Below are 54,552 nucleotides of genomic sequence, written 5' to 3' on the forward strand. Positions count from 1 at the left end.
CCGGAAGCTAAGACTCTCAGCGCCGATGGTACTGCAGGGGAGACCCTGTGGGAGAGTAGGACACCGCCGGACACCATTCACGATGGCCACCCAGACCCTGGGTGGCCATCGCTGTTTAACCGCTCGTCGCGATCTTATGGGTGAGTTCGGCGGTCGGAGCGACGTCGGATACCTCATCGTCTCGCTCCTGATTAAGGAGAAATGGTGAAGCAAGACCACACCGAGCAGGACGGCACTGCCCGCGAGCGCGTCGAGATGGTCACCGCCGACCTTGGAGCGAGACTCGATGAGATCGAGGACAGTCCGCTGCACGAGAGGGCGGCTGCGTACTCCCAGGTCCAGGAGGAGCTTCGGCTTCTGCTGGAGAACGCGGATCGCCCCCGATGACGGACAGTTCACGACTCGACTCCGCTCTCGCAGATAGGGGAATCGCACGCTCGCGGACCCATGCCGCTCGGATGATCGCCGACGGGGTCGTCACGGTCGACGGGATTCCGGCGCTCAAGGCCTCACTCCGTGTAAATGCCGATCAGGAGGTGGCGGTCGCCGACCTCGACCACTACGTCAGTCGTGCTGCGCACAAGCTTCTCTCGGCGCTGGACTCCTTCGCGGTCCAGGTGGAGGGCGTGAACGCGCTCGACGTGGGCGCGTCAACCGGTGGCTTTTCGCAGGTCCTTCTCGAGCGGGGGGCGGTCTCGGTCATCGCGCTCGATGTCGGGCATGCGCAGCTGGCACCGCGCATCCGCTCCGACGAGAGAGTGCGCGTGGTGGAGGGATTTAACGCCCGCGACATGACTCCGGCACGCCTCGCCGAGGCCTCCGGTACTGAGGTCGTGCCTAACTTGGTCGTCTCGGACGTATCGTTCATCTCCCTGACACTGGTACTGCCTCCCGTGGCAGCATCCGTTTCTGGGTCGGCCGACTTCGTGCTGCTGGTCAAGCCGCAGTTCGAGGTGGGGCGAACCGGCATCCGTGAGGGAATCGTGCGCGATCCGGCCCTGCGGCGCGAAGCGCTCTCGGACGTTCTTTGGTCGGCCTGGGATCTCGGTCTCGGTGTCGTCGGTCTCATCGAGTCGCCTTTTCCCGGGACCGCGGGGAATCACGAGTATCTGGTGCACCTCCACCGCGACCGCGGAACGAATCCGACAGAATGGAGGGACGCGGTCACCGCGCTCACCACCGGATGACGCGATCGTGTCCGCCGCCGTCACTCGATCCGAAGGACACCTCCTCGATGCAGTCCCCTCCTGACGAGCGCAACATCCTCGTCGTCGCCCACACCGGACGAACGGACTCCCTCGATGCGGCGATCCTCGTTGTCGAACGCCTACGCGACTCCGGTGCGCGGCCTGTTCTCTGCGCGGAGGACAAGGGCGACATGGTTGCCGCGGCGCCCGATCTGGCCGACGTGGACGTACTCGGCGTCGATGTCCCCCTGGAGTCCATCGAGCTGGTCTTCGTGCTGGGCGGTGACGGCACGATTCTCCGAGCCGCGGAGATCGTTCGCTCCGGGACCGCGCCGCTGCTTGGCGTCAACCTCGGCCACGTCGGGTTCCTCGCCGAGAGCGAGCGCGACGACCTCGACGATGCCGTCGCGCGAGCGCTCAGCGGCGACTACCGCGTCGAGGAGCGAATGACGTTGCAGGTGCGCGTCAAGATCGACGACGTGGTCGTCTATGAGACCTGGGCTCTGAACGAGGCGACGGTCGAGAAGGGTAGCCGCGAGCGGATGCTCGAGGTGATGGTCGGCGTTGACGGGCGTCCGTTGTCGAGCTTCGGCTGTGACGGGATCGTGGTATCGACTCCGACCGGGTCGACCGCATACGCGTTCTCGGGCGGCGGTCCTGTGGTCTGGCCGACCCTGGAAGCGATGCTGCTGGTGCCGCTGAGCGCGCATGCTCTCTTTGCACGACCTCTGGTGGTGGGCCCCGATTCGAGCCTCGCGGTTGAGGTGAAAGAGCGGACAGATGGCGTGGGCGTGCTCTGGGCCGATGGGCGGCGCACGTACGAGCTGCCAACGGGTGCACGTGTCGTCTACCGCCGCTCTCCGGTGCCCGTGCGCTTCGCGCGCCTCCACAACGCCTCCTTCACCGATCGCCTCGTGCACAAGTTCGGTCTCCCCATCCGTGGATGGCGGGGGTCGGCGGAGACGGAGTAAGGCCCATGCTCGAAGAGCTGCAGATCCGCGACCTTGGGGTGATCGCTGAGGCGACGCTTCCGCTCGGACCGGGCTTCACGGCGGTCACCGGGGAGACTGGTGCCGGCAAGACCATGGTCGTCACCGCACTCAGTCTCGTGCTGGGCGCGCGATCGGATGCGTCCGCGGTGCGGTCGGGTGCACGGCAGGCGTGGGTGTCGGGTCGCTGGTTGGTTCCCGAGGCAGGCCCCGTCGCCGACCGCGTGCACGATGCGGGGGGCGACCTGGACGGGCCGGAGTTGTTACTGGCGAGGTCGGTCTCGGCGGAGGGGCGCGGGCGCGCGGTCGTCGGGGGCCGCAGCGCTCCAGTGAGTGTCCTCAGCGAACTCGCCGACCAGCTGGTCGTCGTGCATGGGCAATCGGATCAGATTCGCCTCCGCTCGGCCGCCGCACAGCGCGAGGCGCTGGACCGTTTCGGCGGACCGGGCCTCGCCACGGCGCTTCGCGAGTACACGAGTGCGTTTGAGCGCTGGCGCGCCAACCGCGACGAACTCGACCGTCTCAGCGACGCGCGCGAGGCTCGCGTTCGCGAGGCGGAGCGGCTCCGTGCCGCCCTCGCCGAGATCGAGGTGATCGGTCCGCAGCGGGGCGAGGACGTCGAACTCGCCGCTCAGTCGGCCCGCCTCGGCAGCATCGAACAGCTTCGGCTGGCAGCGGGTGAGGCGCGGGAGGCCGTGTCCTCGGAAGAGCTGGACGGGCGCGACGCACTCGGGCTCGTCGAGACAGCGCGGCGCGTGCTAGAGCGGGCCGCCGAGCACGACGCAGCTTTGCAGCCGACGGTGCAGGTCCTCGGTGAGGCCTCCGTGCTGCTCGTCGAAGCGGCGGGCTCTCTCTCCTCCTACCTGGCCGAGCTTGACCTGGACGGCGCGCACGACCTCGAACTGATCGAGAACCGACGCGCCGAGCTGTCGATGCTCGCCCGGACCTATGGGCCGACGCTGGACGATGTTCTCGACCTGGTCGACTCCTCGGGACTGCGCCTGCTCGAGCTCGATGGCGACGACGAGCGGATCGCGGCTCTCGCGGCCGAGACTGCCGCCGACGCCGATCTCGTCGATCGGCTCGCGACTCGGCTGACGGAGCTACGCACTGCGGCGGCGGCGGAGCTGGGGGAGAGCGTGAGCAATGAGCTGGCCGCGCTCGCGATGGCCGATGCGCGCCTGCACGTGCAGGTGACAGCGACGGGCGACCCGTCACTCCACGGTCGCGACGTGGTCGAAATGTTGCTGCAGCCGCACTCCGGGGCAGTACCGCGACCACTCGCTCGCGGCGCCTCCGGCGGCGAACTCTCGCGGGTCATGCTGGCGATCGAGGTCGTGGTCGCCGCCAACGACCCCGTGCCCACCTTTGTGTTCGACGAGGTGGATGCCGGAGTAGGCGGCGCCGCGGCGATGGAGATCGGCCGACGCCTCGCGCGCCTCGCCGAGACCTCACAGGTCATCGTGGTCACGCATTTGGCGCAGGTCGCAGCCTTCGCGACCAATCACCTTCGTGTCGAGAAGGGATCGGACGGTGCGGTGACGTCGAGCGCTGTGACGCAGCTCGACGCCGAGGAGCGCGTCTCGGAGATGGCGCGGCTGCTTTCTGGCCTCACCGACTCGGCGAACGCCCTCGCGCACGCGCGGGAGTTACTGGAGATGAGCCGGCGCGGCTGAGGCCGGCCCTGATCCGGGCGGAGGACGTCGGCCGCTCCGAATGTGCTGTTAGGGTGGAAGCCCGTGGTGGACTTTACGAATACGGGCCTTTCCCCTTCTTCTCCCGCGGATTCCGTGAGATTCTCCGACTCGTCGACGCGGGTCACGTCGTCGGCTGGGCAGGACATTCCTGTGAAGATCACGAAGCACATTTTCGTCACGGGTGGAGTCGTCTCCTCGCTCGGCAAGGGCCTGACGGCCGCCAGCCTGGGCAACCTCTTGACGGCGCGCGGACTCCGCGTGGTCATGCAAAAGCTCGACCCGTACCTCAACGTGGACCCGGGCACGATGAACCCCTTCCAGCACGGCGAGGTCTTTGTGACCGACGACGGTGCCGAGACGGACCTCGACATCGGGCACTACGAGCGTTTTCTCGACATCAACCTCGACCAGGCGGCGAACGTCACGACCGGGCAGATCTACTCGCGGGTGATCGCCCGAGAGCGCGCAGGGGAGTACCTCGGCGACACCGTGCAGGTCATCCCGCACATCACCGATGAGATCAAGCGGCGAATGCGGCTGCAGGCCGAGGACGACCCGCAGCCGGACGTGATCATCACCGAGATCGGCGGCACGGTCGGCGATATCGAGAGCCAGCCGTTCATCGAGTCGGCGCGTCAGGTCCGCCACGAGCTGGGCCGCGCGAACGTCTTCTTCGTGCACGTCTCGCTTGTGCCATTCATGGGCGCGTCCGGCGAGCAGAAGACGAAGCCGACCCAGCACTCCGTCGCCGCCCTGCGTTCGATCGGGATTCAGCCGGACGCTCTCGTCCTCCGCAGCGACCGGCCCGTGTCGGAGTCGAACAAGCGCAAGATCGCGCTCATGTGCGATGTGGATGAGCGGGCCGTCGTGAACGCCATGGACGTCGCGTCGATCTACGAGATCCCGCAGATGCTCAACGAGCAGGGCCTCGACTCCTACATCATCGATCAGCTCCATCTGCCCGCCGGTGAGGTCGTTTGGGATGGTTGGGCGCGCCTGCTCGAGGCTGTGCACGAGCCCAAGCACGAGGTCACCATCGGGCTGGTCGGCAAGTACATCGACCTGCCGGACGCCTATCTGTCGGTGACCGAAGCGCTGCGGGCCGGCGGCTTCGCACAGCAGACGAAGGTCGTCATCCGCTGGATCGCCTCTGACGGACTCGAGGACCCGGAGGCCGCGGCGAGGGCACTCTCGGAGCTCGACGGGATCTGTGTTCCCGGTGGCTTCGGCATCCGCGGCATCGAGGGCAAGCTCGGCGCGTTGCGCTTCGCCCGCGAGAACGGGATCCCAACGCTCGGTCTGTGCCTGGGGCTGCAGTGCATGGTGATCGAATACGCGCGCACCAAGGCTGGGCTCGGAGGCGCCTCCTCGACGGAGTTCGACCCGGACACCGACTTCCCCGTGATCGCGACGATGGCCGAGCAGGTCGAGATCCTCGCCTCCGGTGACATGGGCGGCACCATGCGGCTCGGGCTCTACACGGCGACGCTCGCCGAGGGCTCGATTGTGGCCGAGGTCTACGGAGCGCCCGAGGCGGCCGAGCGCCACCGTCACCGCTACGAGGTCAACAACGCGTACCGCGATCGAATCGCGGAGGCCGGCCTCTGGTTCTCGGGCACATCATCGGACGGGCACCTCGTCGAGTACGTCGAGTTGCCGCGCGACAAGCACCCCTATTACGTCGGTACCCAGGCACATCCGGAGTTGCGCTCGCGCCCGAACAACGCGCACCCACTTTTCCGCGGCCTGGTGACCGCGGCGCTGGAGCGCCAGGAATCCTCGCGGCTGTTCCCTGCCTCGGAGGCGGACGACAATGAGTGAGCCGCTGTCCGACGAGCTGATCGAGCCCGAGATCCTGACCAGCGAGCGGGTCTTCAACGGGATGGTGTGGGATGTCCGCACGGAAACCTTCCGCTACGGCGATGGTGGGTTGCGGCGCGAATTCATCTACCACACCGGCGCCGTCGCGGTGCTGGCGCTCGACGACGACGGCCAGGTGGCGCTGATCAAGCAGTACCGTCACCCGCTGCGCAGTCGCGAGTGGGAGATCCCCGCGGGGCTTCTCGACATCGAGGGTGAGAATCCGCTCGTCGCCGCGCAGCGCGAGTTGGGGGAGGAGGCCGACCTGCAGGCCGAGCGCTGGGACCTGCTCTCGGAGTTCGCGACCTCGCCAGGCGGCAGCGATGAGGTCATCAGGATCTACCTCGCTCGTGGGCTCTCAGCCACCGCCTCTGCTTTCGAGCGCGAAGCCGAGGAGGCGGATATGGAGCTGCGCTGGGTGCCGCTCGACGAGGTCGTTGAGGCGGTACTGGCCCGGCGGGTGCAGAACCCCTCGCTGACGATCGCCGTCTTGGCGGCGCACACATTCCGGGCCCGCGACTGGCGCGGACTGGGCGACGCCGCCGTGCCATGGACGCGGCACCCCCGGGCGCGCCACCCGCGAGAGTGACGCCGCGCGCGTGCGCTGAGGCTTACCTCCGTCAGGCGAGCATCGAACGTGGGCTCTCGGCGCACACGCTCGCGGCGTACCGGCGTGACCTCGCGCTCTATCTCGGCTGGCTCGAGGAGCGTGGGACCGGGGATTTGGCCTCGTTGCGACGAGCAGATGTCGGCGAGTTTTCCTCCTGGCTTGCGGCGCGTCCAGACAGGCCGCTCGCGCCGACCTCGAGGGCGAGGGTTCTTTCGAGTGTGCGCGGGCTACACCGGTTTGCGCTGGAGGAGGGCCTGGTCGCCGACGACGTCGCGCACGATGTCGTGCCGCCCAAGCTGCCGATGACACTGCCCAAGGCGATCACCATCGAGCAGATGACGGCGCTGCTCCAGGCTGCGCGCGGCGAGGACCTGGCCGACCTGCGCGACCGGGCACTGCTTGAGTTGCTCTACGCGACCGGGGCGCGTATTTCGGAGGCGGTCGACCTCAACGTCGACGATGTGCGGGACGCCGAGGTCGTGCGTCTCACGGGCAAGGGCTCGAAACAGCGCATGGTGCCGCTCGGGCGCTACGCCCGGGAGGCGGTGGACGAGTACCTGGTGCGCGCGCGTCCGGAATTCTCGAGGCGTCAGCGGGCGACTCCAGCGCTCTTCCTCGGGATGCGGGGGAGCCGGCTGTCTCGGCAGAGCGCGTGGCTGGTCATCCGGGCGGTCGCCGAGAAGGCGGGTCTGGATGTCACGATCTCGCCGCATACGTTCCGGCACTCCTTCGCGACCCATTTGCTGGCGGGCGGAGCGGATGTGCGTGTGGTGCAGGAGCTGCTGGGGCACGCATCGGTGGCGACGACGCAGATCTACACGCTGGTGACGGCGGATACTCTGCGCGACGTGTACACGTCGGCGCACCCGCGCGCGCGGCGCTAATTCGGGGCTCGGCGGGGCGCGGCAGCGGGGGACCGGGGCGCCGGTACACTCGACGCAGGCCGCGCGGGAGCGCTCGCCGACACGGAGACGAGGTAGACGCAGGTGACACGCAAGACGGACGACAAGGCCGAGCTCACCGGTCTCGAAGCCCCGACGCTCGGCCCGACCGGCCGCCCCCTGCGCGACTTCCCGCTGCCGGTGGAGCTGACCGGCCACGGACCCGCGCGAATCATCTCGCTCTGCAATCAGAAGGGCGGAGTCGGCAAGACGACGACGACCATCAACCTGGGCGCGACGCTCGCCGAGTACGGTCGCCGCGTGCTGGCGATCGACTTCGATCCCCAGGGCGCTCTCTCCGCGGGCCTCGGGGTGGCGACCTACGACGCGATCACGATCTACGACCTCCTCCTCGGCACCGTGAAGGACCCGGCCGAGGCGATCCGCAGCACCCGCGTCCCCAATCTCGACATCATCCCGGCCAACATCGACCTCTCGGCGGCGGAGGTGCATCTCGTCAACGAGGTCGCCCGCGAGCAGATCCTCGCCCGCGTGCTGCGCAAGGTGAGCGCCGACTATGACGTCATCCTGATCGACTGCCAACCCTCGCTGGGACTGCTGACTGTGAACGCGCTCACCGCGAGCCACGGGGTCCTCATCCCACTCGAATGCGAGTTCTTCGCTCTGCGCGGGGTCGCGCTGCTGATCGAGACGATCGACAAGGTGCGCGATCGGTTGAACCCGGTCATCGAGCTCGACGGCATTCTGCCCACGATGTACGACTCCCGCACCCTGCACTCGCGGGAGGTACTCGACCGCGTGGTCGACGCGTTCGGCGACAGCGTCCTCGAGACGGTGATCGGCCGGACGGTGAAGTTCCCCGACGCCAGCGTGTCCGGTGTGCCGATCACGCAGTTTGCCCCCGAGCACAACGCCGCGAAGGCGTACCGCAAGCTCGCCAGGGAGCTGATCTCGCGTGGCGCGGTCGCCTGAGGGCGTGCTCGAGGGGCGTCTCGCGCCGGCCGGATTCCGCGTCGCTCTGACCAACTTCGAGGGCCCGTTCGACCTCCTCCTGAGCCTTATCGCGAAGCAGCAGGTCGATATCACCGAGATCGCTCTGAGCGCGGTGACGGACGAGTTCCTCTCTTATCTGCACGGGATCGACACGCTCGAAGGGCTGGACCGCGCGTCCGAATTCCTGGTCGTCGCCGCGACACTTCTCGACCTCAAGATCGCCGGGTTGCTGCCGCAGGGCGAACTCGTGGACGCGGAGGACGCCGCTGTGCTGGAGGCCCGCGACCTGCTGTTCGCGCGGCTCCTGCAGTACCGGGCGTTCAAGCAGGTCTCGTCGTGGTTCGCCGAGCGGATGGCGATCGAGACCGCCCGCCATGTGCGTGAGGTCCCGTTGCAAGAGGAGTACCGGGCGACGAAGCCGGAACTCGTCTGGACCCTGTCGGCCGAGGACTTCGCCGCGCTGGCCACGCTCGCGCTTGCGCCCCGAGAACTGCCGACCGTCGGGTTCGATCACCTGCACGCGCCGCGGATCAGTATCCGAGAGCAGGCCGCCCACATCGTCCGCGTGCTGCGTTCACGGGAGCGGGCGACGTTCCGCGAGTTGATTGCGGGCGCGGATGAAAAGGGTGTGATCGTGGCCCGCTTCCTCGCCGTGCTGGAGCTCTACCGGCACGGGGCCGTCTCGTTCGAGCAGCCGGAGCCGCTCGGCGAGTTGACGCTGCGCTGGATCTCGGAGTCGTGGAGCGACGAGAGTCTTGCCGCGCTGGGGGCGGACTATGACGCGTGAGTGCTCAGTTGAGACCGACGCAGATTCCGGTGCCGGTGTCATGATCGACCGGGCGATCGAGGCGATCCTGATGGTGGCCGACGAGCCGCAGTCGCTCGCCGCCCTTGCTGCCGCTCTCTCGCGGCCGATCGCGGTGGTCCGCCAGTCGATCGAGCGGCTCGTCGCCGACTATGACGGGATCGACGGCTCGATCCGCCGCGGGTTCGAGTTGCGCGAGGTCGGCGGTGGCTGGCGGATTTATGTGCGTCGCGAGTATGACGCCGTTGTCTCGGACTTCGTGCTGACCCAGAACCCGACGCGGCTCTCGCAGGCGGCGCTCGAAACGCTGGCCGTCATCGCGTACAAGCAGCCCGTCTCGCGGGGCCAGGTCGCGCAGATTCGCGCGGTCAACGTCGACTCCGTCGCGCGCACCCTCCTCGGCCGCGGCCTGATCGCGGAGGTCGGGCACGATCCCGAGACGGGCGCGGTCCTCTACGGCACCACCGAGCAGCTGCTCGTGCACCTCGGCCTCACCTCGCTCGATGAGCTGCCGAAGATTTCGCCCCTACTGAGCGACGGAAGAGACGGATTCGATGAGCGCGCCTGACAACGGCCCCGACGGCGAACGACTGCAGAAGGTCCTCGCGGCCGCGGGGGTCGCCTCCCGCCGGGTGGTCGAGGAGATGATCGTCGCGCGGCGGATCCGCGTGAACGGCACCGTGGCCGACGAGCTCGGCCGCCGTATCGACCCAGCGACTGACCGGATCGAGGTTGACGGAGTGGCGGTGCAGCTCGACACGTCTCGCCGCTACGTGATGCTCAACAAGCCGGTCGGAGTGGTCAGTTCGCTGGCCGACGAGAACGGCCGACCGGACCTCAGCACCTACACGAAGAACTTCGAGGAGCGGCTGTTCAACGTCGGCCGCCTCGACGCCGAGACCTCCGGGCTCCTGGTGCTCACCAACGACGGCGAGCTTGCGCACGTGCTCGCGCATCCGTCGTTCGGAGTGACAAAGACCTACATAGCGAAAGTGCACGGGCAGGTCCTCCCGCAGACGATCGCAGCGCTGACCGCCGGGATTGAACTCGATGACGGATCGGTGGCGGCGGACAAAGCGCGGCTCCTGGGGCGGCCGGAGGGGCGATCGAACGCGTCGCTCGTCGAGATCACCCTGCACTCGGGGCGCAACCGCGTCGTGCGGCGGATGATGGCGGCGGTCGGGCACCCTGTGATCGAACTCGTGCGGCGGCAGTTCGGGCCGCTGCACCTGGGAACACTGCGCTCGGGCGATCTGCGCGATCTGACCCGCGACGAGCTGGGAGCGCTACTCACCATCGCGAGGCAGGGCGGAGAGAAGGTGGCCGCCGCGACGCCGGCGCCGACGCGGAAGGCCAGCGCGGGGGCTCGGCGGCCGCGGCCTGACTCGGGTGAGCGAGGCGCGGGGCGCGGTGTCGGCGGTCGCGAAGTGGCTCCCGGTCGCGGAGGCTCCTCCACAGGCGGTCAGCGGCGGGATACTCCTCCGCGCCGCTCGGGACCGGACAAGCAGCGTCGCCCCGATCGCTAGGCTGTCCGGGTGAATGAGTTCCTGCACCCCGCTGCGCCCGCGATGCGGACGACCGGCACGGTGCGGGTGGTCGGCTCCGGCCTGCTGGGCGCCTCCATTGGCCTTGGCCTTGCTTCACGCGGGATCGACGTCGTGCTCGATGACGCCTCGCCGGCCAGTCTCTCGCTTGCCATCGACTACGGTGCCGGCCGTGCCGCCTCCGCCGATGACCGGCCCTCGGTGGTGGTTGTGTGCGTGCCGCCCGACGTGACAGCGAGCGTCATCGAGCGCGAACTCGCCGCGCATCCGGAGGCGGTCGTCACCGACGTCGCGAGCGTCAAGACGCAGCCGCTGCGCGAGCTACGCGCCCGCGGCGTCGACCTCTCCCGCTACATCGGCTCGCACCCGATGGCCGGCCGCGAGCGCGGCGGACCCGTCTCCGCGCGCGGCGATCTCTTCGTGGGTCGGCCCTGGGTAATTTGCCGCGACGGTGAGACGACCGCCGAGGCGCTCGCACGGGTCGAGGGCCTCGCGCTCGATCTCGGCGGGACGATCGTCGAGATGGATCCGGAAGAGCACGACCTCTCGGTCGGTCTCGTCTCGCACGCGCCGCAGGTTATCTCGTCGCTGCTCGGGCAGCGTCTCCTCGACGCGCCGAATGCCGCGTTGCGTCTGGCTGGGCAGGGAGTGCGCGACGTGTCGCGCCTTGCCGCCGCCGACCCGGAACTTTGGATGCAGATCCTCGCCGCGAACCGCCACCACGTCGTCGCGGTGCTCGACGCTTTTCGCGACGACATCGCCGAGGTCGCCGATGCGCTCCGGGACCTCGATGCTCCGGGCTCGCGTCGCGTCCTCGCCGAGCACCTCGCGGCGGGCAACGCCGGAGTCGCGCGGTTGCCCGGCAAGCATGGCCAGGACCAGCGCTTCTCAACACTGATCGTGCTCATCGACGACTCCCCAGGAGCGCTCGCCCGCCTGCTCGCCGAGATCGGCGAGGCCGGCGTCAACCTCGAGGACGTGCGCCTCGAGCACGCCGAGGGGCGCCGAGTGGGCCTCGCTGAGATCTCGGTAGTCCCCGAGGCGGTCGCTCCGCTGACAGATGAACTGACCGCACGCGGCTGGAGGATCGCCGGATGAGCACCGAGCAAAACAGGCAGTGGGGTGGCCTGAACAGGATGACGCCCGCCCGTCGAGCGCAGCAGAGTATCCCGGAGGACGGCGGTGCCGCTCCTGTCCGCGCCTCCCGGTCCGAGGCGGCCGAGCAGGGCGAGTTCGGTGAGGCAGTCGTCGTGGCGATCGATGGGCCGGCCGGCAGCGGTAAGTCGAGTGTGTCGCGTGAGGCGGCGCGCCGGCTCGGCTTCGAGTTCCTCGACACCGGGGCCGCTTACCGGGCACTCGCCTGGCACGGACTCGACCGGGGGCTCGACTTCGCCGATGAGGACGCCATAGTCGACGCGCTCGACGGCTTCGACTACTCCGTCGGCACCGACCCGGAGTCGTACTCGGTCTGGGTCGGCCCGACCGAGGTGACCGCGGCAATCCGTGAGCCCCGCGTCACTGCGCAGGTGTCGGCCGTTGCGAAGGTGCCGGAGGTGCGCCGGAGGATCACCCTGCTCTTCCGGCGGATCATCGGCGAGACGCGACGCGAGGGCATCATCGTCGAAGGACGCGACATTACGACCGTGGTCGCACCGACGGCGCCTGTGCGGATCCTGCTCACGGCAAGCGAAGAGGCTAGGATGGCGAGGCGTTCGCGCGAGGTCACCACGCAATCCGCCGAGGCGACGGGTCAGGCGTTGCGGTCCAGGGACCGCGCCGACTCGCAGGTGGTCGACTTCATGAACGCCGCAGAAGGAGTCACTCTTCTTGACTCCACTCATCTCGACTTCGAGCAGACCGTCGACGCGGTCATCGCCGAGGTCCGAACTTCGAGAGTAAAGGCCGATCATGGCACAGGACACGCACGTCGGTGACGACGAGCTGAACTTCCCGGACGACGACCTCGTCGAGCGCCTCGGCGACCTCGACGAGGAGTTCGCCTCCTCCCGCGCTCAGGCGCTGCGGAGCGGACTCGAGGATTACGACCTCGATGAGGAGGACCGTGACCTCCTCGAGTTCGCCGCTGAGGACTCTGACGAGGTTCGCTACCTGCCGGCCCTTCCGGTCGTGGCGATCGTGGGTCGCCCGAATGTGGGCAAGTCAGCGCTGGTGAACCGCATTCTCGGCCGGCGCGAAGCCGTCGTTGAGGACACCCCGGGCGTCACGCGCGACCGCGTCTCGTACAAGGCCGAGTGGATCGACCGCGCCTTCACCATCGTCGACACTGGCGGTTGGGAGCCCGACGCGCGCGGTATCGACGCCTCCGTCGCCATGCAGGCTGAGATTGCGATCGACCTCGCGGACGCCGTCATCTTCGTGGTCGATGCGAACGTCGGCGCGACCGCGACCGACGAGCACGTCGTGAAGCTGCTTCGCAAGACGAAGAAGCCGGTATTCCTCGCGGCAAACAAGGTCGACGACGCGCGGCAGGAGCCGAACGCCGCCTCCCTGTGGTCGCTCGGGCTTGGCGAACCCCGCCCCGTGTCGGCCGTGCACGGCCGCGGTGTGGCCGACCTGCTCGACGCGGTGCTCAAGACGCTGCCGCTCGAATCGGCCGTCGCCAAGCGCGAGGTCGGTGGTCCGCGCCGCGTCGCCATTCTTGGGCGCCCCAACGTCGGCAAGTCCAGCCTGCTGAACAAGGCCGCGGGGGAGGAGCGGGTCGTCGTCAATGAGCTCGCCGGCACCACGCGCGACCCGGTCGACGAGCAGGTCGAGATCGCCGGAAAGGTGTGGCGCTTCGTCGACACCGCGGGCATTCGCCGCCGCGTGCACCTGCAACAGGGCGCCGACTTTTATGCGTCGTTGCGCACCTCCACCGCGCTCGAGAAGGCCGAGGTCGCCGTCGTCGTCCTGGACGTCTCGCAGCCCATCTCGGAGCAGGACGTCCGGATCATCGACCTGGTCCTCGAATCGGGCCGCGCGCTCGTCCTCGCCTTCAACAAGTGGGACCTGCTCGATGATGAGCGCCGTCGCTACCTGGAGCGCGAAATCGAGACCGACCTGGCGCACGTCGCGTGGGCGCCGCGGGTCAACATCTCTGCACGCACTGGACGCCACCTCGAGAAGCTTGTCCCCGCGCTCGAACTGGCCCTCGAATCGTGGGACACGCGCATCCCGACCGGCAAGTTCAACGCCTTCCTGGCCGAACTCACCGCGGCGCACCCGCACCCTCTTCGTGGAGGCAAACAGCCGCGCGTGCTCTTCGGCACTCAGGCATCCTCGCGGCCGCCGACCTTCGTGCTGTTTACGACAGGGTTCCTCGATCCGGGCTACCGCCGCTACATTGCGCGGCGCCTGCGCGAGATCTACGGCTTCCAGGGATCGCCGGTCAACGTGAACATGCGCGTGCGCGAGAAGCGGGCGCGCTGACGGCAGTCCGACTCGTCCGTGGACGGTCGGCTCGTGGGAATCCTCTGATCCTGCGAGCCGACCGCGTCGCGGCGAACCGCAGAGTGATTTCGCTGGCCGGACGTGCTGCTGCGGGCCGGACGCGACGGCCGAGGCGTCAGGCGGCGGTGGCGAAAGGCCACCACGGTGGCAGGAGGCGACGGTAGGCCGCGAGGTAGCTTTCGGTCGAGCGGGGCGCAGGCAAGCGCAGCCACGCCTCCATCAGTCCCGTCGAGCCCGCCGCGAGGAAGGACGCGGTTCCCTCGATGAGGAAGCCGCGAGGAGCTTTCCCCTCGGGGACCTCGAGCACCCCGGCCTCGAGGGTCGCGATAACCGCCGCGCGAAAATGCAGCGCGAGCATCGCCCGCAATCCGGAGTCGCCCGCGGGTGCATCGAACGCGCGGAGGTAGAGTTCGCGGTGGTTCTCGAGGTGGCCGAGCACCTGAGCGGTGGCCTCGCGGATGCTGATGTCGGTCGCGGCGCCCTGGTGCAGCCGTTGCAAGAAGCCGTCGCGGATCGCGTCGAGCTGCCCACGCAGCGCCGCGCAGAGCAGCTCGGCGGTGGAGGTCGCATGCGCGTAGAAGGTGGAGCGGTTGACGCCCGCGAGATGAGTGATCTCGGAGACGGTCAGGCTTGCGATGTCGCGGCTGGTCGCGAGTTCGATGATGGCTCGGTGCAGGGCCACCTGCGATCGCTTCTGCCGCGCGTCCACTGCTACTGCCTCCTGTGCTGTTCCCGGTGCGTCGACCTGTGCCGCCGCGTACCGCCCGGTGATTCTACGGGGCCCGCCCGTTTTCGTTTCCGGCGTCGGCATCCGCTAAGGTAGTCGAGTTGCCCGGGCTTCGGCCTGGACTGCCACGGGCTGTGGCGCAGCTTGGTAGCGCACTTGACTGGGGGTCAAGGGGTCGCAGGTTCAAATCCTGTCAGCCCGACTTATTGCTCCGATCACAAGCCGCTTGAACAGGGTTTTATCTCCTCGGTGCGGTCAAGAGCCGGATCAGCGAGAGGGCCGGCACTTGTCGTGCGAAAGACGACAAGGCGGCCCGCGACAGTCGAACGCCTCCGAGGGCCGGGTGAATTTCCTGGTCGTCTCAGCGACGCAGGTGGTGCCGATCCCGGAGGCGGTTCACATGTGCGGCGGCGAAGATGCGTTCTGGTAAGACCGACCACGGCAACGCTAACCGGGTGGTACGGCGTTCCGAGCGCGATGCGCGGGGTCGCCATTTCTCGACCAGCTACGTGTGCTGCGTGAGCGCGACATCAGGAGGACGAGAGCATGAACGACAGTAATCGGCTCTCGGCGAACCAGCTGCTGGAAGCCCTGAAGGCGCTAGCGAACCCGATTCGGCTTGAGATCTTGGAGTGGCTTCGCGACCCCGAGGTTCAGTTCGCGGAGTGGGAGCCCATTGCCGATCGCGCGGAGTTTGGCGTGTGCGCAGCCCATATTCAGGCCAAGGCGGGCCTGGCTCAGTCAACGGTGTCCTCCTACATGGGCACGCTCGAGCGCGCGGGCCTCGTGCACTCCACCCGCATCGGCAAATGGACCCACTACCGACCCAATGAGGATCTGCTGCACCGAGTCGGAAACGGGTAATCTGGATCTCGTGCCAGACTCCGCGCTCGAGCGCATGGTCGACTCCTTCATTGATCTCGATAGCCCAACCGATCGACAGAACCGACCATTCCCGGTGAGCTACGTGGTCAACATCCTCGTGGAGATAGGCGCGGCAGACCTCCTCTTTGCGCCAAGGCCGCGGTACGGTGAGCTTTCCGCTCTCGAGTGGGCAATCGACAATCTCTCCGACGGTGCTGAGGTCGAGGGCGATCGCGTCTCCATGCTGAACCATGCTCTTATCAGCGCCGTACTGCGGATGCGCGGTGCTGATGCAGCTCAGACGGAGCTATTCGAAGAATTCGAGTTCCCCTTCGCGGCCAGCAAGAAGCAATGACGGCCGGAAAGGATGAATGAGCATCGAATCAGGCGATACGCATCCGCGGGCGAGAAGAGAGAGCGTCATCAGCGGGTTGTGCGGCGCCTTTTGTGCCCCTTGGCGGTTGAAAGAGTAGCCGTGAGCGCTTGAGGTGAACTGCCCTAGGGTCGACGTACGCTTCGAGCATCCTCTGCGGCGTCTGACCCCGATGAGGACCTCGAATGCGATGATCGGGTAGACTCGCCGCCATGAAGAAGTTTTTTGGGCGGCGCCGATCGAAGACATGGCTGGCGGTCGATCAGGCCGGGCTCACCTTCTCGGAGCCGAATGAGTCTGAAAAGACGTGGATGGCCGGGCATTTGCAGCTCGCGGCGAACCTGAATATTGACGTGGATGATATCGCACACGTTGCTTCGTTCTATGAGCTACTTCTGCGGAGTTGGCGGGACTCTCCGGCAGACCGTCGAAGTGACCCCAATGTCTCAATCAACGCCATCGGAACCGTGTTCGGTGAACACCTGGTTCGAAAGACGGTACTGAAATGGGTCGTTGCGTCGGACAGATTTGGTACCGAACATGCCGTTCATGACGCGGCCACCGACACCCTCGTCTCTCCGGCGAATGCGGTGTCCAAGAGGTGGTCGACCGGGTCCAGCGGAGAGTTCATCGGTCTCATCTGTAGCCAGGTTTCTCTTCAGGTCGGGCCTCGCCGTTTGTCGTAGCACAGATCTCGTTCGTGCTGGGAGGCGCAGTAGCCTGACGTGCTCGTTCGAGAAGATGACGCGAATCACAGGGTGTCGACTTTCCAGAGTGCGCGTCTTTTCGCCGCGGCCCGCGCCTGCGCACAATGTCACTCGCGAGGAGGAGAAGCGGCACACGCTTTGATGATCCGTGAGTTCTGCCGGGAACGGGCGACATCGCCGGCAGCGCAGTTATCCCGAGAGGTCTGTCATGCAGGCGTCCGTGTCCGAGTCCAACGTGTCGTCCGTCTTCAAGAGTTCCGTCATCGCGGTCTCGTTCCACTCTCCATTGGCTTGGAGGGCCGGCATGGTGTGGCCCTTATCGCTGAGGCAGGAAAACAGCGAGTTGTTCCACGTCCGCAGCGCCGCGGTTTCCTCCGCGGTGGGTGCCGGCTCCTCTCCGACCTCGTCTGTGCAGGCTGACTCAGCCTCCCTGTTGGCGGGGGTCGTTTCCTGCTCATCTGACCCGTCCGGTAGAGTTGCGCCATTCAGGCTGCTCACGCCTCGCTTGCTCAGGCAAGCACTGATCTTGTCCTGATAATCCAGCCGCTTCTGCTCGTACTGATCCGCGGTTGAAGCGGCTTCCGCGAGCGTGGTGGTCTCGGAAGTGACCTCCTCCGAGGGCGCATCGGAACATCCCGAGAGCAGAAATGCTCCGAGGGCGAGTGGTCCGGATACGATGGCGATCCGTCTCATCAGGGCCACCTTGCGAGTAGTCATAGACCCTTCCCTTATTTCGATGGTCGCATCACTGAGCAGAAGTACGACCGGAGCGAGTCGCGAGTAATACACCTTCGACGGCGCAATCTCGACGATATTTCCGGCTCTACCGAAGCCGAGCTGGATCCTCTCACCGCCCGTCGACCGGGCTATCAGCCCTTCGGTGTCCGTCTGTTCGCGGGCCTGTCGTGCTCTAGTTGCCCGTTGCCGTTCACTCGGCTCACCGCTCCGCTGGTGCAAAAGGGCACGTCCGCACCGGGGCAGCCACCGGTCGTATCGGCACCACCTGCTCCCCTCTCCGCGTGCCGTTTCTCTGCTCTCGGAGCGACGATGCTGCCCGGCAAGCAGCCATCGGCTCCGCAGCAGTTCTCGGGTCTCGTCACATGGAGACCGGACCACAAGCGACGTGAGAACCACCAGTTCCGCACAGCCGCTGTACTGAAATATGGGTTCTTGCGGTCTTTGGCAACTGTTATTCACAGCGGCGCGATATCGAACTCGTGATTCAACTGGGAGAAGAGCTCTTCTATCGGCAGGTACTGCATGAGATTCGAATACGATCCAAACCCGCCTCTCTGGATGATGCCATAGAGCTGGCCCTGTTGTCCGACGACTGGGCCGCCTGAGTCGCCGCGCTGAGGCAGGCGGTCGCCGGTGGTGACTGCTATTTGCCCCGCACTGTCTCCCCAATTTCCGGGCCGGTCCGTCTCGACCATCCACCGGCAATTCACTCCGCTGATCCCTCCGCTGGTGCAGAAGCGCTCGTCGGCTCCGGGAATCGCGGCGGGCTTCATTGGCACCGCACGTTCACCTCCGGGAGTGCCGAGGACAACTCTTCCACTGGCGAGAGGAACTATCAGGTCGCCGCCAAAGCAGCCGTGAGCGCCGTGGCAGCCTTGAGTACTCGTAATCTCGGGAGGAACCTGAACGAGTTCGACATCATCCACGGCCGAGATCCAGGTGACGATGCCGATGGGGCGGGTGCCCAGCCTGATTGTCGTGCCGATCGCTGGAGCGCAGTGCTTGGCGAGGACGAGATAGCGCACCGCGGCCGTCACTGACGAGGCAAAGGCGCCCACGGTGTTCCGCACGAGAACAGCACCGACCGTGCACGTTTTCGTCGGCGATGCGATGACTGTTCCAGCGACGATCGGAGTGGTTCTGCGGATCTGGTTCAGTGCGTTCGCCGGCGACGCAAATCCGACCATCGCGCCAAGCACGAGGAGGACACTGATCAGTCCGACGGCCCTGTTCGCAGGACACGCGATGACGGCTTTTCTCATTGGTCGGCCTCGTCTGCTAGACGTCACCTAGAGATGACGTTCTGGTGGGGCCGCTCGGTAGTGTCGGCCGATCACGACAGTAGAGACCTCGACCACGCAACACTATCTCAGCGGCATGAGGGCTTATGCATATTTCTCGAGATGTCGGGGCATGCTCAGTCATTCACGTGCTCCCCGTCGCGTGTCGCTGAGACGCGCTGAGCCACGAGGCGTCCCTGAATGACCGAGGGGCGTGGTGCTAGGTGACACATCGCTCTTACGACGGAGCGATTTCGTACAGGTAATCTGATTCCGACATGACCGTCTCGATCGGTAGGTACTGCATGAGGTATCTATATCCTCCGAGGCCAAGCTTTTGGATAATGCCGTATAGTTCGCCGTCGGCTCCGATGACCGGCCCACCTGAATCTCCCCACTGGACTCCGATCGCGTTAAGGGATCGGGCAATCTGGCCCTGCATCGACGGCCAGTCAGGGGGCCTATCCTCTTCCAATACCCAGTTGCAATTGACGCCGCTGATCACGCCGCTCGTGCAAAAACGCTCGTCCGCGCCGGGAACTGCCCGGTACCTCATCGGGATCGCTCGCAGCCGCCCATGGACGGCCATCCACACACGCCCGATCGCTCGGGGGGCGATGATGCTGCCCAAGAAACACGCTTGGGAACTAAAACAGCTGTCGGTACGAGTCACTTCCGGCGGTACCTGCACGAGCTCGACGTCCTCCGTCGGAGAGACCCAGGTGACAATTCCTACCTGCATGTTACCGACGGAGTACACTCGCCCGATCTCCGGCGCGCAATGCTTCGCGGTGACGAGGTAGCGAAATGACGCCGTGTACCTGCTCGCGTTCGCGCCCCATCCGGTCCGTTTGAACACCGCGCCGACGGTGCAGATGCCGCCGGTGTCCGTCCAGATGGTGGATCCTGCGGCAAGCGGAAGTCGCGCCCGCTCGTCATCCTCGGCAGTCGCAGGCGTGGCCGAGTGGGAAAGCGCGGTGAGTACGAGCAGCAAGCTCATCAGGCTGAGAGGAAGATGTCGGCGGCGAAGGTGCGACTGCATGGAAGGCTCCTGGTGTGCACAGGCGATCGGAAGCGCCGCACTCGGCGCGGGGCTCACTGCCGATCCGCTGGAGTGAGGTTCCGGCAATCGCGGAGAGGCGGACGGCGATCTGCCAGAACCGACCGAGCCGTTACTCGATCAGGGCGACCGTATCGACCTCACTGTCATATACCCATAGCAGTGACATGAGTGTTATCACAGTCTGCGACCGAGGCTGCTGTAAAGCAGACAGGGTTCGCCGCTGGTCGACGCGGCGATCGCGCCGACCAGCACCCGAGGCGAAAGCGGCCGGCCGGAGGGGGGGGGCTTCACGCACACGCGCCACCTACGGGAGCGTCCCATCGATGGAAGAGGACCCCCCCGCAGGCGGCATAGCGCCGACCATAATGGAGAGCGAGAAAGGGGCGGTTCGAGTGACCCGCCGAAGATGGCGCAGTGTGATCACCTCAGCGAGGCGACACCGTACGAATGGCGGGGATGAATTATGATGGCGCAATCTGGTAGTTGTGGCCAATCTGGTCGAAGACAGTGGCGATCGGCAAGTACTGCATGAGGTTCCCGTGCTCGTGCTCGCCTCTTCGCTCAATAATTCCGTACAGCTCGCCGTTCTGTCCGATCACCGGGCCGCCGGAATCGCCATGAAGGAGCCCCTGAGCATTGGTGGAACGAGCCATCGTTCCCGTTTGGTCGTTCCACCCCGGCGGCCGCACTGCCTCCGATACCCAGTTGCAGTTCACCCCGGACTCAAGCCCACTGGTGCAGAATCGCTCGCCTGGAGCCGGAGTACCGGGAGCTCTCATCGGGACGGAGCGTTCGCCGCTCCGAGTGCTCATCATGACGCGACCCACCGCCCGGGGCGCTACGGCGCTGCCGGCGATGCAGGAGACAACGGAGCCAAAACAGGCCCGGGGAGTTGGCGACCGATACGGCGGAATGACCGCCAGCTCGACATCATCGGTCGAGGACTGCCAGACGACCTCTCCTATGTTCACGAAATTCAGGCGTATTACTGCGCCGACGCCTGATGAGCAGTGCTTAGCGAGGACGATGTATCGCGTTGCCGAGAGAGCCGGTGAGAGAAGAGAACCCGCCCCCATTCTCTTAAGCACCGCGCCAACGGTGCAGTAGCGCCCTCCGGGCATCGTCAGACCAGTTCCCGCGATGAGGGGGAACCGGGTTCTCGGTTGACCTTCTGCGCTCGCAGGTGCAGCGGAACCGGCGAGCGCGGCGACCGTCAGGAAAATGCTCATGACGCCGAGAGCAATTCTCCTTGTGCGGGCTGGTAGTGGGTACATCAGTGATTCACCTTAGTGAGAAAGGACTCCGGCGCCGCGTTGAGACGCGGCGTTGGCCGTCCCGAAAAAAGCCCCGCTCGTCGGCGTCGCCCTCGAGCAGACGACTATGATATCGCGGGAACAGGCCGAGCGGATGCCCGGCCGACGAGGACAATAACGCTATTACTTACCTCTCGACATCCCTAAGAGATGAAGGTTCTCGCATTTTTCATCGAGTGTTGCTTTCTTATCCCCAGTGACCCTCTTCTGAGGGCGCCGAGCTCAGTCCCCCTGTGTGGGCGACGTCATCCTCTTCGGCGGACGTCGAGTTCCCGGCAGACGCCGGCGTTATCTAGCGCTCCTGCCGAGACCCGGGTCTCTACCCACGACGAGGCCCGCACCAGAGCGGTGCGGGCCTCGTCGTGATGGGCTGGTCGGCGCGCGATTGCGGCGCTAACGGGCGGTGGCGACGGGATCTGCGACAGCGCGATAGGCCGCGAGGACCGCGACGACCACCGCAACGGTCTCAGTGAGAACTACCGCTGCGGCCGAGACCATCGCCCAGACGGTGAACGGGCCAGAGCCGGTGGCGTCCACCGAGGCGAACTGTGCGCCGACGAGAGTGAGGGTCCCGACGAAGAGCCACGCGCCGATAAGCGCGAGAGCGCAGCTGATCCACGGCAAGCGCTCAGAGCCGCACCCTCATCCAACTCCCGGACGACCGCGCCCGCCCGTCCCGCGAGATGACTCGTGAGTAGGCAACACGCCGCAGATCACAAGTGCGCCGCGCGGAGGCGGTCAGGGGCGCTGGGGGAGCGTGCGGAGGAGGGTCGGGAGGTCCACGTCGGTCCACCGGAAGGGGCCGGGCTCGCTGCGGCCGAGGGGGTGGGTCAGCCACGGACGCGGCGAGTGGCGGCGCTGCACGCGGCGCAGGTCGCGGCGGAGCGCGGCGGCGTCGCGGTAGCCGGACAAGCGGGCGATGTGGCCGAGTTCATCTCTCCCCGCGGCCTTCGCCAGGAGCAACTCTGCGAGCTCGAGGCGACGCGACGCGAGGTGCGTCGCGACTGGCAACCCGTAGAACCGGCGGAATCGGCGGCGGAGCACAGCCGGCGCAATCTTCAACTCTCGACCCAGGCGGGTGATCGTGAAGCCTCGATCGACGTAACGCTCGTTCACCAGGGCGGCGACGGCGATCGCGAGGACGTCATGCCGGTCGGTCGTTCGAGCCGACTGCTCGCCGGCCGCGCTCCACAAGATTCTCATATCGAGAAGACGGTCGACAGCGGCCCGGTGTCATGGCGTGGCGCGCTCCGAGGGGAAGCTGACGCGCCGCGCCCAGTCACACGTTCGACGGCGAGCGGGATGACCTGCGGAAGGCGCTTCGCTACCCGTGCGGAGGAAATGCGAGCCTGGCATTCGACAATCGCATCTCAACACCGTGGAAGAAGGTCTACCCGCTACTAACAAGGCTCACTGCGCACCGGACCCCCGAGGGATTTCCGCTCCCACAGGGGTGACAGTCGGCGCACCTTCGTCCCTCCGCCTATCCTGGAGCGCGATGTCGAACTCCCGCGCCGAGGCCGCCTACTTGCGCTCGCTCGGCGCCTTCCGGACGCCGACCCTCGACCTGCTCCACGGGCGTTATGCCGCTTTCGTGGTCGCCGCTCTCTCGCTCGTGTTCACCGTCGACCGGCAGGTCGTCGCAGTCTCGGAGCTGCACGCCGAGGTCGGTGACATCCTTGATGAGCTGCGCGCCTCCGGCTATGACGAGGGGGAGCGGGCCCTGCCGACCGGGACTGCGCGTGAGGTCTGCCGGTACTGGGTCCGTGTCGGCTGGTTGGTGCCGCAGATCGAGGGCGACGCCGAGGTGTACCGTCTGAGCGCCCACGCCGTCAGCGCCCTCGAGATCACGGGGCGTACCGGCGGGGGCCGCACCCGCGTCTCGAACTCGCGCGTGCGCACGTTGCTGGAGGCGGTCGAGCGCCTGGCCGCGGACGTCGAGCCCGATCCGCAGGCCCGTTTGACGCGACTGCGCGCGGAACGGGCTCGCCTGGACGCGGAGATCGTCGCGCTCGAGGAGGGCGGCGACATCGAGCCCGCCGACGATGAGCGCCTGCTGGAAGAGGCGGAGAACGTCGTGCATCTAGCGCGCGAGTTGCCGGCCGACTTCGCGCGAGTGGCGGAGTCGATCACGGCGATGCAGCGGGACGTGGTCGCAGACCTCCGCCGCGACATCCGGCCCACGGGCGAGGTGCTGCGCGAGTACCTCGAGCGCGGTCAGCACGTGATGCAGTCCACGAGCGAGGGGCGCGCGTTTGCGGGAGCGCTGCGGCTTCTCGGTGACTCCGAGCGGATCGACGCGCTCACGGAGCAGTTGCACACGGTCCTCGTGCAGCCATTCTCGCGCCTGATGGATCCAGTCCAGCGCGCGGAGCTGAGCGCGATCGGTCGGCGGGTGGAGCTGGGCGTGCACGAGGTCCTTATCGCCCAGCGGCGCGCCTCCCACATCATCACCGGGCAGGTAAGGACTCACGATCCAGCCCGCGACCGGCACGTGGACGAGTTGTTGCGCGAGGTGATGGCGGGCCTGCAGGAGTGGACGGCCCCGGATGCGCCGGTCGTGCCGCTGCGGCACCTGCCCGTCGCCGGGATCGGACACCTCCGCCACACCCTGGGGGACGTCCGCCCGGCCGATGGACCTGCTCCGCTCACTCACGACGACAGCGGGGCGGAGTTCGTCGACGAGGACAGCCGTGCGTGGGGTGGGCCGCGCTACGCCGAGCTGGAGGCGTATGTCGCGGGGCTTGGACACGAATTCGACCTCGGTGCCGCCTTCGCCGCGGCGCCGGACGATATCCGCCGTCCCGTCGACCTGCTCGGCCTGCTTGAGATCGTGCACCGCACTGGCCTTCGCGAGGCCGACGGCTACTCCGTCGTGCGCGCCCGACGACCTGACGGGACAACGCGCCGCTTCGCCTTCAGCTCCGTTACCGCCCGGAAGGAAAAGGAGACCGAGGATGACTGAAGCTCCCGCGCCCGAGGGGTCGCCCGTCGATCCCTTCATCGCGCCCGTGGCGATGGAGGAGGACCCCGACCAGCTCTTCCCGGGCGACCGTGGCGTCCTCGACGCCGACGTGCGCCGCGTCCTGGTGCACGTGTTGCAGCGACGCTTCCTCCTCGCCGACCGGCACCGGGAGCAGTGGGCCGTGCTGGTGGAGCATCGGCAGCTGATCGAGTCACGGCTGAACGACGTGTTCGTCCGGCTGATCGTCGACCACGAGCGCGGGGTCGCGTACAAGCAGCAGGTGCGCTCCGACGAGGTTGATATGCCGGTGCTGTTGCGAGACGTGCCCTACACGCGAGCCGAGACGCTGGTGCTCGTGCATCTGCGCACGGTGCGCCAGCGGGAGTCTGCGGCGGGGGAGTCGTCGGCGCGAGTGGATATGTCGAGGAAGTCGAGCAGACCGTGCTGAGCTACTTTGCAGACGCGGAGCGGGACACGGCGCGCCGGCAGCGGATGGTGCGAAAGGCGCTGGAGCGCCTGGGCCGAGACGGCATTGTCGAGGAGGAGTCGGCGGGGCGATACCGGATCAGCCCTGTTGTGGAGATTGTGCTGAGCGCGCCGAAGCTGCGGGAACTGAGCGACTGGCTGCGCGAACGCGGTCGCGACGAGGTCGCTGATCCCTTCCAGGTCGCTGATCCCTTCGACTCCGCTGACTCGCTCGAACCCTCCGACGGCTCCGAGGCTCCCGACCAGGAGGACGACCCCCGATGACAATGCTCGAGACCCTCTTCGGACTCATCCCCGCCGCCTCGCGTGGGCAGCAGTGGCTCGCTGAGGACCTTCAACTGGTCAACTGGGGCGGCTACGACGGTGCCCACCGGGTGCGCTTCTCGCCCGGTGCGACGCTGCTCTGCGGTGGCTCGGGCTCCGGCAAGTCGACCCTGATGGACGCCTACATCGCCCTGATGATGCCGCACACGACGCCGTTCAACGGCGCTTCGAACGGTGGAGTGACGGGGCGGCCGCGCGGCGAGGACCAGCGGAACATCCTCTCCTACGCCCGCGGCAAGCTCGACGAGTCGCGCACGGAAGAGGGAACGGCCATGCGCGTTCTCCGCGGCGAGGGTTCCGACACCTGGACCGCCGTCGCGATGACCTGGGTCGATCACGACGGCTCGCGCTTCAGCGCCCTCCGCGGTTGGTATGTGCCCGCTGGAGCGCGCGTGCTTGAGGAGACGGTGCGCGTCCGCGCGACGTCCGAAGACGCGATCGACCTCGGCTCGCTGCAGGAGGCCGCTGCGCACCGACTCTCGGACGCGTCGCTGCGCGCGGCGGGCCTGGATCCGCTGGCCACTGATCGTGAGTTCTCATCGCGCCTCCACGCGGTGCTCGGCATCGGCGCGGCGGGTGCAGGCTCGAAGGCGATGAGCCTGCTCGCACGCATTCAGGCGGGCCAACAGATCACCACCGTCGACGACCTCTACAAGCGGCTCGTGCTGGAGGAGCCCGAAACGCTCGCCTCTGCCGACGCGGTCGTGGCGCACTTCGATGAGCTGGAAAGCACACGGCTCCGGATGCTCACCGCCAGGCAGCAGGTCGCGGCGCTCGAACCGCTGCGCGGGCTCCGCCTGCGCATGGCGGCTTCGGCGGAGCGCGTACGTCTGATCGACGCGCTCGGCGATTTTGGCGCCTCCCACTCCCCGGCCGCGCTCTGGCGAGCGGAGCAGCGGCTCGGCCTGCTGCGCGACGTTGAGGCCGAACTCCGGGCCCGTACGCAGGCGGTCGATGTTCTGCTGCGCGAGAAACGCGCGCTCGCCGAGGCGGCGGAGACGGAACGTGACGGGCTCGCCGAGGTTCTGCGGGTCCGGGGCGGGGACCGGCTCGAGACGGCGCAGCGCGAGCTCCGTGACGTCGAGCGACGCCTGGCAATGGTGCGCGACAACCGAGCGCGGCTGGACGAAGATCTGCGGGCGCTCGGCGTGACGGAGACCACGCGGGAGCAGTTCGAGGCGATCGTGGCGCGTGCCACCGACAGCACGGGGATTGCGGAGGCGAGGCGCGACACCCGCGCGGCCTGGTCCGACGCGGTGGCCGAGCGCACGGCCGCGGCTCGCGACCTCGCCGGGCTCGAAGCGGAGGAGCGCGCCGCCTCCGAGCGCCGCGACAGTATTCCGTGGCCTTTGCACGAGGCGCGCGAGCGGATCGCGGTGGCGGCGGGACTCAGCACCGACGATCTGCCCTTCGTCGGCGAGCTGATCGATGTTCGCGCTGAATTCGAGCCGTGGCGGGAGGCGTTCACACTCGCCCTCGGCGGATTCGCCACGACGCTGATGATCGACGTTGCCCACCTGGACCGCTTCCGCGTGGCAATCGACGCGGTTCGACTCCCCGTCCGACTCCGTTATGAGGGCGTGCACAGCGGGCTGGAGGAGGTGCGCGCCGTCGATCCGATGACCCTGCCCGGGCGCCTGGACTACCGCGTGACCCCCTTTACCGGCTGGCTGCAGGACCGCCTCGTTAACCGGTTCGGCTTCGTCTGCGTCGACCGGGCGGACGAGCTGAGTCGGCACAGGCTCGCGCTGACTCTCGCCGGCCAGCTCTCGCAGGGGCAGCGCGGCGCGCACGGAGGGCATGGCACAGCGAACGTCCTCGGCTTCTCGAATTCCCGGCGCTTGAGCGAACTCGGCGTTGTGGTCGAGACGGCACGCGCTCGCAGCGACAACGCGATCACGAGGGCGCAGGCTGCGGAGGAGGCGCTTGACGCGCTCGATGACCGACTGACCCGCTTCGCCCGCGTAGCTCGCATCACGTGGGATCAGGTGGACGTCGAGTCGCTGCTCGCCGAGCAGGAGCGGTGGAGCGCTGTGGGCATCGAGGTGGCGGCCGCCACTCCCGAGGTCGCCGGCCTGCAGGAGCAGATCGTCGAACTGCGCGCGCGCATCGAACGCCTGCGGCAGGACAGTGCGCGTGCCGGCGTCGAGCGCGATCGCATCGAGGCGGAGTGGGCGAAGGTCGTCGATGACGTGGACGCGAGCCAGGCGACGCTCGACGCGGCACAGCGCGCCGAGCGCGAGCTCGATGACGACCAGCGCGCGTTCCTCGACGCGCGCTTCACGCTGAGCGACGCCGCGGCGTCCGGAAGCGCGAAGGACGTGCTGGTGCGCTTTGACGCGGCCCTGGCGACGGCGGCTCAGCGCCTTGAGGAGGACCGTCGATCGGCGGCGGACGCGCACGCCGAGCAGCGCGACAGCGTTGGTCGGATCATGGCCGGGTTCCTCGAGCGCTGGCCGAACCCCAACCTCCTCGCCGACCCCGACGCCTCCGCTAGCGACTTCGAACGCCTGCTTGACGCGCTCGAGACGAGCGGTCTGCACCGGCTCGAGAGCGAGTGGCGTGACAGCTTGCTCACTCTCTCCGGCAATGACCTCACCAGCTTCGACTCCACCCTCGGCCGTTCGCTTCGCGAGATTCGGGAACGGATCGAGCCGATCAACGTGATCCTGCAGGACTTGCCCTTCTCTGACGACGCTCACCGTCTCCAGATCACAACCCGCGAGAACCAATCGGAGGTGCGTCGACGCTTCCGCCGCGAACTCCGCACCGTGCGCGAGCAGATCCAAGCGGTGTCGACGGAGGAGGAGCGCGAGCAGGTCTACCGGCGCATGTCGCGGCTCATCCAGCGCCTGCGACGCACCGCGCCCGACTTCGGCGATCTCGTCGACGTGCGCAACCACGTCCGCGTCAGCGCCGAGCGCGTCGATGCCCTCACCCGCGAGCACGTCGCGCTCTATGACCACATCGGCGAGAAGTCGGGTGGGGAGTCGCAGGAGCTGATTGCATTCATCGTGGGAGCCGCGCTGCGCTACCAGCTCGGCGACGCCGGGGCCGACCGCCCCCGCTACGCGCCGGTGTTCCTGGACGAGGCGCTGATCAAGGCGGACGCACACTTCACCAAGCGCGCCATCGGCGCCTGGCGGGGACTGGGCTTCCAGCTCGTGATCGGCGCCCCGAACGACAAGTACAGCGCCATCGAGCCGCATGTCGAGGTGGAGTACGACATCCTCAAGGACACCCGCGGCCGCTCGTGGGCGCGGCCGAAGGTGGGGCTGGCGGAGTGAGCCCTATCGCCCGATCTTCGCGTGGCTGCGCGAGTAGGTGAAGTAGATCGCGAAGCCGACCAGCAGCCAGATCAGGAAGCGCAGCCACGTCTCGACGGACAGGTTGAGCATCAGGTAGATGCAGATCAGCGCCGAGAGCAGCGGCAGCCACGGGTTCAAGGGGACTCGGAAGCCGCGCTGGAGATCCGGACGCGTGCGGCGGAGGACGACGACGCCGATCGAGACCAGCACGAAGGCCGAGAGTGTGCCGATATTGACCATTTCCTCCAGCACCCCGATCGGAGTGAGCCCAGCGAGCAGGGCGACGATGACCGTCACGATGACCGAGGTGAACCACGGCGTGCGCAAGCGCGGATGCACCGCGGCCAGGCGCTGGGGGAGGAGGCCGTCGCGGGCCATCGCGAAGATGATGCGCGTCGCTCCGATCAGCAGCGTCAGGACGACAGTGGTGAGACCGGCAACCGCACCCGCCGAGATGACCGTCGCCATCCAGGTCTCCCCGTGGTACGAGAAGGCGTTGGCCAGGGCGGCCGAGGGGTCGAGTTTGTCGTAGGGGACCATGCCGGTCACCACGAGGGCGACGGCACAGTACAGGACCGTGCAGATAATGAGGGAGGCGATGATGCCGATCGGCAGGTCGCGCTGAGGGCGGCGGGTCTCCTCCGCCGTGGTCGCCACGACGTCGAAGCCGATGTACGCGAAGAAGACGAGCGATGCGCCGGCAATGATGCCGCCGACTCCAAAAGTCGCCGGCTCGATGCCCGAGAAGAATTGCAGGAGCGGTTGAGTGAGGCCGGACGCCGACTGTGACGGTGCAGCCGCGGGGATGAAGGGCGAGTAGTTCGCGGTGTCGACGAACTGGAGGCCGGCGATGATGACGAACAGGACGATGAAGAGCTTGATCGCGACGAGCACGAGATTGACGCGCAGCGACTCCTTGATGCCGACCGTCATCAGTGCGCCGAGCGCAAGCACCAGCAGGATCGCCGGCACGTCGATCGCTCCGCCATACGAGAACGCGGGTGGCAGGACAATGCCCAGCTGATCCAGCAGCGAGCCGAGGTAGGCGCTCCAGCCCTGAGCAACGACGCTCGCGCCAAGAAAAAGTTCGAGGATTAAGTCCCAGCCGATGATCCACGCCACGAGCTCGCCGAGCGAGGCGTAGGAGAAGGTGTAGGCGGATCCGGAGACGGGCACCGTGGAGGCGAACTCGGCGTAGCACATCGCGGCGAGGGCGCAGGCGAAGGCGGCCACCACGAAGCTCAGCACGATCGCGGGTCCGGCGATGTCGTGCGCGGCGCGACCGGTGAGGGTGAAGATTCCGGCGCCGATCACGACTCCAACACCGAAGACGGTGAGGTCAAGAGCGGTCAGCGACTTCTTGAGCCGATACTCCGGCTCCTCGGTATCAGCGATAGATTGCTCGACGGATTTGGTACGCAGGACGCTCACGGGCGCTCTCTCTGTCGGCGGCGGGGAATGGGCGGGGAGGCCACTTCGGAAGGATAGTGGGACGGGACTGCCCGCCGGCGCCGATCGCGCGCGGCGGTGCCCGCGAGTACCCTCCCTGGCTATGAGCAGGATTTTCACCACGGCCTTCGCAGACGTGTATCCGCACTACGTGGCGAAGGCGGAGCGGAAGGGCCGCACGCGGGCCGAGGTCGATGAGGCGGTGTGTTGGCTCACCGGATTCGACGAGGCTCAGCTTCGAGGGCACCTTGACGAGCGGACCACGATCGAGAACTTCTTTGCGGTGGCGCGACTGCATCCGCACGCCTCGGCGATTACGGGAGTGGTCTGTGGTGTGCGGGTGGAAACGATCGAGGACCCGCTGATGCAGAAGATCCGGTACCTGGACAAGCTGATCGACGAAATCGCTCACGGGCGGAAGATGGCGACGGTACTCCGGGCGGCTCCCGCGGCGGTGTGACGGCATTGCGCCGGTGCGAGGCTCAGGGGCTCCTCCACAAGCGCGGATCCGCCCGAGCTCTCCACTGATCGCGCTTCATCCTCCTGCGCGTCGAGCAGGGAGAGGAGAGTCCCGGACATGACATCGACTCAGAGCATCACCACCCACTCGTCCGCCTCTCGCCGTCGGCGCGACCCCGAGGTCGTGCGCGCAAGCGAACTCCAGGACCTCCTCGCCGCTGTCCCCGCCATGATCGGCATCCAGCCGGCGGAGTCCCTGATCGTCGTGCCGTTCCTTGGCACGCGTGCCGGCGGCGGCTTCCGCATCCCACTTCCCGAGCGCCTGCGCCGAGCGGAGGTGGAGGCACTCGCGCGAGGCTGCACGACCATGATGGAGACGATGCCGCGCGCGACCGCGGCGCTGGTCGTGGTTTACACCCGCGCGAGTTACGCCGAGTCGAGGGGCATCCCTTTGCTCGACCTCGGGCGTGCGGTACTTCGCCGACTCGAGCGCACTCAGCTCGGCATTGTGGCTGTGGCGTGCGTAGCGGGCGACGGCTGGGGGCGCTACACCGAGCCGTCGGAGTGCCGCCAGCCGCGTCCGCTCCTCGAGATCGAAGGGAGCGAGACCGGAGTGCTCTCGAGGGCGGTCGCTGACGAGCCGCTGGATCTCGCTGCACTGGCCGCACCGCCCGCGGTCGACGAAGCCGACCGCGCGATTGTGGCCCAGGTCCTCACTCGGCCTTTCCTGATGCCGGACACCGTGGCGCTGGTTGAACGCTGGCTCAACGGGCCGCAGGACGCTCGCCGGGAGGGCCTGATCATTCGGATCCTGCAATCTCCGCCGCTGCGCGATTTGGTCACTCTGCAGATCGCCCGCGGGGCCGAGCTCGGTGCGGAGCAGATGCTGCGGCAGAGACGGCTCGACGCCATGAGCGCGGCGACGGGCGAGAGCGTGGCAGATATCGTTGGGCGGGAGTATCTGGCCGGGTCAAGCGATCAGCACGATCTCGAGACGTCGATGGTGATGCTCGGAACCGGGCCGGCTCCTGACCGCGACCGCTTGGTGCTGGCGACCGGCTTGCTTTCTCGCGCCGCGGCACTCGCCCCGGATCAGGCTCGGTCACCGGTGCTCACCGTTCTCGCGTGGTGTTGGTGGGCGAGGGGAGTGTCGAGCCTCGCCGGACTCCACCTCGACGAGGCACGAACGCTCGACCCCGCGAACTCGATGGCCCAGTTGTACTCGTCCGTGTTCGAGGCTCGGCCGCTACCGGAGTGGGTGCTTGACGCTGCCGCCGAAGCACTTGCCGCAACAGGCGCCTGAAATGACGAGCGTTCTGGCGGAGGGCCGAGCTGTGCGCGCCTCTTGTAATGACCTGCGGCGCTCCTTATCGTATAACCACATGGTTGTAGATCAGAATGCAGAGATCGACCTGCTCTTTCGAGCGTTGGCCGACGGCACGCGGCGTGACATCGTCGCCCGTGTGCTCGCCGGTGAGCAGTCCGTCTCCGCGCTGGCCGCCCACTACCAGATGTCGTTCGCGGCAGTGCAGAAGCATGTGGGTGTCCTCGAGCGGGCGACCCTGGTGCGCAAGAGGCGACGCGGACGGGAGCGTCTGGTGCAGGGCGAGGTGGCCGCAGTACGGCGCGCGTCACACCTGCTGGAGGCGTACGAGCAACTGTGGGTCGCGAGGGTCGGGCGAATGTCCGAGCTCCTCGTCGAGGAAGAACGAGCGTCCGGAAGCCAACCGGTGTCCGGAGACCGAGAAGAGGAAGACGCACAATGACCGTGCTGGAGTCCGTCAAGGACGTCGAAAAACTGACCCTGACCATCACTGCCGAGTTCGAGTCGGGCGCAGACCGTGTCTGGCTCCTCTGGACCGACCCGCGGAAACTTGAGCGGTGGTGGGGACCGCCGACGTGGCCCGCCACCTTTGAGCGGCACGAGCCCGTCGAGGGCGGTCGGAGCAACTACGCGATGACCGGGCCCGACGGCGAGCAGGCCCGAGGCTGGTGGCGGGTAACCCTGGTGGACGAGCCGACGCGCTTCGAGTTCGAGGATGGCTTCGCCGATGAGCACGGTGAGCCGATCGACGCGATGGGGGTCACCCGCGCCGCCGTCACCCTCAACGAGATCGCTCCGGGCCGCACGCGGATGACGATCCGGAGCAATTTTGATTCGCTCGAGCAACTCGAACAGATGGTTCTGATGGGGATGGAGGAGGGCATGCGCCAGGCCATCGGCCAGATCGACGCGATCCTGCTCGAGGGCTGAGCCGGTGGGCCGGGCAGCGGGCGCGCGACTCCTCGTCGGCACCGTCCGTGAGGGCGGCAGTGGAGGCGCGGACGAGTCGCTGGTACCGGAAAGGGCCGGCGCCAGTGCCTCCAGCGCGGTGCGCAGCACCTCGTCCGCCCCACCCAGCGCTGGCTAGTCTGCCGAACCCCCGCCGTCCTGCACGTCGTCGTCCGCCGCGACGGCGCCCTCGACCGCAGCGCCGCGTCGGCCCATTTCGATCAGTGCCGTCGAGGCCGCAGCGCCGCCGACGAGGGCGACCAGCGCCCAGCCGGCTCCCCACTTCCGCTTGCCGATCAGTGCGTCGAACGAGAGCGCCCCGGGGCCGTCGGCGACGATCGCGGCCACGGCGGCGACCAGTACGCCGTTGTACTCCCAGCCGCCACCCGCGTTCCAGAGACCGTTGCTCCAATGCACCTTGCGCACCGCGGTCACCATCGTCGCGACCAGGCCGGCAGCGGCGAGCGGAGTCGCGGCACCGAGTGCGAGGGCGGCTCCTCCGGCCGTCTCGGTGGCGGCCGCGGCGACAGCGTTTCGACGTGCCGGATGCAGCTCGAGGCTCGTCATCATCTGCTCTGTGCCGTCGAGGCCGGGGCCACCAAACGAGCCCCGCAGCTTCTGCAGGCCGTGACCGACGAAAAGCCCGCCAACAGCGAGACGGAGAATGAGCGAGCCGATCTTCATAGTGACCTCCGAGTGGGTAGAAACGTGTGATGCGAGGCTCGCGGGTCGACAGTCCCTCGGTCAAGGGGTCGCGCGGCGGCGTCAGAGGAGGGTGTAGGCGGAGGCGTCCATCATCACGGTTCCGTCGGTGCACACCTGCAGTTCGGCGGGCGCGCGGACCGCACCGTCCGTGGCATCCAGAACCTCGGCGACCAGATAGGCGGAGGTGCCGACCGGGCAGTCGTACGCGCCGGGGGAGTGCCAGGCGACTCGGACATCCGCTCGCGCACCAGGCAGGAGATCGACCGGCTCGTCAGGGTTCGGACCGGAGGCGCCGGCGACCGCGCTGATCCGAGTGCCGTCGGCATCGGTGGCGTAGACACCGGGGATGCCGGCGAGTTCGCACGCGACCGGCCCGGCGTTGGTCAGCACCAGGTCGAACGCGCTGCTGCCGACGCCGGATGCTTCGGGGTCGGCCCGATACTCCATCGTCAGGTCGGATCCCTGGCAGCGCCTCGACGACGTGGCGGGTGAGGTCGCGGGCGCGCGCGAGGCGGGTGCCTCGGGAGCGGCCGTCACTGTCACCGTGACCGTCGGCGTCGGGAGTGGGCTCCCGACCGTGGTACCGCCGCTTCCCGCGCAGCCGCCGAGGAGGAGGACCAGTGCTGCTGCCGCCAGCGCCGGGGCGGCCATCCGATGCGAAAACGTGGTCATCTGCGCAGTCTGGCACCGCTGCCGGCGGACGGGGCGAAGGATCAGCAATCGCTGTCCCCCTGCGGGAACATGCTGTCCAGACGGCCGCACCGGCCGTCCTCTTTAGAGGCGCACGACCATCTTGCCGGTGTTGCCCCCGCGCATCATCGAGAGGAACGCGTCGACCGCGTGGTCGATGCCATCCACGACCGTCTCGTCGTAGGCGATCCGCCCGTCCGCGAACCAGCCGGCCATCAGCCGGTTGAATTCCGGAGCGTGCTCGACGTAGCCCGAGAGCGTAAAACCGCGCAGAGTGAGCCCGCGCGTGATGATGGTCGACATGTTGTCGGGGCCCGGTGTCTTCTCGGTGCTGTTGTAGCCCGCGATCGCGCCGCAGAGCGCCGCGCGCCCGCCGTCGCGGAAGGCATCGAGAGCCGCCTCGAGGTGGTCGCCGCCGACGTTGTCGAAGTAGACGTCGATCCCGTCGGGCGCGGCCTCGGCCAGCTGCTCGCGCACGGGGGCCGAGTGGTAGTCGAACGCGGCGTCGTAGCCGTATTTGTCCGTCAGCAGTGCGACCTTCTCGGCCGAGCCCGCGGATCCGATCACCCGCTTCGCGCCGAGCAGGCGCGCGATCTGGCCGGCCGCCGAGCCGACCGCTCCTGCGGCGCCCGAGACGAAGACGGTGTCGCCCTCCTCCATCCCGGCGATCGCCGTCAGGCCGACGTAGGCGGTGAGGCCGGTCATTCCGAGGATGCCGAGGCGGAGTGAGAGCGGGACACCGGGCGTTTCGGGGACGACGCGAAACTGCGACGACTCCGCCTGCGCGATGTCGCGCCAGCCGAGCTGATGCAGGACCGCGCTGCCGACGGGGAACGCCGGGTCGTCTGATCTGATGACCCGGCCGACGGCGCCGCCGGTCATGGTCTCGCCGAGGGCGAAGGGCGGGGTGTAGCTCTTCACGTCGTTCATCCGGCCGCGCATGTACGGGTCGACAGAAAGGAACGCGTTCTCGACGCGGATTTCGCCGGCGGCGGGGTCGCCGTACTCGACGGTGATCCTGCGGAAGTCCTCGGCGACGGGCCAGCCATCGGGGCGGCGGACGAGTTGGATCTGGGTGCTGGTGACGGAGGTCATGGAGCCTTTCGGAGTGGGACGGAGCGGAGTCAGAGCGCGAGGCCGACGGCGAGGACGATGACCGCGAGGAGCCCTGGTGTCATCTGGGTCAGCGCGGCGCGGCGCTTGGTGGGCGCGGAAAGGAGGAGGACCAGCGCGGCGGCGACCATCGATCCGGCACCCGCGAACACGAGCGCAGCACCGACTGCCGTGGCTCCGCTCGCTGTAGCGATGATGCCCACCGCGATGAGGATCGCGAGGAAGAGGTTGTAGAACCCCTGGTTGAAGGCCAGCTCCTTCGTTGCCTCGGCCTCGCCCGCCGTGGTGCCAAAGGTTGATCGCGCGCGGGGGGTCGTCCAGAGGAGCGACTCGAGCACGAAAATATAGACGTGCAGCGCCGCGGCGAGAGCGGCGAGCACCAGTCCGAGAACGATCATGGCGGGGCCTCCAGGCGAGGTGTGCGGCGCGGACGGCCCGGGCCGATTGTGTATTGCTCGGTACACAATATACTGGTCCGGGCGGGTCGCGCCAGCGCGGCATGACAGTCAGCATCGAGGAGGCGCCGTGGGTCGCACGCAGAGCTTCGATACCGAGCAGGTCGTCCGTGCCGCGCGCGCCGTGTTCTGGGAAAACGGGTTCGAGGAGGCGTCCCTCCCTGCCCTCGAAGCGGCAACCGGGTTGGGCCGCTCCAGCCTCTACCACGCCTTCGCCAGCAAGCGCGGGCTCTTCGATGCCGCCGTGCAGAGCTACCTCGACGAGGTGGTGCGGCCGCGGCTGGTGCCCCTCGTCACTCCCTCCGGAGCGTCGCCATCGGCCCTTGAGGACTACTTCACGGGGTTGCGCGCGGCGCTCGCCGACGCGCAGACCTTTTCGGCTCGCAGCGGCTGTCTCCTCCTCAACGCCGCGGGCGCGCCGATCGCACGCGACGAGGCGGTGCGCGAGGTGATCGCCGACTATCGTGCGGAGTTGCTGCGCGCGCTGCGGGCAGGTGCGCTCGCGCGCTGGCCGCAGTCGCCCGAGTGGGCATCCGGGCAGGCCGATGTCCTGGTCTCGCTGGTGGTGGCCGCGCTCGTGCTGGCGCGCGTCGACCCGGCACAGTCACTCGCGACCGTGGACGCGGCGCTCGCGCTGGTGTGCGCCGCCGCCCCCTGAGTCGCCAGCGTCCGCGCATACCGCGGCGGATGTCCGTGCGCACGTTGCGTTTCCGCTGCGGGCGTGCGCGTGGGCGTCGAGCGTGCGCCGCGGCCACCCGCCGGAGACGACGGACGTCCCGGTGCCGCGTCCGGACGGACCGGTCAGCGTCGCAGGGGTCCGCGTCAGTCGGTGCCGGCGTCGAACGCGGCGCCCTCGGAGGCGAGGTCCGTCGCCCTGCCGAGCGCGTCGGCGGCTGCCGAGCCGCCGCCCTCCGTGATCGCGTCGGCCTCGCCGATCTCGAGTTCGCCGACCAGCTCGGCGGTGGGCCCGCCGACAAGTCCGGACGCGGCGTACTGCTCGAGGCGCGAGCGGGAGTCGGCGATGTCCAGGTTGCGCATCGTGAGCTGACCGATGCGATCCTCCGGGCCGAACGCGGCGTCGCCGACGCGCTCCATCGAGAGCTTGTCAGGGTGGTAGCTCAGTGCGGGGCCGGTGGTGTCGAGAATCGTATAGTCATCGCCGCGGCGCAGGCGCAGGGTGACCTCGCCGGACACGGCGGAGCCGACCCAGCGCTGGATGGACTCGCGCAGCATCAGCGACTGCGGGTCGAGCCAGCGTCCCTCGTACATCAGGCGCCCAAGGCGGCGACCCTCGGAGTGGTATTGGGCGACGGTGTCCTCGTTGTGGATCGCGTTGAGCAGGCGCTCATAGGCGATGTGCAGGAGCGCCATGCCCGGTGCCTCATAGATGCCGCGGCTCTTCGCCTCGATGATGCGGTTCTCGATCTGGTCCGAGACGCCGAGTCCGTGGCGGCCGCCGATCGCGTTCGCCTCGAGCGCGAGCGCAACCGCATCCGAAAACTCTGCGCCGTTGAGCGCGACCGGGCGACCGGCCTCGAAGCGCACCGACACGACTTCGGAGGCAATCTCAACCTCGTCGCGCCACGACGCGACTCCCATGATCGGCTCGACGAGCTCGAGCCCACTCGAGAGTTCTTCGAGGCGCTTCGCCTCGTGGGTGGCGCCCCAGATGTTCGCGTCGGTCGAGTACGCCTTCTCGGTGGCGTCGCGGTAGGGGAAGCCGCGCGCGACCAGCCACTGGGACATTTCGGTGCGGCCGCCCAGCTCGTTGACGAACTGCACGTCGAGCCACGGCTTATAGATGCGGAGGCGCGGATTCGCGAGCAGGCCGTAGCGGTAGAAGCGCTCGATGTCGTTGCCCTTGTAGGTGGAGCCGTCGCCCCAGATGTCGACGCCGTCCTCGCGCATGGCGCGTACCAGGAGCGTGCCGGTGACCGCGCGGCCGAGGGGAGTGGTATTGAAGTAGGTCTTGCCGCCCGAGCGGATGTGGAAGGCCCCGCACTGCAAGGCGACGAGTCCCTCCTCCACCAGTGCGCTCTTCGCGTCGACCAGGCGCGAGATCTCGGCGCCGTACTGGGCAGCGCGAGACGGAACACTCTGAATGTCGGGCTCGTCGTATTGGCCGATGTCGGCCGTGTAGGTGCAGGGCACGGCGCCCTTCTCGCGCATCCAGGCGACGGCGACGGATGTGTCGAGGCCTCCCGAGAATGCGATTCCGACACGCTCGCCCACGGGCAGACTGCTCAACACTTTCGACATGGCTCCGATTTTAGGAGACGCGCGGACCCGTTCCGTGCCGCCCCGCTTCCGAGCGGGGCGGAGCGGCGCCCGGGAGAGTGGAGTCGAGCCGGACGGGACCTGCTGTCCCGTCAATTCGCGCCGTCGTTCTGCCAGGAGGAGGATCGCGCCAGGCCTACGCCTTCGACGATTCCACGCCACACCAGGCACAAAGTGGCTACGACCGACTCAGCGAAATGACGCGAAACGACGGGATACGGCACGGGTTACGTAGCGTCTCCGCGCTGGAGTGCTGGACGGTCGATGCGTGCACATGCAAGGCTCCGCTCGCCGCTCACTGACGAGCGGTTCCGCCGACACCGCTTCGTGAAAGGGCCACCAGTGCCACAGCCCGCCACCCGCCGCTTGGCAGCGATCACCCTCGCCTGCCTCCTCGCCTCCGGAGGGGTGGCCGCTCTCGCGCCCGTCGCCTCCGCTCTGCCCGCTGCCGTCTCGGACTCTCCGACGTCCGCGTTCGTGCCGGGCACCTCCTCCTCCGCGCCGACCGCCCAGGCGCGCGGCGCACAGACCTACACCAATGCACTTGTCGCCGGCGAATATCTCGTCGCCGGCGAGGGCATCGTCTCCGCGAACGGCTCCTCGAGCTTCGAAATGCAGAACGACGGCAACGCCGTGATCTATGACTCGAGCGGGCGCGCTGTCTGGGATACCCGAACCCAGGGCGTCGGCTCTTATCTCCAGATGCAGAGTGACGGCAACCTCGTCGTCTACTCCGCCGACGGCGCGCCGGTCTGGAGCTCCAGGACGGAAGGCACGATCGGTGCGGTGGCTCTGATCCAGGACGACGGGCGGCTCGTGATCCTCCGCTCGGACTCCTCGACTGCCTGGAGTTCCGAAATCGAGCAGCCGGCGATTCAGGATGCGCTGACCGGTGGCCGATCGCTTTCGACCGGCCAGCAGCTCACCTCTTCGGATGGCCGCTCGCGTGCGGCGCTGCAGGGCGACGGCAACTTCGTCGTCTACACCGACGGCGTCGCGCGCTGGAACTCCCTGACCTTCGGACCGGGCAATCGCCTCGACATGCAGTCCGATGGCAACGCCGTGATCTACGGGTCTGCGGCGGGCGCTCGCTGGGCCACAAACACCTCGGGCAACCCGGGGGCGCGGATGGTCATGCAGAACGACGGCAACCTGGTCGTCTACGCAGCCTCGGGTCGACCGCTGTGGGCGAGCAATCCTGCGCCCGCGCCGGCCACCACCGACGTCCTGGTGGGCGGCAGCGATCTGCGCCGGGGCCAGCAACTGACCTCGTCCGACGGCGCCTCCCGCGCTGTGATGCAGGGTGACGGCAACGTCGCGGTGTATTCGCGCGGGGGAGTCCGATGGGGTGCCGGTACGCAGGGCGAGGGCGACCGTCTCGCGATGCAGAGCGACGGCAACGCGGTGATCTACGCCGGCAACGGGCGTGCACTGTGGGCGTCGGGCACGGGCGGCAACGGCGGCGCCCGGATGGTCATGCAGAACGACGGCAACCTGGTGATCTACTCCGCCTCGGGCCGCGCGCTCTGGGCAAGTGACACCCCGCCTGCCCCTCCTGCGCCGGTCATGAGCGACACCCTGTATGCGGGCAACCGTCTCACTGCCGACCAGCGGCTACGGTCGAGCGATGGAGGCAGCGAAGCGGTCATGCAGGGCGATGGAAACTTCGCTGTCTACTCGCGCGGTAGCGTCCGCTGGAGCGCAGGCACGTCCGGAGGCGGCAACCGTCTCGAGATGCAGTCCGATGGCAACGCGGTGATCTACGGGTCGTCCGGAGCGCGCTGGCAGTCGGGCACGGGCGGCAATCCGGGCGCGCGGATGGTGATGCAGAACGACGGCAACCTGGTGATTTACTCCACCTCGGGCCGCGCGCTGTGGTCGAGCGTGCAGCCTGCGGCACCGGCACCGCCGCAGCGACCAGCCGACCGGGACTGCAAAGACTTTCCGAGCCAGGTGGCGGCGCAGAACTTCCTCGAGTTCTGGGCGCAATGGTACGGCGACTTTGCGCGCCTCGATGCGAACAACAACGGAGTCGCTTGCGAGGACAACCGCTACTGAGTTCGTCATCACGAGTTAAGGCCCGTCTCCTCATCCCGAGGAGGCGGGCCTTAACCGTCGTCCCCATTCCTATGCGGCGTTGCCGTCATGCCATGCTCGGCCTCAGACAGACGCGCGTACTCCGGCCGCCGGCAGCAGCACCGTGTCGATGAGCGAGATCAGATAGTCGCGGTTCACCGGCTCGCGCAGCAGCAGCACGCGGTAGGCGATCATCGAGGGCGTGATCAGCGCCAATTGCTCGACGTCGATCTCGGCCGAAATCTCGCCGCGGGCGATGGCGCGATTCAGGAGGAAGCGGTTCGCCCGCGCGCGCGGCTCCACGATCACTGTGCGAACCGAGTCGGCCAGCTCGGGCGCTTTCGAAATCATCGCGACCACGCCGGACATGATGCGCAGCTTCCGCTCGGCGTCCTCGATCGTGTGCGGCTTGATCAGCGCGACCAGATCGCCCCGCAGCGAACCGGTGTCGGGGAGTGAGTTCTCGGACAGATCCGCGCCTTTGAGGCAGGCGAGCGCCTCGAGGACGAGTTCGGCCTTCGACTCCCAGCGCCGATACACCGTGGCCTTGCCTGCCTTGGCGCGGGCGGCGACCATGTCGATGGTCATGCCCTCATAGCCGGTGTCGGCGAGCACGTCGAGGGCGGCTGTCAGAATCTCGCCGTCGCGGTTCGGGTCGCGGCGGCGGCCTGGGCGGGCGACCTCGCAGTCGGCGGGGGGAGTGGGCGGCGTCATTGCGGCTGCTCCTGTCTGTCGCGGGTGAGGGACGGTCGATCCGTCCCTGTGTGAACACCATGCTAATTGAAGAACTGCGCAGTTCCGAAACTGCGGCGTCTCGTATATCGTCGCTCGCATGACGCAGACTTCTTCGCAGCCGGTGACCGCCACTCCGGCGTCCCCCAACCGCCGCTGGTGGACCCTCGTGGCCGTCGGCCTGGCCCAGCTCATGGTCGTTCTCGACTCGACCGTCGTGAATATCGCGCTGCCCGCCGCTCAGGCCGACCTCGGCTTTTCCGATGGTGACCGCCAGTGGGTCGTGACCGCCTACTCCCTCGCCTTCGCCAGCCTCCTCTTGCTCGGCGGACGCCTCTCCGACCTGATCGGCCGCAAGCGCACCTTCGTGATCGGCCTCATCGGCTTCGCCATCGCCTCAGCCCTCGGAGGAGCGGCTCCCAACTTCGAACTGCTCATCGCCGCTCGCGCGCTCCAGGGCGTGTTCGGTGCGCTGCTCGCTCCGACGGCGCTCGCTGTGCTGACCACGACCTTCACCGTCCCGAAGGAGCGCGCCCGCGCATTCGGCGTCTTCGGCGCCATCGCCGGTGCAGGAGGAGCCGTCGGCCTGCTCCTCGGTGGCGTGCTCACCGAAAACTTCGACTGGCGCTGGAATCTCTACATTAACGTCATCATCGCGATCGTCGCGGTGATCGGCGCCGTCATCTTCGTGCCGCCGATCGAGCGCACTGGCCCGCGCCCGAAGCTCGACGTACCGGGCACCCTGCTCGTCTCGGCCGCACTCTTCGGCCTCGTCTTTGGCTTTGCGAACGCCGAGACCGACGGCTGGAATTCGCCTCTCACCTGGGGACCGCTGGTGGCCGCTGTCGTCCTGCTCGCCGCCTTCGTCGTCCGCCAGCGCACCGCCGACCACCCCCTCTTGCCCCTGCAGATCGTGCTCGACCGTGACCGCGGCGCCGCCTACCTCTCGGTGCTCATCGCCGGAGCGAGCATGTTCGGAATCTTCCTGTTCGTCACCTATTACTTGCAGGTTTCGCTCGGCTACTCACCGATACAGACGGGACTCTCCTTCCTCCCAATGATCGGGATGCTCGTGCTCGCCGCGCAGCTCGGGACCAACCTGCTGCTGCCGCGCCTCGGCCCGAAGATCATGGTCCCCTCGGGCATGGTGCTCGGCGTTATCGGGATGCTGCTGCTCACGCGCCTCGACCTTGGCAGCGACTACGCGGCCGATGTGCTGCCGGCGCTGATGGTGCTCGGTTTCGCGATGGGCACGATCATGCCCGGGTCGATGCAGACCGCCACTCGTGGAGTCGATATGCAGTTCGCCGGAGTCGCCTCCGCGATGGTCAACACCAGCCAGCAGGTCGGCGGCTCGATTGGTACGGCACTGCTGAACACCCTCGCCGCGACCGCTGTGACGGACTACCTCGCGTCGCACGCTCCCGTCACGGCGACGATCGCGGCGGAGGCCGCGGTGCAGAGTTACGCCGTCGCGTACGGCTGGGGCGCGGGCTTCTTCGCGGTTGGCGCGGTCCTTGCGGTGCTGCTGTTCCGTCGTCGCTCGGCCGCAGTTGCGGTTCCCGCGTCCGCGGAACCCGTGTCCTCGGAGCCTGTGCTCGCCCACTGACCGGTCACCACTGTCCACAAGTTGTCGCACTCGGCACTCGAGTGCGACAACTTGTGGCTTCTCGACGTGGCCGCGCACCTCCGCGCATCTCCACGCGTCGATGGCTGTCCAAAAGTTGTCGCAGTCGGTACGCGAGTGCGACAACTTCTGGACTGTGGCGGCGGTCGCGGCCGCCGCAGTGGCAGTGTCAGCGCAGGCGGGAGTGCTCGCCGAGGTGGTGCCAGGTGCGGTTGTGGTAGACGAGCGGAGTCGTTGCCTCGGAGTCATCCGGCACGTGCGCCTCGATGGCGTGCACGGCGACGATGGTCGACGCGCCCGCCTCCATGCGGTTGATGACCGTGCCGCGAATCCACGCGGACGCCCCCAGGAAATACGGCTCGCCCGTCGGCAGTCGCGACCAGAGGGACGTGTCGGCGAAGCGATCCACTCCGCTTGTCGAGCCGAGTCGCGCGAGATCGAGCTGACTCGCACCGAGCAGGTGCACGACGAGTGTCTCGGACGCCTGGATCGCGGCGGAACTCGAGGACGTGGATGACAGAGAGAACACGAAGAGCGGAGGCTCGGCGCTCACCGAGAAAACGGAGGTCGCGGTCAGCGCGACCGGACCCGTGCCCGGATCGGCGGTAATCAGCGCGACCCCGGCCGCGTGGTTGCGGAAGGCGAATTTGAACTCCTCCGGGGAGAGGCCCGCGAAGGCGTGGTGCTCCGGTTCGTTGCCTTCCGATTCGGCGTTCGGGGTGGCGAGGTTCTCACGGCTCATCGGAGCTCCTGATCGTTCGAGGGAGCGGCACGGGGCGTGGCCCTGCGTCGCACCGCTGGGCGGCCCCTCCAGCCTGACGCACCAGAAGCCGGAGGGTGCCCCCGTTTCGCCGAATGACGTGTGATGCGCAGGTGCGATGTGCAGGTACTACGGCCGCGAGAACGATTTCTTGCCCGCCACGCCAGAGCGACGGTCGACATCCCCTGCAGATCGCACACGTCCCTGCAGATCGCACACGTCCCTGCACATCGCCACGAGAAGCGCCCCCAGCGCAAGCCGTCGCGCCCCAGAGCCCGGCGTGTGCACACTCGGGAGTATGGCTCACCGTCCCCGCGCCTCCTCCGCGCACCCCGAGAGCAAAACCTGTGCCTCCTGCGGCCGCGAGATCGAGTGGCGCGCGAAGTGGGCGCGCGACTGGGACGACGTGCGCTATTGCTCTGACGCGTGCCGGCGTCGTGGGGTCGGGCCGGAGGAGTCGCGCCTAGAAGACGAGATCCGCACCGTCTTGCTCGCCCGGGCCGTGTCCTCCACAGCGTGCCCGTCCGAGGTCGCGCGCAGGGTTGGTGGCGAGGAGTGGCGCCCACTGATGGAACCGGTCCGCCGCGCCGCCCGCCGCCTCGTCGACCGCGGTGAGATCGACATTGTCCAGGGCGGTCAGATCGTCGATCCCTCCCGCGCCAAGGGCCCGATCAGGCTGCGGCGACGCCCCGGCGGCCCCCTGTCGCCCACTGGTACCGCGGGCTAGCCTCAGCAGATGCCCAGCAGTGACGCCGTCGTCCTTACTGTCCCCGGACCGCACGGCGACCGGGAGGTGCGAATCTCGAGCCCGGGACGCGTGCTCTTCCCGGAGCCCGGAATCACGAAGCTCGAGGTCGCTGAGTACCTCGTCGCCGTCGGCGCGGCGTTTGGAGCGGCGAACGGTGGCCGCCCGGTGTCGCTCCAGCGCTTTTCGTCCGGGATCGATGGCGATCAGTTCTTCTCGAAGAACCCGCCGAAGGGTGCGCCGGAGTATGTGCGCTCGGTCCCTGTCACCTACCCGAGCGGACGGGCGCATCCGCAGCTGGTGATCGACGAGCCGGCCGCCGCCGTGTGGGCTGCGCAGATGAACACCGTCGTCTTCCATCCGTGGGCCTCCCGCGCCGACGCGTCCGATCTACCAGACCAGCTCCGGATCGACCTCGACCCGCAGCCGGGAACCGACGTCGCCGACGCGGTCGTCGCCGCGAATGCCCTCCGCGAAGTCCTTCAGGAGGCGGGCCTCGAGCCGTTCGTGAAGACCTCGGGCAATCGCGGGCTGCACGTCTTCGCGCCGATCGTCGCTGAGCACGAGTTCCTCGACGTGCGGCACGCCGTTATCGCCGCGGCCCGGGAACTGGAGCGGCGGATGCCCAACGAGGTCACGACAGCGTGGTGGAAGGAGGAGCGCGGTAAGCGGATCTTCGTCGACTTCAATCAAGCGAACCGCGACCGCACGATGGCAGGCGCCTATAGCCCCCGGCCGCTCTCGCATGCGCCCGTCTCGACTCCGCTGGAGTGGGACGAACTCGATGGCGTCGATCCGCGGCAGTTCACCGTTCGCTCGGTGCCGGCACGGCTCGCCGAGCGGGGCGACCCGTGGGCACGTATGCATGACTCCCCTGGACGCCTCGAGGTGCTGCTCAGGTGGTGGGAGCGGGATGTGGCTGGAGGACTGGGCGAGCTGCCCTTCCCGCCTGACTTCCCCAAGATGCCAGGCGAGCCGCCGCGCGTGCAGCCCAGTCGAGCCAAGAAGAGCTGACCGCCGGCTCAGCCCAGCACATCCCCGAGGTCGTATGCCGTGGGCTGCTCTAGCTGGTCCATCGTGCACGAGGCGGCCTCGCGGTCTGGCCGCCACCGCTCGAACTGGACGGTGTGCCGGAATCGGTCGCCCTCGCGCTGGTCGTAGCGCACCTCCAGCACCAACTCGGGACGGAGGCGCACGAAGGACGTGTCGCGACCGCCCGAAAACCGGCTCCGCTCGCCGTCGCCGCGCACCGGCTCACCTGCTTCGTCCCGCTCGACGGCGGGCGCGAGCTCGTCGAGCAGCTGCACCCGCCGCTCATCGCTGAAGGCGGAGGCGCCGCCGACCTGGTGCACTTTCCCATCGTCGCCGTGAAGCCCGAGCAGGATCGAGCCCACACCCACCTTGGCGGTGTGTTCCCGGTAGCCGATCGCGATCACGTCGGCCGTCCGGTGGTGCTTGACCTTGAGCATCGTGCGCTTGCCGGGCGAGTAGCGGGCAGCGAGCGGCTTGGCTATCACTCCGTCAAGCCCCGCGCCCTCGAATCGCTCGAGCCAGTCGCGGGCCAGCGCCTCATCGGCCGTGGTGCGCCCAAGGTGAAGCGGATGCGGCACGCCGGCCAGCAGCACAGCGAGCGCCTCACGACGCGCCGAATAGGGCTCCTCCAGGAGACTCCTGCCGTCGACGGCGAGCAGGTCGAACGCGACGAGCATCGCCGGACTGGACTCCGCCAGCAGTGCGACGCGGCTCGCGGCCGGGTGGATGCGCTGCGAGAGAAGGTCCCAGTCGAGCCGCTGCGCACCGGGCTCGCCGGTTGCCACGACGATCTCGCCGTCGAGCACGCAGCCGTCCGGGAGGAGCCGCAGGAACGCCTCGACCAGCTCGGGGAAGTATCGCGTCAACGGCTTCGAGCCGCGGCTCCCGATCTCGCACACGCCTTTTGCACGTGACACGATGGCGCGGAACCCGTCCCACTTGGGCTCGTAGGAGTAGCCGCCCGCGACCGCGTCCTGCTGAGGCACGGTCGGTACGGCCTTGGCGAGCATGGGAGCGAGGGGGAGCGCGAGGTCCATCCCCTGATCATCGCGGGCACAGGGAAGCGCCGCATCCCTTCGAATTTGCTGTAACGCCCTACCGTCCCTGTCCTTCGCAGCCGTCTCCGCGTTTCGCGGCGTAACGTTCGCGGTTATGAGCAACTCTTGGAAGCGCTGGACGCCCGTCGTCATCGTGCCCGCGGTCGTCGTCGCGGCCGCCGTCGCCCTCCCCCTCTCCGCAAGTGCCGCGGGAGACCTCCCCGAGAAGTCCGCCGCGGACCTGCTCGCCTTCGTCGCCGAGAGCGAGCCGACCGCCTTCTCGGGCGACATCCAGCAGACGTCCGCGCTCGGCCTGCCCGACCTCTCCGCGCTCGGCGGATCCACGGGCGCGGCCGGCGGCGATGCCTCCGGTGCCGACGCCCTCGTCGAACTGGCCACCGCCTCGCACCAGGCGCGGGCGTACGTCGATCCTGCGCAGGGCGCCCGACTTCAGATTCTCGACCGCCTCGCCGAGCGCGATGTGATCGCGTCGAAAGCCGACGGAGTCTGGATCTACGACTCGAGCGCGAAGACGGCGACCCACGTCGGTGCGTCCGAAGTCGGTGCCGAGCAGGGCCACCCCGGCGATCAGGTGGTCACCCCGTCCTCCGCCGCCGAACAGCTGCTGGCAGCTGTCGACCCGACCACCAGCGTCGCGGTCGGCTCCGACGTCCGCGTCGCTGGGCGCGACGCCTACGAACTCGTGCTCACCCCGCGTGACAGCGGCACCCTCGTGGGTTCCGTGACCGTCTCGGTCGATGGTCAGACCGGCCTTCCCCTCGGAGTCGCCGTGACCGCCCGCGGAGGCACCGCTCCCGCGTTCAGCGTGGCCTACACGAGCATCGACTTCTCCACTCCCGACTCCAAGCTCTTCTCGTTCACGCCCCCTGCCGGCGCCGAGGTGACCGAGGAGGTCGCGCCCGAGCACGGCGCGGCCGATGCTCCGTCCGCCCACAGTGACGACTCACCGGCACCGAGCGCCGAAGACGTCAGCACGACCGGCACCGGCTGGGGCACCATCGTCCAACTACCCGCGGGCGACACGGAGGCGGCGGGTTCGCTCGATGCGATCACCACGCCCACCGAGGGTGGACGGGTCGTCTCCTCCGCACTCCTGACCGTGCTCGTGACCGACGACGGACGCGTCCTCGCCGGCGCGGTGCCGGTCGAGGCCCTGCGCGCTGCGGCCGACGCTCGGTGACTGTGGACGAACTCGCGGTCGAGACCCGCGGCCTGACCAAGCGCTTCGGGCGCCAGGAGGCCGTCTCGGGTCTCGACCTCGCTGTCCCGCGCGGAGCGGTCTTCGGCTTCCTCGGCCCTAACGGCTCGGGCAAGACCACGACTATCAGGATGCTGCTGGCGCTGGCCGCGCCGACCGAGGGCAGCATCACGGTCCTCGGCTCGGCGATGCCGCGACGCTCCGCGGATGTCCTCCCGCGGGTGGGCGCACTCGTCGAAGGGCCCGGCTTCTACCCGTTCCTCTCCGCTGCCGCCAACCTCCGCCGCTTCGACGCCGCGGAGCCGGGCACCTCCTCCCGCACTCGCAGCGCCCGGGCGGAGGAGGCACTGGCGCGCGTCGGTCTCTCCGCCGCCGCACGCAAGAAGGTCGGCTCCTATTCCCTCGGGATGAAACAGCGGCTCGGCATCGCCGTGGCGCTCCTCTCTCCCCGCGATCTGATCGTTCTGGACGAGCCGACGAATGGCCTCGATCCTCAGGGCACGCGCGAGGTGCGTGCTCTGGTGCGCGGGCTCAATGAGGACGGCACGACCGTTCTGGTATCCAGCCACCTCCTCGCCGAGATCGAGCAGCTCTGCACTCATGCTGCGATCATGCGGACGGGTCGTCTGGTAGCGCAGGGCGGGCTCGACGAACTGCGCGGCGATGCCGCCTCTGTCGAATTGCTCACGCCTGACCGCGAGCGTGCCGTCGTCGCCCTGCGCGCCCGGGGACTCGAGCCGCGGACAGCGCCGGGAGCGCATCCCGTTGATCCGCCGCTCGTCATCGCGGCGCTGCCGCCCGGACTCGCCGCCGAGGCGCTGGTCGCGGCACTCGTCGAGGCCGACGTGCGCGTGCGCGGTTTCTCGGTGCGCCGTCCTTCTCTCGAGGAGCGCTTCGTCGAGCTGACCGGGGAGGGCTTCCATGTCGAGAGTTGATGCCACCGAGCGACGGGGGACGGGAGTCGGCTCGCTGCTCGTGTCGGAACTCGCCCTGCTCTTCCGCCGCCGCCGAACGTGGGCACTGCTCGCGGCGCTCGCCGCGATCCCGGTCCTGTTGGCCGTTGCCGTGCGGCTCTCGGGCGAGGGCGACGGCCCCTCCTTCGTGGGAGCGATCGCCGGTAACGGGCTGTTTACGGGTCTCGCCGCGATCACCGTCGCGGTGCCGCTTTTTCTGCCTCTCACGGTCGGAGTCGTCGCGGGCGACGCGATCGCGGGGGAGGCCTCGCTCGGCACCCTGCGTTACCTCCTGGTGACCCCCGTTGGCCGGGTGCGACTACTCGCGGTCAAGTTCCTTGCCTCCCTTGCCTTCTGTCTTGCTGCGGCGTTGACGGTGATGGTCGCCGGGATCCTGATCGGCCTGGCACTCTTCCCGGCCGGGCCAGTGACCCTGCTCTCCGGAACCACGGTGCCGCTGGTGGACGCGATCGGGCGGGCACTCGCGATCGCGGTCTACGCGGCGCTCTCGCTGGTGGGGCTGGCCGCGATCGGCCTCTTCATCTCGACGCTCACCGATGTGCCCGTTGGTGCAATGGCCGCGACCGTCGTGGTGTCGATTGCCGCGCAGATCGTCGGATCGTTGTCGCAGCTCGCCGTTCTGCACCCGTTTTTATTGACCTCTCGCTGGTTCAACTTCGCCGACCTGCTGCGCGATCCGATCGCCTGGGGCTCCTTCGGCGAGAACGCCGTGCTACAGCTCGCCTACGTCGCCGTGTTCGGCTCCCTCGCGATCGCCCGCTTCACTACGCGCGACATCCTGTCCTGACCGGCCGGAACCACTCGGACGACACATCGAGGGCCGCCCTCCCAACGAGCGGGAAGGGCGGCCCTCGACGGATGGATCAGTAAGGCGGATCACTCCTGGCGAATGAGCCCAAAGCTGACGCCGCCGCCCTCGTCGACCTCGGCGTCGAGCACTTTGTCGCCGAGTGCGTCCGAGGCCGCGACGTCGAGGAACACGCGCGCTCCGTCGTGCTCGACGACGGCGTCCGTCGTCTCCGGTGCCGCTGCGACGGAGACCGCGAAGTTGCTGGTGTCGAGGTCGTTCCCGCTGATGCGCAGGCCGCCTTCCACGGGGGTTTGTGTCTGTCCGGTGATGGTCTTGACGACGGTGCTGGCGTTATCGGTGAGGGTGAGCATCGGGTCGTTCCTTCCGTCAGTGGTCGATGAGGGGGCTACGTTTCCGAGAACGGCGGCGGTCCTCAAGAGGGGGGCGCCGATGTGGAGGGGATGCGGAGGCTCTGTACACCCGGATGTGTACACCGCTGCCACACTGGCTGGATGAACCCCGCCGACTCCTGCCCGTGCGGAAGCCGCCGCCACTACGCCGACTGCTGCCGTCCCGCCCATCTCGGAGAGGAGCCCTCGCCGAGGGCGGAGCGCCTGATGCGCAGCCGCTACAGCGCCAACGTGCTCGGTAGCGCACGATATCTGCTGACCAGCTGGCATCCCTCCACGAGGCCAGCTCGGATCGACCTGGACGAGAGTGTCCAGTGGCGCCGCCTCCAGATCGTCGACACGGTTCGCGGCGACGAGGGCGACGACGACGGGCTGGTCGAGTTCCGCGCGTCATACCGCTCGCCGGCCGGCGTTGGACTCGTGCACGAACGCAGCCGATTCGTGCGGGAGGAAGGCCAGTGGTTCTACCTCGACGGCGAGATCTGTGACGACGAAGCCCTATGACGACGAAGCCCCGTGACGACGAAGCCTGAGGCGCGCCAATCGTCCTACGCTGGAAGCATGGCCAAGCACTTCCGCCGAGCGGACGACGCGTCGCGCTACGAACTGTCCCTCGACGGCACTCTGGCAGGCGTACTCGACTACCGCGCGAGCGGCGGGCGAGTATCGCTGGTGCGCTCGTTCACCACTCCGCCGTTCCGCGGCCGCGGCCTCGCCGGCGAACTCGTCGCGTTCGCCGTGGCTGACATCGAGTCGAAGGGTGAGCAGACGATCGTGCCCCTGTGCTGGTACGTCGGTGAGTGGTTCGAGCAGCATCCCGAGAAGGCCCATCTGCTCGCCGCAGGGTGAGCGAGTGGACCGACCTAGCCGTTCACCTCCGCACGGCGGGCTCCACGTCGGCGAGGTCGGGGCCGAGGCCAAGATCGACCAGCCGCACACGGCCGGCGTAGGAGTCGCCCGGCGGCAGGAGCAGGCCCGCCTTGATCGCGCCGAAGGTCACCGTCACATCGGCGCGCAGGACGGTTGGGTCGGGCACCGAGCCGTCATCCGGATGGATGCCGCTCGGCAGGTCGACCGCGACGACGACTGGCCGAACTGTGCGCTGCTCGAGCGCCACGAGGACCGCCGTCACTACCTCGCGCGGACGTCCGCGCAAAGCAGGCTCGGTGGTGCCGATGCCGAGAATCCCGTCGACGATCACGTCGGCGCGCGCGACGGCCGCTGTGAGCGCGCTGGCGTCGTCCGGGGCGACGCGGTCGCAGCCCTCGTCGAGAGCGATGGCAAGGCCGCGTCCGTGCGCGCGCTCAGCGGCAAGGACGAGAGCGACGTCGGTGCCGGATGCGGCGAGCTCGGCGGCCGCGTAGAGGGCGTCTCCGCCGTTGTCGCCGGGGCCGACCAGGACGAGCACGAGGCCAGGGCGAGTGCGGTCGTGCCGGTCAGCGAGAACGAGCCGGAGTTCGCGAGCGAGTCCGTTTGCTGCCCGCTGCATCAGCGGTTCCCGCCGGGCCAGGTGTGGGGCTTGCGCGTCCCGCACCTGCGCGGAGGTATATCCCTCGACCATGTGTCCACTGTGCGCGCGTGATCGCGCACGTGCAAGTCCGTCCCCGGGATCATCACCGTGGCCACGGTCACCGCCTCAGGGATTCGCCTCGGGCTCAGCATCGGCCAGACTTGAGGAGACCTGGACGGTCAGGGAGTGCCTCGCCGCGGTGACCGATCTCTCCCGCGTCTTCGTGATCACGCTCTTTCGAGGAGGTATGCGATGCCCGCTCTGCCCACCGCGCCCGCCCGCGCCGTCGTCGTGATGGGAGTCTCCGGCAGCGGCAAATCGACGGTCGCGTCCCTGCTCGCCGATCGGTTGGGCTGGGAGTTTCTGGAGGGTGATGGTCTGCACCCGGCCGCGAACGTCGAGAAGATGCACGCCGGCATCCCGCTCTCGGATGAGGACCGTGCCCCATGGCTCGCCGAGATCGCGCGCGTCGTCGACGAGCGGATCCGCGCGGGCCGCCCGGTGGTCGTGACCTGTTCGGCTCTGCGCCGGCGTTACCGGGACGTGCTGCGCCGGGATGACCTCGTCTTTGCGCACCTCGCCGGCTCGCGCGACCGGATCTCGGGACGCCTCGCGGCTCGCGTCGGCCACTTCATGCCGACGACGCTCCTCGACTCGCAGTTCGGCGCTCTCGAGCCCCTGGGCGATGACGAGGCGCACGTCACGGTCGATGTCGGACGCCCGCCGGAGCAGGAGGTCGCCGAGATCCTCGACCGGCTCGGCCTCTCGCCGGCAACCGGCTAGCCCAGTAGCGACTCCACGGGCGTCGCGGGCAGATTAAAGGCAGCCGCCACCGTGGGAGCGACGAGCTGCCCATCGTGCGTGCTCAGTCCGCGGGCGAGCGCGGGATCGGCAGCGAGCGCCGCCTGCCAGCCCCGGTCGGCCAGCGCGATTGCGTAGGGCAGGGTCGCATTCGTGAGAGCCCGGGTCGAGGTCTCGGGGACCGCGCCCGGCATGTTGGCGACGCAGTAGTACACGCTGTCGTGCACCGCGAAAATCGGATCGTCATGCGTGGTGGGGCGCGAGCCCTCGAAGCAGCCGCCCTGGTCGATCGCGATGTCGACCAGCACCGAGCCGGCCTTCATCGCGGCGACCATCTCGTCGGTGACGAGCTTGGGCGCTTTCGCTCCGGGGATCAGCACCGAGCCGATGACGAGGTCGGCGTCGGCGAGTTGCGTCGCGATCTCATAGGCCGAGGAGGCGCGGGTCTGGATCGCGCCCTGGAAGCGGTTTTCCAGCTGCGCGAGGCGGGGGAGGGAGAGGTCGACGACCGTCACATCCGCGCCCATCCCGAGGGCGTTCGCCGCAGCGTGCTCCCCGGCGACGCCGCCGCCAATCACGACGACTTTCGCCTTGGGGGTGCCGGGGACGCCGCCGAGGAGGGTGCCGCGTCCGCCGACCGCGCTCATCAGGTGGTACGCGCCGACCATGATCGATAGGCGTCCGGCGACCTCGCTCATGGGCGAGAGGAGCGGGAGCCGGCGGTCGGCCAGCTGCACCGTCTCGTAGGCGATGGCGGTCGTCCCGGCGGCGAGCAGTGCCTCGGTGCACGGACGCGAGGCCGCGAGGTGCAGGTACGTGAACAGCACCTGCCCGCGCCGCATCCGTGGGTACTCCGCTTCAATGGGCTCCTTGACCTTGAGCACCAGGTCCGCCGTAGCCCAGACCTCATCGGCCTCGGCCACGATCCGCGCTCCAGCGGCCGTGAAGTCCTCATCCGAGACGCGCGAGCCTAGGCCCGCTCCCGCCTGCACGAGCACCTCGTGCCCGCGGCGGACGAACTCGTGGACGCCGGCCGGGGTGGCGGCGACACGGTTTTCATTGTTCTTGATCTCGGTGGGGATTCCGACGCGCACGAGGGCTCCTTTGCTGCGGCCCGAAGGCGGGCGGGAACGCCGATCCTGCGCCGACGATGCCCCTATCGTGCGAAGATCGTGCCCGGAGCGGGACACATTCCGCAGAATCATCAAGCGGGCGGCGGTTCGTCCGCAGGAGTAGCGGTGAAAAAGGGGAGCCGACGCATGCGACCGAAGGATCTGCACGACCTCGATGACCTCGACCCGGTCGATCGGACGCTGGTGCGCCTCCTCCGGGCGGACGCGCGTACTCCCAACAGCCGCCTCGCCGAACGCGCGGGCATCGCTCCATCGACCTGCGTCGCTCGCGTGCGCGGACTCCTCGAGCGCGGGATCATCACCGCGTTCACAGCAGAACTCGATCCTGCCGCGCTCGGACTCACCCTGCAGGCACTGATCAGCGTCAACATCCGAGTGGGCCAGCGGCAGGCGATTACGCGGTTCGCGGAGGAGATCCGCGCGCTGCCCGAGGTGGTGCAGCTGTTCTTCTTAGGCGGGTCGGAGGATTTCATCATCCACGTGGCCGTCCGCGACTCCAACGATGTGCGTGACTTCGTGGTCGCGAATCTTTCGGCGCACCCTGCGGTGGCCTCGACGCGCACGAGCCTGGTGTTCGACCATCACCGGATGGGCCCGTCGGTTCCGGAGTAGCTGACACCGAGTAGGTGACGCCCCGTCAGTGCGCCCCAGGGCTGAGATCGCCGCCGCCGCGCTGCATCAGGCCGGGGATGCGCTTCGCGAGGCCGGGGATGCTCTCCTCCGAGATCGAGATCTGCGTGTCGCGGAGTCGCTGGCGCAGCAGCGCCTCGACATCCTCGTCCGGCCGCAGCTCGGCGTCACCGGCGACCTGGAGCAGGACGCCGCGCAGTTTTTCATCTAGCGGCGCGTCGTCGCTGCCGTGCTGGATGGGGTGGTCCTGGGATGCGCTCGTCATGCGCCCATGCTGGCACCGGAAGCCGACGGGCGAGAGGACTTGCGCGGCGGCCGTGGATCCGCAGGCCAGGATGGGGTCATGCCGTTCTCCCGCGCTGAGCTCGCCTCGTTCCAGGGCCGCACGGTCGAGGACCTGCTCGGGGACGATGTCCGCCTCCTCTTCGTCGGAATCAACCCCGGCCTGTGGACTGCCGCAACCGGTGCGCACTTCGCGCATCCCGGCAATCGCTTTTACCCGGCGCTCGTCGCCGCAGGCATCCTCGACCGACCCCTGCGCGTTTCGGAGGGAATGGGGGATGCCGACCGGGAGGCTCTGCTCTCGAGAGGGATCGGCATCACGAACCTCGTCGCCAGGGCGACCGCGCGCGCCGACGAGCTGACTCGCGAGGAGTTGCGCGCGGGGGCCGAGCGCCTCGTTGCCACAGTGCAGCGCGCGCGACCGGCCGCCGTCGCTCTCGTCGGGATCACCGCCTACCGCGCTGCGTTCGGCCGCCGCACAGCGAAGCAGGGTCGCCAAGTGGAGGATCTCGCGGGAGTGCCGCTCTGGGTGCTGCCGAACCCGAGCGGGCTGAACGCGCACGACACGGTCGCCTCGCTTGGACGCGCCTACCGCGAGCCCGCAAGGGCCGCAGGAGTTGTCCCTCCCGACCCCGAGGAATAGCCGTCGTCCCTCGTCGGTTGCAGAACTCCATGAGTATGCATGAACTGAAGTTCGGAGTCGACACCTTCGGTGACGTCACTGTCGGCCCGGACGGCGTGCGGCTGTCGCACGGCCAGGTGCTGCGCGATGTGGTTGAGGAGGGGGTTCTCGCGGACGCCGTCGGTATCGACTTCTTCGGCATCGGGGAGCATCACCGTGCCGACTTCGCGGTCAGCGCTCCCGACGTCGTGCTCGCGGCCATCGCCGCGCGCACCGAGCGCATCCACCTCGGCTCCGCCGTGACCGTCCTGTCCTCCGACGACCCGGTGCGCGTCTACCAGCGCTTCGCCACTCTCGATGGGCTCTCCGGCGGGCGCGCCGAGGTCATCCTCGGCCGCGGCTCCTTCACCGAATCGTTCCCGCTGTTCGGCTACGACCTCTCGCAGTACGAACTCCTCTTCGAGGAGAAGCTCGACCTTTTCCACGCCCTCGTGCAGGGTGGCCCGGTCACCTGGCAGGGCAGCACCCGCCCTGCGCTGAACGAGCAGAGTGTCTACCCAGCGCTGG

56 protein-coding genes, 1 tRNA gene, 1 rRNA gene and 2 pseudogenes (1 of these 60 only partly in view) are annotated in these 54,552 nt (G+C 68.2%); 40 read left to right on the top strand and 20 right to left on the bottom strand.

Annotated features, from left to right (window positions below):
* From rrf to der, 15 genes and pseudogenes are all read left to right on the top strand, one after another.
* A 5S ribosomal RNA gene (rrf, locus tag B0H03_RS17635) occupies positions 1 to 72 on the top strand; the annotation flags it as partial.
* A gap of 129 nt (positions 73 to 201) precedes the next feature.
* The gene (locus B0H03_RS10840; RefSeq protein WP_104264005.1) at positions 202 to 387 is read left to right on the top strand and encodes a hypothetical protein; all 186 of its coding nucleotides are present in this window, start codon (positions 202 to 204) and stop codon (positions 385 to 387) included.
* Positions 384 to 1,187 (top strand): TlyA family RNA methyltransferase, encoded by an 804-nt coding sequence (locus B0H03_RS10845; protein ID WP_104354076.1) that lies wholly within the window; start codon positions 384 to 386, stop codon positions 1,185 to 1,187. Before B0H03_RS10840 ends, B0H03_RS10845 begins: the two co-directional genes overlap by 4 nt.
* Positions 1,188 to 1,234: 47 nt before the next feature.
* Positions 1,235 to 2,158, top strand: a complete 924-nt coding sequence (locus B0H03_RS10850) for an NAD kinase (RefSeq protein WP_104264061.1) — start codon at positions 1,235 to 1,237, stop codon at positions 2,156 to 2,158.
* Positions 2,159 to 2,163: 5 nt separating this feature from the next.
* A complete protein-coding gene (gene recN, locus B0H03_RS10855; protein ID WP_104264007.1) occupies positions 2,164 to 3,852 on the top strand; it encodes a DNA repair protein RecN in 1,689 nt (562 codons plus the stop codon).
* A gap of 171 nt (positions 3,853 to 4,023) precedes the next feature.
* On the top strand, positions 4,024 to 5,694 hold the full coding sequence (locus B0H03_RS10860) for a CTP synthase (RefSeq protein WP_419956904.1): 1,671 nt from the start codon (positions 4,024 to 4,026) through the stop codon (positions 5,692 to 5,694).
* A complete protein-coding gene (locus B0H03_RS10865) occupies positions 5,687 to 6,322 on the top strand; it encodes an NUDIX domain-containing protein (protein ID WP_104264008.1) in 636 nt (211 codons plus the stop codon). The genes B0H03_RS10860 and B0H03_RS10865 overlap by 8 nt, the downstream gene beginning before the upstream one ends.
* Positions 6,283 to 7,227 (top strand): site-specific tyrosine recombinase XerD, encoded by a 945-nt coding sequence (gene xerD / locus B0H03_RS10870; RefSeq protein ID WP_104264009.1) that lies wholly within the window; start codon positions 6,283 to 6,285, stop codon positions 7,225 to 7,227. Before B0H03_RS10865 ends, xerD begins: the two co-directional genes overlap by 40 nt.
* Positions 7,228 to 7,329: 102 nt before the next feature.
* A complete protein-coding gene (locus B0H03_RS10875; RefSeq protein WP_104264010.1) occupies positions 7,330 to 8,217 on the top strand; it encodes a ParA family protein in 888 nt (295 codons plus the stop codon).
* Positions 8,201 to 9,025, top strand: coding sequence for a segregation and condensation protein A (locus B0H03_RS10880; protein ID WP_104264011.1), 825 nt, complete (start codon positions 8,201 to 8,203; stop codon positions 9,023 to 9,025). The genes B0H03_RS10875 and B0H03_RS10880 overlap by 17 nt, the downstream gene beginning before the upstream one ends.
* Positions 9,026 to 9,065: 40 nt before the next feature.
* Positions 9,066 to 9,611 (top strand): SMC-Scp complex subunit ScpB, encoded by a 546-nt coding sequence (gene scpB, locus B0H03_RS10885; protein ID WP_337189966.1) that lies wholly within the window; start codon positions 9,066 to 9,068, stop codon positions 9,609 to 9,611.
* Positions 9,598 to 10,350 (top strand): annotated as a pseudogene (locus B0H03_RS10890) (pseudouridine synthase); the annotation flags it as partial. The gene scpB and the pseudogene B0H03_RS10890, both read left to right, overlap by 14 nt.
* Before the next feature lie 261 nt (positions 10,351 to 10,611).
* On the top strand, positions 10,612 to 11,685 hold the full coding sequence (locus tag B0H03_RS10895) for a prephenate dehydrogenase (protein WP_104264063.1): 1,074 nt from the start codon (positions 10,612 to 10,614) through the stop codon (positions 11,683 to 11,685).
* Positions 11,682 to 12,521, top strand: a complete 840-nt coding sequence (cmk, locus tag B0H03_RS10900) for a (d)CMP kinase (RefSeq protein ID WP_237399478.1) — start codon at positions 11,682 to 11,684, stop codon at positions 12,519 to 12,521. The genes B0H03_RS10895 and cmk overlap by 4 nt, the downstream gene beginning before the upstream one ends.
* Complete coding sequence (der, locus tag B0H03_RS10905) at positions 12,496 to 14,016, top strand: ribosome biogenesis GTPase Der (RefSeq protein WP_104264014.1); 1,521 nt, start codon at positions 12,496 to 12,498, stop codon at positions 14,014 to 14,016. The genes cmk and der overlap by 26 nt, the downstream gene beginning before the upstream one ends.
* Positions 14,017 to 14,152: 136 nt before the next feature.
* On the opposite strand, the gene B0H03_RS10910 is transcribed toward der, so the two are convergent.
* On the bottom strand, positions 14,153 to 14,719 hold the full coding sequence (locus B0H03_RS10910; protein ID WP_160487311.1) for a TetR/AcrR family transcriptional regulator: 567 nt from the start codon (positions 14,717 to 14,719) through the stop codon (positions 14,153 to 14,155).
* Between the two features lie 173 nt (positions 14,720 to 14,892).
* Here B0H03_RS10910 and B0H03_RS10915 point away from each other — a divergent pair.
* From B0H03_RS10915 to B0H03_RS10930, 4 genes are all read left to right on the top strand, one after another.
* Positions 14,893 to 14,966 (top strand) — tRNA-Pro (locus B0H03_RS10915).
* Positions 14,967 to 15,310: 344 nt separating this feature from the next.
* On the top strand, positions 15,311 to 15,628 hold the full coding sequence (locus tag B0H03_RS10920; protein ID WP_104264016.1) for an ArsR/SmtB family transcription factor: 318 nt from the start codon (positions 15,311 to 15,313) through the stop codon (positions 15,626 to 15,628).
* Between the two features lie 34 nt (positions 15,629 to 15,662).
* A complete protein-coding gene (locus tag B0H03_RS10925) occupies positions 15,663 to 15,983 on the top strand; it encodes a hypothetical protein (protein WP_127843866.1) in 321 nt (106 codons plus the stop codon).
* A 230-nt stretch (positions 15,984 to 16,213) separates the two neighbouring features.
* The gene (locus B0H03_RS10930; protein ID WP_104264018.1) at positions 16,214 to 16,687 is read left to right on the top strand and encodes a DUF3806 domain-containing protein; all 474 of its coding nucleotides are present in this window, start codon (positions 16,214 to 16,216) and stop codon (positions 16,685 to 16,687) included.
* Positions 16,688 to 16,897: 210 nt separating this feature from the next.
* On the opposite strand, the gene B0H03_RS10935 is transcribed toward B0H03_RS10930, so the two are convergent.
* The 6 genes from B0H03_RS10935 to B0H03_RS10960 form a co-directional block, all read right to left on the bottom strand.
* On the bottom strand, positions 16,898 to 17,665 hold the full coding sequence (locus tag B0H03_RS10935) for a hypothetical protein (protein ID WP_127843867.1): 768 nt from the start codon (positions 17,663 to 17,665) through the stop codon (positions 16,898 to 16,900).
* A 236-nt stretch (positions 17,666 to 17,901) separates the two neighbouring features.
* A complete protein-coding gene (locus B0H03_RS10940) occupies positions 17,902 to 18,708 on the bottom strand; it encodes a hypothetical protein (RefSeq protein WP_104264020.1) in 807 nt (268 codons plus the stop codon).
* Between the two features lie 256 nt (positions 18,709 to 18,964).
* Positions 18,965 to 19,768: a chymotrypsin family serine protease gene (locus B0H03_RS10945; protein WP_104264021.1), complete on the bottom strand. Its 804-nt coding sequence runs from the start codon at positions 19,766 to 19,768 to the stop codon at positions 18,965 to 18,967.
* A gap of 482 nt (positions 19,769 to 20,250) precedes the next feature.
* Positions 20,251 to 21,018, bottom strand: a complete 768-nt coding sequence (locus tag B0H03_RS16245; protein WP_127843868.1) for a chymotrypsin family serine protease — start codon at positions 21,016 to 21,018, stop codon at positions 20,251 to 20,253.
* A gap of 477 nt (positions 21,019 to 21,495) precedes the next feature.
* On the bottom strand, positions 21,496 to 21,726 hold the full coding sequence (locus tag B0H03_RS10955; protein WP_104264023.1) for a hypothetical protein: 231 nt from the start codon (positions 21,724 to 21,726) through the stop codon (positions 21,496 to 21,498).
* A gap of 114 nt (positions 21,727 to 21,840) precedes the next feature.
* Complete coding sequence (locus B0H03_RS10960; protein ID WP_104264024.1) at positions 21,841 to 22,305, bottom strand: helix-turn-helix domain-containing protein; 465 nt, start codon at positions 22,303 to 22,305, stop codon at positions 21,841 to 21,843.
* 295 nt (positions 22,306 to 22,600) lie between these two features.
* Here B0H03_RS10960 and B0H03_RS10965 point away from each other — a divergent pair, with 295 nt between their 5' ends.
* The 3 genes and pseudogenes from B0H03_RS10965 (at position 22,601) to B0H03_RS10975 (ending at position 28,164) form a co-directional block, all read left to right on the top strand.
* A complete protein-coding gene (locus B0H03_RS10965) occupies positions 22,601 to 24,067 on the top strand; it encodes a DUF3375 domain-containing protein (RefSeq protein ID WP_104264025.1) in 1,467 nt (488 codons plus the stop codon).
* 52 nt (positions 24,068 to 24,119) lie between these two features.
* Positions 24,120 to 24,817 (top strand): annotated as a pseudogene (locus B0H03_RS17640) (DUF4194 domain-containing protein).
* Positions 24,814 to 28,164 carry an ATP-binding protein gene (locus B0H03_RS10975; RefSeq protein ID WP_104264027.1) on the top strand — a complete coding sequence of 1,117 codons (3,351 nt, stop codon included), beginning with the start codon at positions 24,814 to 24,816 and terminating at the stop codon, positions 28,162 to 28,164. Before B0H03_RS17640 ends, B0H03_RS10975 begins: the two are co-directional and overlap by 4 nt.
* Positions 28,165 to 28,167: 3 nt before the next feature.
* On the opposite strand, the gene B0H03_RS10980 is transcribed toward B0H03_RS10975, so the two are convergent.
* Positions 28,168 to 29,616: an amino acid permease gene (locus B0H03_RS10980; RefSeq protein ID WP_104264028.1), complete on the bottom strand. Its 1,449-nt coding sequence runs from the start codon at positions 29,614 to 29,616 to the stop codon at positions 28,168 to 28,170.
* Between the two features lie 121 nt (positions 29,617 to 29,737).
* On the opposite strand from B0H03_RS10980, the gene B0H03_RS10985 reads away from it, so the two are divergent.
* The 4 genes from B0H03_RS10985 to B0H03_RS11000 all read left to right on the top strand — a co-directional run bounded on the left by B0H03_RS10985 (position 29,738) and on the right by B0H03_RS11000 (position 32,347).
* Complete coding sequence (locus B0H03_RS10985; RefSeq protein ID WP_104264029.1) at positions 29,738 to 30,094, top strand: DUF2200 domain-containing protein; 357 nt, start codon at positions 29,738 to 29,740, stop codon at positions 30,092 to 30,094.
* Positions 30,095 to 30,211: 117 nt separating this feature from the next.
* On the top strand, positions 30,212 to 31,396 hold the full coding sequence (locus B0H03_RS10990) for a DUF4192 family protein (RefSeq protein ID WP_104264030.1): 1,185 nt from the start codon (positions 30,212 to 30,214) through the stop codon (positions 31,394 to 31,396).
* A gap of 79 nt (positions 31,397 to 31,475) precedes the next feature.
* Entirely contained in the window at positions 31,476 to 31,859 is a 384-nt protein-coding gene (locus tag B0H03_RS10995) for an ArsR/SmtB family transcription factor (protein WP_104264031.1), read from the top strand.
* A complete protein-coding gene (locus B0H03_RS11000; RefSeq protein ID WP_104264032.1) occupies positions 31,856 to 32,347 on the top strand; it encodes an SRPBCC family protein in 492 nt (163 codons plus the stop codon). The genes B0H03_RS10995 and B0H03_RS11000 overlap by 4 nt, the downstream gene beginning before the upstream one ends.
* Before the next feature lie 153 nt (positions 32,348 to 32,500).
* On the opposite strand, the gene B0H03_RS11005 is transcribed toward B0H03_RS11000, so the two are convergent.
* From B0H03_RS11005 to B0H03_RS11020, 4 genes are all read right to left on the bottom strand, one after another.
* Positions 32,501 to 33,049 (bottom strand): DoxX family protein, encoded by a 549-nt coding sequence (locus B0H03_RS11005; protein ID WP_104353965.1) that lies wholly within the window; start codon positions 33,047 to 33,049, stop codon positions 32,501 to 32,503.
* Positions 33,050 to 33,130: 81 nt separating this feature from the next.
* On the bottom strand, positions 33,131 to 33,742 hold the full coding sequence (locus B0H03_RS11010; RefSeq protein WP_104264034.1) for a DUF4232 domain-containing protein: 612 nt from the start codon (positions 33,740 to 33,742) through the stop codon (positions 33,131 to 33,133).
* Between the two features lie 102 nt (positions 33,743 to 33,844).
* On the bottom strand, positions 33,845 to 34,855 hold the full coding sequence (locus tag B0H03_RS11015; protein ID WP_104264035.1) for an NADP-dependent oxidoreductase: 1,011 nt from the start codon (positions 34,853 to 34,855) through the stop codon (positions 33,845 to 33,847).
* Positions 34,856 to 34,884: 29 nt separating this feature from the next.
* A complete protein-coding gene (locus B0H03_RS11020; RefSeq protein WP_104264036.1) occupies positions 34,885 to 35,271 on the bottom strand; it encodes a DUF1304 domain-containing protein in 387 nt (128 codons plus the stop codon).
* A 127-nt stretch (positions 35,272 to 35,398) separates the two neighbouring features.
* On the opposite strand from B0H03_RS11020, the gene B0H03_RS11025 reads away from it, so the two are divergent.
* Positions 35,399 to 35,986 (top strand): TetR/AcrR family transcriptional regulator, encoded by a 588-nt coding sequence (locus B0H03_RS11025; protein ID WP_104264037.1) that lies wholly within the window; start codon positions 35,399 to 35,401, stop codon positions 35,984 to 35,986.
* A gap of 164 nt (positions 35,987 to 36,150) precedes the next feature.
* Here the strand turns inward: B0H03_RS11025 and argG are convergent, their stop codons facing one another.
* Positions 36,151 to 37,587, bottom strand: coding sequence for an argininosuccinate synthase (gene argG / locus B0H03_RS11030; protein ID WP_104264038.1), 1,437 nt, complete (start codon positions 37,585 to 37,587; stop codon positions 36,151 to 36,153).
* Positions 37,588 to 37,947: 360 nt separating this feature from the next.
* On the opposite strand from argG, the gene B0H03_RS11035 reads away from it, so the two are divergent.
* Positions 37,948 to 39,663, top strand: coding sequence for an excalibur calcium-binding domain-containing protein (locus B0H03_RS11035; RefSeq protein ID WP_160487312.1), 1,716 nt, complete (start codon positions 37,948 to 37,950; stop codon positions 39,661 to 39,663).
* Positions 39,664 to 39,765: 102 nt separating this feature from the next.
* Here the strand turns inward: B0H03_RS11035 and B0H03_RS11040 are convergent, their stop codons facing one another.
* Positions 39,766 to 40,395, bottom strand: a complete 630-nt coding sequence (locus B0H03_RS11040; protein ID WP_104264040.1) for a TetR/AcrR family transcriptional regulator — start codon at positions 40,393 to 40,395, stop codon at positions 39,766 to 39,768.
* Positions 40,396 to 40,513: 118 nt separating this feature from the next.
* Here B0H03_RS11040 and B0H03_RS11045 point away from each other — a divergent pair, with 118 nt between their 5' ends.
* Positions 40,514 to 42,022, top strand: a complete 1,509-nt coding sequence (locus B0H03_RS11045; RefSeq protein ID WP_104264041.1) for an MFS transporter — start codon at positions 40,514 to 40,516, stop codon at positions 42,020 to 42,022.
* Positions 42,023 to 42,209: 187 nt separating this feature from the next.
* Here B0H03_RS11045 and B0H03_RS11050 read toward each other — a convergent pair whose 3' ends face one another.
* Positions 42,210 to 42,782, bottom strand: a complete 573-nt coding sequence (locus B0H03_RS11050) for a flavin reductase family protein (protein ID WP_104264042.1) — start codon at positions 42,780 to 42,782, stop codon at positions 42,210 to 42,212.
* Between the two features lie 316 nt (positions 42,783 to 43,098).
* Here B0H03_RS11050 and B0H03_RS11055 point away from each other — a divergent pair, with 316 nt between their 5' ends.
* The gene (locus tag B0H03_RS11055) at positions 43,099 to 43,527 is read left to right on the top strand and encodes a DUF2256 and DUF3253 domain-containing protein (RefSeq protein ID WP_104264043.1); all 429 of its coding nucleotides are present in this window, start codon (positions 43,099 to 43,101) and stop codon (positions 43,525 to 43,527) included.
* A gap of 9 nt (positions 43,528 to 43,536) precedes the next feature.
* Positions 43,537 to 44,559 (top strand): non-homologous end-joining DNA ligase, encoded by a 1,023-nt coding sequence (gene ligD / locus B0H03_RS11060; RefSeq protein WP_181109289.1) that lies wholly within the window; start codon positions 43,537 to 43,539, stop codon positions 44,557 to 44,559.
* A gap of 8 nt (positions 44,560 to 44,567) precedes the next feature.
* Here the strand turns inward: ligD and B0H03_RS11065 are convergent, their stop codons facing one another.
* Positions 44,568 to 45,614 carry an ATP-dependent DNA ligase gene (locus B0H03_RS11065; protein WP_104264044.1) on the bottom strand — a complete coding sequence of 349 codons (1,047 nt, stop codon included), beginning with the start codon at positions 45,612 to 45,614 and terminating at the stop codon, positions 44,568 to 44,570.
* Positions 45,615 to 45,729: 115 nt separating this feature from the next.
* On the opposite strand from B0H03_RS11065, the gene B0H03_RS11070 reads away from it, so the two are divergent.
* From B0H03_RS11070 to B0H03_RS11080, 3 genes are read left to right on the top strand one after another with little or no spacing between them, the layout of a single operon-like run.
* The gene (locus B0H03_RS11070; RefSeq protein ID WP_104264045.1) at positions 45,730 to 46,815 is read left to right on the top strand and encodes a LolA family protein; all 1,086 of its coding nucleotides are present in this window, start codon (positions 45,730 to 45,732) and stop codon (positions 46,813 to 46,815) included.
* A 2-nt stretch (positions 46,816 to 46,817) separates the two neighbouring features.
* Complete coding sequence (locus B0H03_RS11075) at positions 46,818 to 47,768, top strand: ABC transporter ATP-binding protein (protein WP_241560376.1); 951 nt, start codon at positions 46,818 to 46,820, stop codon at positions 47,766 to 47,768.
* Positions 47,755 to 48,594 (top strand): ABC transporter permease, encoded by an 840-nt coding sequence (locus B0H03_RS11080; RefSeq protein WP_104264047.1) that lies wholly within the window; start codon positions 47,755 to 47,757, stop codon positions 48,592 to 48,594. Before B0H03_RS11075 ends, B0H03_RS11080 begins: the two co-directional genes overlap by 14 nt.
* A gap of 89 nt (positions 48,595 to 48,683) precedes the next feature.
* Here the strand turns inward: B0H03_RS11080 and B0H03_RS11085 are convergent, their stop codons facing one another.
* Positions 48,684 to 48,968, bottom strand: coding sequence for a hypothetical protein (locus B0H03_RS11085; RefSeq protein WP_104264048.1), 285 nt, complete (start codon positions 48,966 to 48,968; stop codon positions 48,684 to 48,686).
* 141 nt (positions 48,969 to 49,109) lie between these two features.
* Here B0H03_RS11085 and B0H03_RS11090 point away from each other — a divergent pair, with 141 nt between their 5' ends.
* Together B0H03_RS11090 and B0H03_RS11095 are read left to right on the top strand one after the other, a co-directional pair.
* Positions 49,110 to 49,511, top strand: a complete 402-nt coding sequence (locus B0H03_RS11090; RefSeq protein WP_104264049.1) for a YchJ family protein — start codon at positions 49,110 to 49,112, stop codon at positions 49,509 to 49,511.
* A gap of 57 nt (positions 49,512 to 49,568) precedes the next feature.
* Complete coding sequence (locus tag B0H03_RS11095; RefSeq protein WP_104264050.1) at positions 49,569 to 49,856, top strand: GNAT family N-acetyltransferase; 288 nt, start codon at positions 49,569 to 49,571, stop codon at positions 49,854 to 49,856.
* Positions 49,857 to 49,878: 22 nt separating this feature from the next.
* Here the strand turns inward: B0H03_RS11095 and B0H03_RS11100 are convergent, their stop codons facing one another.
* Positions 49,879 to 50,568 carry an NAD(P)H-hydrate epimerase gene (locus B0H03_RS11100; RefSeq protein ID WP_104264051.1) on the bottom strand — a complete coding sequence of 230 codons (690 nt, stop codon included), beginning with the start codon at positions 50,566 to 50,568 and terminating at the stop codon, positions 49,879 to 49,881.
* A gap of 201 nt (positions 50,569 to 50,769) precedes the next feature.
* Here B0H03_RS11100 and B0H03_RS11105 point away from each other — a divergent pair, with 201 nt between their 5' ends.
* Positions 50,770 to 51,300 carry a gluconokinase gene (locus B0H03_RS11105; RefSeq protein WP_104264052.1) on the top strand — a complete coding sequence of 177 codons (531 nt, stop codon included), beginning with the start codon at positions 50,770 to 50,772 and terminating at the stop codon, positions 51,298 to 51,300.
* On the opposite strand, the gene ald is transcribed toward B0H03_RS11105, so the two are convergent.
* Entirely contained in the window at positions 51,297 to 52,412 is a 1,116-nt protein-coding gene (gene ald, locus B0H03_RS11110; protein ID WP_104264053.1) for an alanine dehydrogenase, read from the bottom strand. The genes B0H03_RS11105 and ald overlap by 4 nt on opposite strands.
* Before the next feature lie 165 nt (positions 52,413 to 52,577).
* Here ald and B0H03_RS11115 point away from each other — a divergent pair, with 165 nt between their 5' ends.
* Entirely contained in the window at positions 52,578 to 53,063 is a 486-nt protein-coding gene (locus B0H03_RS11115; RefSeq protein ID WP_104264054.1) for an Lrp/AsnC family transcriptional regulator, read from the top strand.
* Positions 53,064 to 53,088: 25 nt separating this feature from the next.
* On the opposite strand, the gene B0H03_RS11120 is transcribed toward B0H03_RS11115, so the two are convergent.
* Positions 53,089 to 53,346: a hypothetical protein gene (locus B0H03_RS11120; RefSeq protein WP_104264055.1), complete on the bottom strand. Its 258-nt coding sequence runs from the start codon at positions 53,344 to 53,346 to the stop codon at positions 53,089 to 53,091.
* A 78-nt stretch (positions 53,347 to 53,424) separates the two neighbouring features.
* Between B0H03_RS11120 and B0H03_RS11125 the strand changes: the two genes are divergently transcribed.
* Complete coding sequence (locus tag B0H03_RS11125; RefSeq protein ID WP_104264056.1) at positions 53,425 to 54,006, top strand: mismatch-specific DNA-glycosylase; 582 nt, start codon at positions 53,425 to 53,427, stop codon at positions 54,004 to 54,006.
* Between the two features lie 35 nt (positions 54,007 to 54,041).
* A protein-coding gene (locus B0H03_RS11130) for an LLM class flavin-dependent oxidoreductase (RefSeq protein ID WP_104264066.1) crosses the window boundary here: on the top strand, positions 54,042 to 54,552 show its 5' end (the start). 527 nt of this gene lie beyond the right edge of the window; the window shows 511 of its 1,038 coding nt (coding positions 1-511); the start codon lies at positions 54,042 to 54,044; its stop codon lies beyond the right edge, outside the window.

The organism is Rathayibacter iranicus NCPPB 2253 = VKM Ac-1602 (genome assembly GCF_003149025.1).
In the GTDB taxonomy this organism is placed as follows: domain Bacteria; phylum Actinomycetota; class Actinomycetes; order Actinomycetales; family Microbacteriaceae; genus Rathayibacter; species Rathayibacter iranicus.

What these genes read in the sequence shown, in the direction of transcription:
- B0H03_RS10840 (WP_104264005.1), top strand. Translation starts at nt 202, where the DNA reads ATGGTGAAGCAAGACCACACCGAGCAGGACGGCACTGCCCGCGAGCGC.
- B0H03_RS10845 (WP_104354076.1), top strand. Translation starts at nt 384, where the DNA reads ATGACGGACAGTTCACGACTCGACTCCGCTCTCGCAGATAGGGGAATC.
- B0H03_RS10850 (WP_104264061.1), top strand. Translation starts at nt 1,235, where the DNA reads ATGCAGTCCCCTCCTGACGAGCGCAACATCCTCGTCGTCGCCCACACC.
- recN (WP_104264007.1), top strand. Translation starts at nt 2,164, where the DNA reads ATGCTCGAAGAGCTGCAGATCCGCGACCTTGGGGTGATCGCTGAGGCG.
- B0H03_RS10865 (WP_104264008.1), top strand. Translation starts at nt 5,687, where the DNA reads ATGAGTGAGCCGCTGTCCGACGAGCTGATCGAGCCCGAGATCCTGACC.
- xerD (WP_104264009.1), top strand. Translation starts at nt 6,283, where the DNA reads ATGGACGCGGCACCCCCGGGCGCGCCACCCGCGAGAGTGACGCCGCGC.
- scpB (WP_337189966.1), top strand. Translation starts at nt 9,066, where the DNA reads ATGATCGACCGGGCGATCGAGGCGATCCTGATGGTGGCCGACGAGCCG.
- B0H03_RS10895 (WP_104264063.1), top strand. Translation starts at nt 10,612, where the DNA reads ATGCGGACGACCGGCACGGTGCGGGTGGTCGGCTCCGGCCTGCTGGGC.
- cmk (WP_237399478.1), top strand. Translation starts at nt 11,682, where the DNA reads ATGAGCACCGAGCAAAACAGGCAGTGGGGTGGCCTGAACAGGATGACG.
- der (WP_104264014.1), top strand. Translation starts at nt 12,496, where the DNA reads ATGGCACAGGACACGCACGTCGGTGACGACGAGCTGAACTTCCCGGAC.
- B0H03_RS10920 (WP_104264016.1), top strand. Translation starts at nt 15,311, where the DNA reads ATGAACGACAGTAATCGGCTCTCGGCGAACCAGCTGCTGGAAGCCCTG.
- B0H03_RS10925 (WP_127843866.1), top strand. Translation starts at nt 15,663, where the DNA reads ATGGTCGACTCCTTCATTGATCTCGATAGCCCAACCGATCGACAGAAC.
- B0H03_RS10930 (WP_104264018.1), top strand. Translation starts at nt 16,214, where the DNA reads ATGAAGAAGTTTTTTGGGCGGCGCCGATCGAAGACATGGCTGGCGGTC.
- B0H03_RS10940 (WP_104264020.1), bottom strand. Translation starts at nt 18,708, where the DNA reads ATGAGAAAAGCCGTCATCGCGTGTCCTGCGAACAGGGCCGTCGGACTG.
- B0H03_RS10945 (WP_104264021.1), bottom strand. Translation starts at nt 19,768, where the DNA reads ATGCAGTCGCACCTTCGCCGCCGACATCTTCCTCTCAGCCTGATGAGC.
- B0H03_RS16245 (WP_127843868.1), bottom strand. Translation starts at nt 21,018, where the DNA reads ATGAGCATTTTCCTGACGGTCGCCGCGCTCGCCGGTTCCGCTGCACCT.
- B0H03_RS10960 (WP_104264024.1), bottom strand. Translation starts at nt 22,305, where the DNA reads ATGAGAATCTTGTGGAGCGCGGCCGGCGAGCAGTCGGCTCGAACGACC.
- B0H03_RS10965 (WP_104264025.1), top strand. Translation starts at nt 22,601, where the DNA reads ATGTCGAACTCCCGCGCCGAGGCCGCCTACTTGCGCTCGCTCGGCGCC.
- B0H03_RS10975 (WP_104264027.1), top strand. Translation starts at nt 24,814, where the DNA reads ATGACAATGCTCGAGACCCTCTTCGGACTCATCCCCGCCGCCTCGCGT.
- B0H03_RS10985 (WP_104264029.1), top strand. Translation starts at nt 29,738, where the DNA reads ATGAGCAGGATTTTCACCACGGCCTTCGCAGACGTGTATCCGCACTAC.
- B0H03_RS10990 (WP_104264030.1), top strand. Translation starts at nt 30,212, where the DNA reads ATGACATCGACTCAGAGCATCACCACCCACTCGTCCGCCTCTCGCCGT.
- B0H03_RS10995 (WP_104264031.1), top strand. Translation starts at nt 31,476, where the DNA reads ATGGTTGTAGATCAGAATGCAGAGATCGACCTGCTCTTTCGAGCGTTG.
- B0H03_RS11000 (WP_104264032.1), top strand. Translation starts at nt 31,856, where the DNA reads ATGACCGTGCTGGAGTCCGTCAAGGACGTCGAAAAACTGACCCTGACC.
- B0H03_RS11005 (WP_104353965.1), bottom strand. Translation starts at nt 33,049, where the DNA reads ATGAAGATCGGCTCGCTCATTCTCCGTCTCGCTGTTGGCGGGCTTTTC.
- B0H03_RS11010 (WP_104264034.1), bottom strand. Translation starts at nt 33,742, where the DNA reads ATGACCACGTTTTCGCATCGGATGGCCGCCCCGGCGCTGGCGGCAGCA.
- B0H03_RS11015 (WP_104264035.1), bottom strand. Translation starts at nt 34,855, where the DNA reads ATGACCTCCGTCACCAGCACCCAGATCCAACTCGTCCGCCGCCCCGAT.
- B0H03_RS11020 (WP_104264036.1), bottom strand. Translation starts at nt 35,271, where the DNA reads ATGATCGTTCTCGGACTGGTGCTCGCCGCTCTCGCCGCGGCGCTGCAC.
- argG (WP_104264038.1), bottom strand. Translation starts at nt 37,587, where the DNA reads ATGTCGAAAGTGTTGAGCAGTCTGCCCGTGGGCGAGCGTGTCGGAATC.
- B0H03_RS11040 (WP_104264040.1), bottom strand. Translation starts at nt 40,395, where the DNA reads ATGACGCCGCCCACTCCCCCCGCCGACTGCGAGGTCGCCCGCCCAGGC.
- B0H03_RS11045 (WP_104264041.1), top strand. Translation starts at nt 40,514, where the DNA reads ATGACGCAGACTTCTTCGCAGCCGGTGACCGCCACTCCGGCGTCCCCC.
- B0H03_RS11050 (WP_104264042.1), bottom strand. Translation starts at nt 42,782, where the DNA reads ATGAGCCGTGAGAACCTCGCCACCCCGAACGCCGAATCGGAAGGCAAC.
- B0H03_RS11055 (WP_104264043.1), top strand. Translation starts at nt 43,099, where the DNA reads ATGGCTCACCGTCCCCGCGCCTCCTCCGCGCACCCCGAGAGCAAAACC.
- ligD (WP_181109289.1), top strand. Translation starts at nt 43,537, where the DNA reads ATGCCCAGCAGTGACGCCGTCGTCCTTACTGTCCCCGGACCGCACGGC.
- B0H03_RS11065 (WP_104264044.1), bottom strand. Translation starts at nt 45,614, where the DNA reads ATGGACCTCGCGCTCCCCCTCGCTCCCATGCTCGCCAAGGCCGTACCG.
- B0H03_RS11070 (WP_104264045.1), top strand. Translation starts at nt 45,730, where the DNA reads ATGAGCAACTCTTGGAAGCGCTGGACGCCCGTCGTCATCGTGCCCGCG.
- B0H03_RS11080 (WP_104264047.1), top strand. Translation starts at nt 47,755, where the DNA reads ATGTCGAGAGTTGATGCCACCGAGCGACGGGGGACGGGAGTCGGCTCG.
- B0H03_RS11085 (WP_104264048.1), bottom strand. Translation starts at nt 48,968, where the DNA reads ATGCTCACCCTCACCGATAACGCCAGCACCGTCGTCAAGACCATCACC.
- B0H03_RS11090 (WP_104264049.1), top strand. Translation starts at nt 49,110, where the DNA reads ATGAACCCCGCCGACTCCTGCCCGTGCGGAAGCCGCCGCCACTACGCC.
- B0H03_RS11095 (WP_104264050.1), top strand. Translation starts at nt 49,569, where the DNA reads ATGGCCAAGCACTTCCGCCGAGCGGACGACGCGTCGCGCTACGAACTG.
- B0H03_RS11100 (WP_104264051.1), bottom strand. Translation starts at nt 50,568, where the DNA reads ATGGTCGAGGGATATACCTCCGCGCAGGTGCGGGACGCGCAAGCCCCA.
- B0H03_RS11105 (WP_104264052.1), top strand. Translation starts at nt 50,770, where the DNA reads ATGCCCGCTCTGCCCACCGCGCCCGCCCGCGCCGTCGTCGTGATGGGA.
- B0H03_RS11115 (WP_104264054.1), top strand. Translation starts at nt 52,578, where the DNA reads ATGCGACCGAAGGATCTGCACGACCTCGATGACCTCGACCCGGTCGAT.
- B0H03_RS11120 (WP_104264055.1), bottom strand. Translation starts at nt 53,346, where the DNA reads ATGACGAGCGCATCCCAGGACCACCCCATCCAGCACGGCAGCGACGAC.
- B0H03_RS11125 (WP_104264056.1), top strand. Translation starts at nt 53,425, where the DNA reads ATGCCGTTCTCCCGCGCTGAGCTCGCCTCGTTCCAGGGCCGCACGGTC.